40 protein-coding genes, 1 tRNA gene and 2 pseudogenes (1 of these 43 running past the window's edge) are annotated in these 57671 nt (G+C 39.9%); 21 read left to right on the forward strand and 22 right to left on the reverse strand.

The features are described 5' to 3' along the window. A pseudogene (locus ACGF49_RS03255) lies at window positions 1-126 on the forward strand (ISAs1 family transposase); the annotation flags it as partial. 4 nt (window positions 127-130) lie between these two features. Here ACGF49_RS03255 and ACGF49_RS03260 read toward each other — a convergent pair. Continuing rightward, a complete protein-coding gene (locus ACGF49_RS03260) occupies window positions 131-322 on the reverse strand; it encodes a hypothetical protein (protein WP_228903169.1) in 192 nt (63 codons plus the stop codon). After that, window positions 319-2241, reverse strand: coding sequence for a lipase family protein (locus tag ACGF49_RS03265; protein WP_228903168.1), 1923 nt, complete (start codon window positions 2239-2241; stop codon window positions 319-321). The genes ACGF49_RS03260 and ACGF49_RS03265 overlap by 4 nt, the downstream gene beginning before the upstream one ends. Window positions 2242-2901: 660 nt before the next feature. On the opposite strand from ACGF49_RS03265, the gene ACGF49_RS03270 reads away from it, so the two are divergent. Beyond that, window positions 2902-10026 (forward strand): neuraminidase-like domain-containing protein, encoded by a 7125-nt coding sequence (locus tag ACGF49_RS03270; protein ID WP_387489607.1) that lies wholly within the window; start codon window positions 2902-2904, stop codon window positions 10024-10026. Between the two features lie 192 nt (window positions 10027-10218). Next, window positions 10219-13035, forward strand: coding sequence for an RHS repeat-associated core domain-containing protein (locus ACGF49_RS03275; protein WP_387489610.1), 2817 nt, complete (start codon window positions 10219-10221; stop codon window positions 13033-13035). A gap of 162 nt (window positions 13036-13197) precedes the next feature. Here the strand turns inward: ACGF49_RS03275 and ACGF49_RS03280 are convergent, their stop codons facing one another. After that, a complete protein-coding gene (locus tag ACGF49_RS03280; RefSeq protein WP_387489613.1) occupies window positions 13198-14142 on the reverse strand; it encodes a LysR family transcriptional regulator in 945 nt (314 codons plus the stop codon). Between the two features lie 656 nt (window positions 14143-14798). Between ACGF49_RS03280 and ACGF49_RS03285 the strand changes: the two genes are divergently transcribed. Beyond that, entirely contained in the window at window positions 14799-22358 is a 7560-nt protein-coding gene (locus ACGF49_RS03285) for a neuraminidase-like domain-containing protein (RefSeq protein ID WP_387489616.1), read from the forward strand. Between the two features lie 52 nt (window positions 22359-22410). After that, complete coding sequence (locus ACGF49_RS03290; RefSeq protein WP_387489618.1) at window positions 22411-26841, forward strand: SpvB/TcaC N-terminal domain-containing protein; 4431 nt, start codon at window positions 22411-22413, stop codon at window positions 26839-26841. A gap of 60 nt (window positions 26842-26901) precedes the next feature. Here the strand turns inward: ACGF49_RS03290 and ACGF49_RS03295 are convergent, their stop codons facing one another. From ACGF49_RS03295 to ACGF49_RS03335, 9 genes are all read right to left on the reverse strand, one after another. Continuing rightward, on the reverse strand, window positions 26902-27531 hold the full coding sequence (locus ACGF49_RS03295) for an ATP-binding cassette domain-containing protein (protein ID WP_113042138.1): 630 nt from the start codon (window positions 27529-27531) through the stop codon (window positions 26902-26904). A gap of 456 nt (window positions 27532-27987) precedes the next feature. Continuing rightward, window positions 27988-28650, reverse strand: a complete 663-nt coding sequence (locus ACGF49_RS03300) for a hypothetical protein (RefSeq protein WP_387489622.1) — start codon at window positions 28648-28650, stop codon at window positions 27988-27990. A gap of 9 nt (window positions 28651-28659) precedes the next feature. After that, complete coding sequence (locus tag ACGF49_RS03305) at window positions 28660-29457, reverse strand: TauD/TfdA family dioxygenase (RefSeq protein WP_387489625.1); 798 nt, start codon at window positions 29455-29457, stop codon at window positions 28660-28662. Then, a complete protein-coding gene (locus ACGF49_RS03310) occupies window positions 29454-30266 on the reverse strand; it encodes a hypothetical protein (RefSeq protein ID WP_387489628.1) in 813 nt (270 codons plus the stop codon). The genes ACGF49_RS03305 and ACGF49_RS03310 overlap by 4 nt, the downstream gene beginning before the upstream one ends. A 7-nt stretch (window positions 30267-30273) precedes the next feature. After that, window positions 30274-31317: a histidinol-phosphate transaminase gene (locus ACGF49_RS03315; RefSeq protein WP_191214831.1), complete on the reverse strand. Its 1044-nt coding sequence runs from the start codon at window positions 31315-31317 to the stop codon at window positions 30274-30276. Between the two features lie 117 nt (window positions 31318-31434). Then, window positions 31435-32205 carry a phytanoyl-CoA dioxygenase family protein gene (locus ACGF49_RS03320; RefSeq protein ID WP_387489632.1) on the reverse strand — a complete coding sequence of 257 codons (771 nt, stop codon included), beginning with the start codon at window positions 32203-32205 and terminating at the stop codon, window positions 31435-31437. Then, on the reverse strand, window positions 32202-33440 hold the full coding sequence (locus tag ACGF49_RS03325) for a hypothetical protein (protein ID WP_387489635.1): 1239 nt from the start codon (window positions 33438-33440) through the stop codon (window positions 32202-32204). The genes ACGF49_RS03320 and ACGF49_RS03325 overlap by 4 nt, the downstream gene beginning before the upstream one ends. Then, window positions 33437-34264, reverse strand: coding sequence for a DUF692 domain-containing protein (locus ACGF49_RS03330; protein ID WP_271859048.1), 828 nt, complete (start codon window positions 34262-34264; stop codon window positions 33437-33439). The genes ACGF49_RS03325 and ACGF49_RS03330 overlap by 4 nt, the downstream gene beginning before the upstream one ends. Further along, window positions 34257-35114 (reverse strand): hypothetical protein, encoded by an 858-nt coding sequence (locus ACGF49_RS03335; RefSeq protein ID WP_146748092.1) that lies wholly within the window; start codon window positions 35112-35114, stop codon window positions 34257-34259. Before ACGF49_RS03335 ends, ACGF49_RS03330 begins: the two co-directional genes overlap by 8 nt. Window positions 35115-35368: 254 nt before the next feature. On the opposite strand from ACGF49_RS03335, the gene ACGF49_RS03340 reads away from it, so the two are divergent. Beyond that, window positions 35369-35497, forward strand: a complete 129-nt coding sequence (locus ACGF49_RS03340; RefSeq protein WP_262405142.1) for a hypothetical protein — start codon at window positions 35369-35371, stop codon at window positions 35495-35497. Window positions 35498-35646: 149 nt separating this feature from the next. On the opposite strand, the pseudogene ACGF49_RS03345 reads toward ACGF49_RS03340, so the two are convergent. The 3 genes and pseudogenes from ACGF49_RS03345 to ACGF49_RS03355 all read right to left on the reverse strand — a co-directional run. Next, window positions 35647-35895 (reverse strand): annotated as a pseudogene (locus ACGF49_RS03345) (hypothetical protein); the annotation flags it as partial. 75 nt (window positions 35896-35970) lie between these two features. Continuing rightward, the gene (locus tag ACGF49_RS03350; RefSeq protein ID WP_113042238.1) at window positions 35971-36711 is read right to left on the reverse strand and encodes a hypothetical protein; all 741 of its coding nucleotides are present in this window, start codon (window positions 36709-36711) and stop codon (window positions 35971-35973) included. Next, window positions 36708-38639 (reverse strand): lipase family protein, encoded by a 1932-nt coding sequence (locus ACGF49_RS03355; RefSeq protein WP_387489640.1) that lies wholly within the window; start codon window positions 38637-38639, stop codon window positions 36708-36710. Before ACGF49_RS03355 ends, ACGF49_RS03350 begins: the two co-directional genes overlap by 4 nt. A gap of 909 nt (window positions 38640-39548) precedes the next feature. Between ACGF49_RS03355 and ACGF49_RS03360 the strand changes: the two genes are divergently transcribed. The 4 genes from ACGF49_RS03360 (at window position 39549) to ACGF49_RS03375 (ending at window position 41379) form a co-directional block, all read left to right on the forward strand. Beyond that, on the forward strand, window positions 39549-39683 hold the full coding sequence (locus tag ACGF49_RS03360; RefSeq protein WP_262405143.1) for a hypothetical protein: 135 nt from the start codon (window positions 39549-39551) through the stop codon (window positions 39681-39683). A 35-nt stretch (window positions 39684-39718) separates the two neighbouring features. After that, complete coding sequence (locus tag ACGF49_RS03365) at window positions 39719-40156, forward strand: hypothetical protein (RefSeq protein WP_387489644.1); 438 nt, start codon at window positions 39719-39721, stop codon at window positions 40154-40156. Between the two features lie 436 nt (window positions 40157-40592). Next, window positions 40593-40889, forward strand: a complete 297-nt coding sequence (locus ACGF49_RS03370; RefSeq protein WP_113042240.1) for a DUF1778 domain-containing protein — start codon at window positions 40593-40595, stop codon at window positions 40887-40889. Next, the gene (locus tag ACGF49_RS03375; protein ID WP_113026223.1) at window positions 40867-41379 is read left to right on the forward strand and encodes a GNAT family N-acetyltransferase; all 513 of its coding nucleotides are present in this window, start codon (window positions 40867-40869) and stop codon (window positions 41377-41379) included. The genes ACGF49_RS03370 and ACGF49_RS03375 overlap by 23 nt, the downstream gene beginning before the upstream one ends. 67 nt (window positions 41380-41446) lie before the next feature. Here ACGF49_RS03375 and fbaA read toward each other — a convergent pair whose 3' ends face one another. The 3 genes from fbaA to epd form a co-directional block, all read right to left on the reverse strand. Beyond that, complete coding sequence (fbaA, locus tag ACGF49_RS03380) at window positions 41447-42523, reverse strand: class II fructose-bisphosphate aldolase (RefSeq protein ID WP_113042311.1); 1077 nt, start codon at window positions 42521-42523, stop codon at window positions 41447-41449. A 62-nt stretch (window positions 42524-42585) separates the two neighbouring features. Continuing rightward, window positions 42586-43749: a phosphoglycerate kinase gene (gene pgk / locus ACGF49_RS03385; RefSeq protein ID WP_113042241.1), complete on the reverse strand. Its 1164-nt coding sequence runs from the start codon at window positions 43747-43749 to the stop codon at window positions 42586-42588. An 82-nt stretch (window positions 43750-43831) separates the two neighbouring features. After that, a complete protein-coding gene (gene epd / locus ACGF49_RS03390; RefSeq protein WP_113042242.1) occupies window positions 43832-44851 on the reverse strand; it encodes an erythrose-4-phosphate dehydrogenase in 1020 nt (339 codons plus the stop codon). 389 nt (window positions 44852-45240) lie between these two features. On the opposite strand from epd, the gene ACGF49_RS03395 reads away from it, so the two are divergent. Together ACGF49_RS03395 and ACGF49_RS03400 are read left to right on the forward strand one after the other, a co-directional pair. Beyond that, window positions 45241-45714 (forward strand): MarR family winged helix-turn-helix transcriptional regulator, encoded by a 474-nt coding sequence (locus ACGF49_RS03395; protein ID WP_158536553.1) that lies wholly within the window; start codon window positions 45241-45243, stop codon window positions 45712-45714. 333 nt (window positions 45715-46047) lie between these two features. Then, window positions 46048-46419 (forward strand): antibiotic biosynthesis monooxygenase, encoded by a 372-nt coding sequence (locus tag ACGF49_RS03400; RefSeq protein WP_113042244.1) that lies wholly within the window; start codon window positions 46048-46050, stop codon window positions 46417-46419. Window positions 46420-46525: 106 nt separating this feature from the next. On the opposite strand, the gene tkt is transcribed toward ACGF49_RS03400, so the two are convergent. Continuing rightward, entirely contained in the window at window positions 46526-48520 is a 1995-nt protein-coding gene (gene tkt, locus ACGF49_RS03405; protein ID WP_228902109.1) for a transketolase, read from the reverse strand. A 677-nt stretch (window positions 48521-49197) separates the two neighbouring features. On the opposite strand from tkt, the gene ACGF49_RS03410 reads away from it, so the two are divergent. The 5 genes from ACGF49_RS03410 to ACGF49_RS03430 all read left to right on the forward strand — a co-directional run bounded on the left by ACGF49_RS03410 (window position 49198) and on the right by ACGF49_RS03430 (window position 52269). Then, complete coding sequence (locus ACGF49_RS03410) at window positions 49198-49887, forward strand: PAS domain-containing protein (RefSeq protein WP_387489653.1); 690 nt, start codon at window positions 49198-49200, stop codon at window positions 49885-49887. 60 nt (window positions 49888-49947) lie between these two features. After that, window positions 49948-50631, forward strand: a complete 684-nt coding sequence (locus tag ACGF49_RS03415; RefSeq protein WP_387489656.1) for a helix-turn-helix transcriptional regulator — start codon at window positions 49948-49950, stop codon at window positions 50629-50631. A 17-nt stretch (window positions 50632-50648) separates the two neighbouring features. Then, window positions 50649-51317, forward strand: a complete 669-nt coding sequence (locus ACGF49_RS03420) for a PAS domain-containing protein (RefSeq protein WP_228902105.1) — start codon at window positions 50649-50651, stop codon at window positions 51315-51317. 482 nt (window positions 51318-51799) lie between these two features. Next, a complete protein-coding gene (locus ACGF49_RS03425; RefSeq protein ID WP_113042249.1) occupies window positions 51800-52066 on the forward strand; it encodes a helix-turn-helix transcriptional regulator in 267 nt (88 codons plus the stop codon). A gap of 59 nt (window positions 52067-52125) precedes the next feature. Continuing rightward, complete coding sequence (locus tag ACGF49_RS03430) at window positions 52126-52269, forward strand: hypothetical protein (protein ID WP_228902103.1); 144 nt, start codon at window positions 52126-52128, stop codon at window positions 52267-52269. Window positions 52270-52306: 37 nt separating this feature from the next. Here the strand turns inward: ACGF49_RS03430 and ACGF49_RS03435 are convergent. Continuing rightward, window positions 52307-52383 (reverse strand) — tRNA-Asp (locus ACGF49_RS03435). Window positions 52384-52512: 129 nt separating this feature from the next. Beyond that, the gene (gene dnaQ / locus ACGF49_RS03440) at window positions 52513-53259 is read right to left on the reverse strand and encodes a DNA polymerase III subunit epsilon (RefSeq protein ID WP_113042250.1); all 747 of its coding nucleotides are present in this window, start codon (window positions 53257-53259) and stop codon (window positions 52513-52515) included. Between the two features lie 57 nt (window positions 53260-53316). Here dnaQ and rnhA point away from each other — a divergent pair, with 57 nt between their 5' ends. Beyond that, window positions 53317-53787, forward strand: coding sequence for a ribonuclease HI (gene rnhA / locus ACGF49_RS03445; protein WP_113042251.1), 471 nt, complete (start codon window positions 53317-53319; stop codon window positions 53785-53787). Here the strand turns inward: rnhA and ACGF49_RS03450 are convergent. Beyond that, the gene (locus tag ACGF49_RS03450) at window positions 53784-54500 is read right to left on the reverse strand and encodes a class I SAM-dependent methyltransferase (protein WP_113042252.1); all 717 of its coding nucleotides are present in this window, start codon (window positions 54498-54500) and stop codon (window positions 53784-53786) included. The genes rnhA and ACGF49_RS03450 overlap by 4 nt on opposite strands. A 32-nt stretch (window positions 54501-54532) precedes the next feature. On the opposite strand from ACGF49_RS03450, the gene gloB reads away from it, so the two are divergent. The 3 genes from gloB to ACGF49_RS03465 all read left to right on the forward strand — a co-directional run. Next, window positions 54533-55285, forward strand: a complete 753-nt coding sequence (gene gloB, locus ACGF49_RS03455) for a hydroxyacylglutathione hydrolase (RefSeq protein ID WP_113042253.1) — start codon at window positions 54533-54535, stop codon at window positions 55283-55285. Between the two features lie 71 nt (window positions 55286-55356). After that, window positions 55357-56718, forward strand: a complete 1362-nt coding sequence (gene mltD, locus ACGF49_RS03460; protein WP_387489663.1) for a murein transglycosylase D — start codon at window positions 55357-55359, stop codon at window positions 56716-56718. A 798-nt stretch (window positions 56719-57516) separates the two neighbouring features. Next, window positions 57517-57671, forward strand: partial view of a 2OG-Fe(II) oxygenase family protein gene (locus ACGF49_RS03465; protein ID WP_228903254.1) — the 5' portion only. 781 nt of this gene lie beyond the right edge of the window; 155 of the gene's 936 nt are visible here — the first part of the coding sequence; it begins with the start codon at window positions 57517-57519; its stop codon lies off the right edge, out of view.

Genomic DNA, 57671 nt, shown 5'->3' on the forward strand with positions numbered 1-57671 from the left:
TTAAACATGCTGAAAAAAGAAACGAGTCAATTAAGCATTAAAGCGAAGCGTAGACGAATATGGATGAAAACCCAATTTTTGGAGCGAGTATTACAGGCGGGTTTTGCTAATGTGAGTGATATTTAATCATTCATGCGGTTGCCCTGATATACCTTGCCGCTACATACGGCTCGGTGTATTTCGGCATGACGCCTTCCACTGTTATCCACGGCCCCTTTCCCTGAGATGAAAAAGGAAATAGCCAGTTAAAAAAGGTATCGCCCATCGACCAGTAAATAAAAGACAGCAGTAATAACAACAACGTGACTTTGAATATCCTCATACTGAAAGTTCCTTATCATCGCAGTAGTACTGTAAAGCCAGTTTCCCTTTTTCTTCCTGCTGACTGACGGCCAATGATTTTATTAACTGTTTATCCATTTCCAGAAAACAGAGATTACGGTAGTAAACAGCATCTGGGATCAGTCTCTTATAAACATCCATTTTCTCCTTAAATTGACGCTGACTGTCCTGATAAGCCGTCATTTTATCCGGTTCGCATAACTCTTTAAGACGTGCATCAATATAACCGGCATATTTATATGAACTGTGATTAAGAATACTTACTCTATCTTTTAACTCAGGATTTTTATTTTCATCAAACAGTTTATCCTGTTCTTGCGGGCTTAGCTGATTAAACAAGACATTTTGCTGTTCACCGGCCTGAGAGAAAAAGTGTTCTGTTTCTTTATCCAGCTCAGGAATTAAATACAGTTTTGTCGTATTACTTAATATTTCCTCTGCACTCAATCTGGTTATCAGTGACACATTACTGGCGGCAATCAGCCATTCCGGGCAGGCACTGGCTTTTAAAAAATGAATCACTTTGCCATGATGCAGATAAATTTCTTTACTGGCTGTCGCCTGCTTAATTGCCTGAATAATCGGTGAGGGTGACAATAATTTCATGATTTCCCAGTCATACCCCGCCAACGTCCAGTAATTGAAGAAAACATTATCCATATCCTGTTCAAAGGGTACCAAAGGAATGGGGTCATTTTCATTAACATGACGAAAATGGATAATAGAAGATAATTCCTGTACTGCACTGCGGGTTAATGTTCTTGGCATCCCGTAACTATAGAGACAGGGATGGTATTCTTTCAATTGTGCACTGTGCAGTAATGCCAATGCACCTCCCAGACTGTGACCACAGATAAATAACCTTTTTCTTGCAGCCAAATCCAGAATATCGCCGAATACTTCTTTAGTTTTCTCTCCAGGGACTTTTAACTTTCCAACCAGACTGAATGCATCCCAAAATCCTTTATGAACTTTGCCACGGTGAATAAACCCGCTGCACAGGGCTTTTTCATCATCGCAACTTAAGCTTAAGGGTTGGAAGGTAATATCAGTCAGGTCATTCGTCAGACTGGCTGTGCCCCGCCAGCTAACAAGAACATCACTGTTGCTGGCGATATAAAACAGTCGGGTATCACCCTGTTTATTGTCTGCCGTTTTTGAATCAATAAACTCCACCCGAGTATAACGTCCACTGAACGGCACATCATAAACTACAGGCGTTGCTGACATTTTTTCCACCCGATAAGGCAGCTTCGAGACATCCACCATTTGCCGGTTAAAAAAGTGAAGTACAGAGCCTTCAACATCAACATCCTTACCAGCATAGGCCAATACGCTCATCAAACACTGGTTATAGGCATTCACAATGGAATATTCCTTCTGGTGATGTAGTTGCAAAACCCAAGCCCGGAAAGGACACACCTCCAGAACATAACGACGATTTAACGGATGAACCCGATAGCCTTTTGGTTCCGGGTCCGGGAAATGATAAGGCGGTGGAATATCTTTAGAATCTTTCCAATCTTTAATCACCGGCAACCTATCACTAATCTGCCCGATAGTCACATAGCGATATTGATGGCCTTCGGCTTCTGCTTGTGGTTTTACCACCGAAGCCTCTTCCCCGCGTATTTCCCGCAACGGACGCTGTTCCATCTCATCGGCTAGCGGCTGAGCATCAATATATAGCGTCACCGGATGAGGCAACAGATCCTCTTCTCTGAGCACACCGAAACCGTCGGTTGTCCCCTGGCGTACATAACCTGGGGTTCCGCGACTGATCAGGCGATAAGGCATGTTGACCAGCGGTTTTCCCTGTTCATCCACCAACTGAAATTCCACCCAGTTTTTCAGAAACCGTTTACAATCAAAGCATAAGCGTGGATCTGATATAGCCATTAGTTTTACTTCCTTCTTTTAACGTTATTTCCCCGCCCGGCTATCAATCACCTTCATCAGCATCAATATCCTGTCGGGAATAGCCGTGATTGATTGCGTCACTAAAGAAACAAGATAGTAAAAATCCTATTACCACAGATAAGAAACACCGTTTATGCCGTGAGTAATAGCGAGTTGAACAACAGGAAGACGAAATGTATTCCCATCGATTAATCCCTTTGAATAAGGGAACAGGAGTTGAGATTTCCCTCATATTATCCAATATGATGGAACTTAAGTTATGATTATTAAATCATCATCAAATAGCAAGAAAAATTTTCATTTTCTTAAATTTACAAAAAGTAGATTTTGTAAGGAAGTGTTACAAATTCAATAAAAGATTAAGTTATTGTAAATATAATGAAGAATGCAACCCCATTCCCAAAAGAATCAGTCCACGATATATAAAAAAACTGGCCTTTACTGATTTTCCACATCCAGCTTTAATCAAAAACCAATTGCAAATTTTGCGGCTGCTTTTTTTGCAACAGCTATTTGAAGAAAACAGTGACATAGTGATTATCCTCATCTTCCCATAGAACGGAATCATTCTTTTATTGTATCAATGGTACAGAGATCACACGGATGTTTCATTTACCTTATGATTTAAAAGGAATAAACATGAACGCATACGTGAATAAAGAGATACCTGATGTATTACAAAGCCAATGTGGTATTAATTGTCTGACCGATATTTGCCACTATTCTTTTAATGAATTCCGCCAGCAAGTCTCTGATCATCTCTCTTGGTCAGAGACCAACCGTTTATATTGTGATGCACAACAGGAACAAAAAGAGAATCAATTATATGAAGCACGTATTCTCAAACGCGCTAACCCACAGTTACAAAATGCAGTGCACCTCGGTATTACCCTCCCTCATGCTGAATTGAGAAGCTACAATAATGAATTCGGTAGCCGAGCCAGCCAATATGTGGCGCCGGGTTCGGTTTCCTCTATGTTCTCCCCCGCCGCTTATTTAACTGAACTCTATCGTGAAGCACGTAATTTACATGCCAGCGACTCCGTTTATCATCTGGATGAACGCCGACCAGATCTCCAATCAATGGAGCTCAATCAGCAAAATATGGACACCGAGCTTTCCACGCTTTCTCTGTCTAATGAAATTTTGTTGAAAGGAATTAAAGCTAATAAGTCTAATCTGGACAGCGATACTAAAGTGATGGAAATGTTATCCACTTTCCGTCCTTCCGGCACGATACCTTATCATGATGCTTACGAAAATGTGCGTAAAGCTATCCAATTACAAGATCCTAAACTTGAGCAATTTCAGAAATCACCCGCTGTTGCCGGATTAATGCATCAAGCTTCACTGCTAGGAATTAATAACTCTATCTCACCAGAGCTGCTTAATATTCTGACGGAAGAGATTACCGAGGCTAATGCAGATGAAATTTATAAAAAGAACTTTGGCGATATTGACCCTACCTGGCTGGCAATGCCAGAATATCTGAAAAGTTATTATAATTTTAGTGATGAAGAGCTCAGCCAATTTATTCACAAATATCCAAATAATGAACTGAATGCTCAGAAAATACATTTACTAAAAATCAATAAAATTATTTTATTATCACGAGCCGTAAACCTGCCATTTTTAAAAATAGATGAAATTGTTCCAGAACAGAGTATTAACCCAACGGTATTAGGAAAAATCTTTCTAGTTAAATACTATATGAAGAAATACAACATTGATACTGAAACTGCCTTAATACTATGTAACGCACCTATTTCACAGAATTCCTATCGTAATCAACCTAGCCAATTTGATCGCCTATTTAATACCCCACCACTCAACGGGCAATATTTTGCTGTTGGAAATACCGACATTGACTTAAATCTGAATAGCACCAATAATTGGCACAAAACAGTACTTAAACGTGCTTTTAATGTCGATGATATTTCTCTTTATCGATTGCTCCATATTGCTAATCATGAAAATAAAGATGGAAAAATTGCTAATAATATAAATAATCTTTCCAATCTTTATATGACTAAACTACTGGCCGATATTCATCAATTAACGATTGATGAACTGTATTTGTTACTGATGACTATCGGTGAAGATAAGAGAGATCTCTATACAATTGATGATGAAAACTTACAGGAACTGATTAACAAACTCGATACCCTAAGCGATTGGTTGCATACACAAAAGTGGAGTGTCTATCAGTTATTTTTAATGACCACCACCAACTATGACAAAACGCTAACGCCTGAAATTCGAAACTTACTAAATACGGTCTACAATGGTTTGCAGAATTTTGACAAAGAGAAAACAGATCTTCTGGCTGCCATAGCACCTTATATTGCCGCAACGCTACAATTACCGTCTGAAAATGTCGCACATTCTATTCTTCTCTGGGCTGATAAGATAAAACCAAACGAAAATAAAATAACGGCAAAAAAATTCTGGAACTGGTTACAAAATAAAGACATTTCAGAATTATCAAAACCGCCAGAAATGCAGGAACAAATTATTCAGTACTGTCACTGTCTGGCACAATTGACAATGATTTATCGTTCTTCCGGCATTAACGAAAACGCTTTCCGTCTATTTATCGAAAAGCCAACTATTTTTGGTATTTCTGATGAATCTGATAAAGCGATACCAGCCCATAATGCACCAACATTAATCATCCTAACCCGCTTTGCCAATTGGGTTAATTCCCTAGGTGAAAAAGCCTCCTCTATTCTAACGGCTTTTGAAAATAAAACCTTAACCGCGGAACAATTAGCTAACGCCATGAATATTGACGCTAATTTACTGGAACAAGCCAATATTCAAGCACAAAATTACAACCAAGTTACTAAAGAAAATGCATTCTCCAATTGGCAATCTATCGACATTATTCTGCAATGGGCCAATGTAGCCAGTAATTTGAATATCTCCCCACAAGGTATTTCATCCCTGATAGCATTGGATTATATACAACCGACTCAAAAAACACCGACCTATACCCAATGGGAAAGCGCAGCTATGGTATTAACTGCCGGGTTAGATCCTAAACAAACTCATACCCTACACGTATTCCTAGATGAATCTCGCAGTTCTGCATTAAGCAATTATTATATTGGCAAGATCGCTAATCGGGCAGCATCAATTAAAAGCCGTGACGATCTATACCAATATTTACTGATTGATAATCAAGTTTCCGCTGCAATAAAAACCACACGTATTGCCGAAGCCATTGCCAGTATCCAATTGTATGTCAACCGGGCGCTGGAAAATGTAGAAACCCACGCCGTTTCTGATGTTATAACCCGTCAATTTTTTATCGATTGGGATAAATATAATAAACGTTACAGCACCTGGGCTGGCGTTTCACAATTAGCCTATTATCCTGAAAATTATATCGATCCGACGATGCGTATCGGGCAAACGAAAATGATGGATACGCTACTACAATCCGTCAGCCAGAGCCAATTAAATGCCGATACAGTAGAAGACGCATTTAAATCTTACCTAACCTCATTTGAACAAGTCGCTAATTTGGAAGTCATTAGTGCTTATCATGATAACGTTAATAATGACCAAGGGCTGACCTATTTTATCGGACACAGTAAAACAGAAGTTAATCAATATTACTGGCGCAGCGTCGATCACAGTAAATTCAACGACGGTAAATTCTCCGCCAATGCCTGGAGTGAATGGAATAAAATTGATTGCGCAATTAATCCCTACCAAAGCACCATCCGCCCAGTTATCTATAAATCCCGCTTATATCTGATTTGGCTGGAACAAAAGGAAACAGCTAAACAAAAGGAGGATAATAAAGTCACTACAGACTATCACTATGAATTAAAATTGGCTCATATTCGTTATGATGGTACCTGGAATGTGCCAATCATTTTTGATGTAAATGAAAAAATACTCGCTTTAGAACTGACAAAATCTCAAGCTCCTGGACTCTATTGTGCAGGTTATCAAGGGGAAGATACCTTGCTGGTGATGTTTTATAGAAAAAAAGATAAATTGGATGATTATAAAACTGCGCCAATGCAAGGATTATATATTTTCTCCGATATGTCTTCCATAGATATGACCAATGAACAACGCAACTCTTATCGAGATAATAGTTATACACATTTCGATACTAATAGTGTCATAAGAATAAATAACCGATATGCAGAAGATTATGAAATCCCTTCATTGATGAATCATAGCAATAGCCATGATTGGGGGGAATATAATCTCAGCCAAGTATACGGCGGAAGTATAGTTATCAATTACCAAGTTGCATCAAGTGATTTAAAAATCTATCTTTCACCAAAATTAAGAATAATTCATGATGGAAAAGAAGGCCGAGAACGTATTCAGTGTGACCTGATAAAGAAATATGGAAAACTGGGAGATAAATTTATTATTTATACAAATATAAATAAAAACCCAAATCACTCTAAAAATGATAAACTTATCTATCCCGTTTATCAATATCGCAATAATGATAAAGGACGTCTGCTATTTTATAGGAGCAATACAACTGGTACTGTAAGGGCTTGGTTCCCAACAACTAAAGAAGAAATAACCGCAACTACAAGTAGTAACCAAGATTGTATTATCGATACGATTAATAATGCAGATCTATTTAAAGCATATTTCTATATGGAAGATAAAGAGGGCCAGATTGCCACCGATATTAGTGGATCAATAGATATCAATACTGCAATTTCCCCGGTAAAAGTTCAGGTAACAATAAGAGCGGGCACCAAAGAGAAAAATTTTACAGCAGATAAGGATGCCTCCACTCAGCCATCACCTAGCTTTGAAGAAATGTGTTACCAATTTAATACTCTCGAAATAGAGAGTTCTGATTTGAAATTTATTAATAACTCAGCCAGTATTGATGTCACTTTTACCGCACTGGCAGAGGATGGACACAAACTGGGCTATGAAACTTTCAATATCCCTGTTATCCAAAAGGTTAAAAACGATAAAGCTCTAACTCTTTTTCATGACAAGAATGGCGCTCAATATATGCAATGGGGAGCCTATCGCGTTCGTCTTAATACCCTATTTGCTCGCCAATTAGTTGAACGCGCCACTACGGGTATTGATACAATTCTAAGTATGGAAACTCAGAATATTCAGGAACCGATGATGGGAATAGGGGCTTATATAGAAATCGTTATGGATAAATATAATCCTGATATCCACGGCACTAATAAATCCTTTACTATTATGTTTTCTCATGTTTTTGAATCAAATGATCATTTTACAATTTATCAAGGAACATTAAGCGGCATTAAACAAACGACAATAAGATTATTTTTACCCCGGCTTGATGATGCTTTTGGGAATAAAGATAATCTTTATGTCTATGCTATTTATCAAAAAGAAGAAACAAATTCTATTCGCTTTGTTAAAAAGGATAATAATGAACCCGCTATATTCGATACAACTCATAACAAAGGTACTTTCTCAGGACTTAAATCAGCCAGAGTCGTGCCCACTTTCACAGAACCAATGGATTTCAGCGGCGCTAACAGTCTCTATTTCTGGGAACTGTTCTACTATACCCCGATGCTGGTTGCTCAGCGTTTGCTACATGAACAAAACTTTGATGAAGCCAACCGTTGGCTGAAATATGTCTGGAGCCCATCCGGTTATATTATTCGTGGTCAAATTAAAAACTATCGCTGGAATGTGCGCCCGTTATTGGAAAACACCAGTTGGAACAGTGATCCTTTGGATTCCGTCGATCCTGACGCGGTGGCACAGCACGATCCAATGCACTATAAAGTAGCCACCTTTATGCGCACTCTCGATCTGTTGATGGCTCGTGGCGATCACGCCTATCGCCAACTGGAGCGGGATACGCTGAATGAGGCCAAAATGTGGTATATGCAAGCGCTGCACCTATTAGGTGAGAAACCCTATCTGCCGCTGAGTTCCGCATGGAATGATCCACGTCTGGACAATGCCGCAAGTACTACCACACAAAAAGCATATTCCTACGCAATAACCACCCTACGGCAAGGCACGCAAATACCATCATTATCATTGCGCTCCGCTAATACCCTGACCGATCTTTTCCTGCCACAAATCAACGACGTTATGCTGAGCTACTGGAACAAACTGGAACTGCGCCTGTATAACTTGCGTCATAATCTCTCCATCGATGGTCAACCGCTCTATCTGCCGATGTATGCCACACCGGCCGAGCCGAAAGCGTTACTCAGCGCTGCCGTTGCTACGTCTCAAGGCGGCGGCTCGCTTCCACAGCCATTTATGTCACTGTGGCGCTTCCCGCATATGCTAGAAAATGCCCGTAGCATGGTCACTCAACTCACACAGTTCGGTTCCACGTTGCAAAATATTATTGAACGCCAAGATGCTGAGGCCCTAAATGCTCTGCTGCAAAATCAAGCCAAGGAGCTGATATTAACGACGCTAAGCATTCAGGACAAAACCATCGAAGAAATAGATGCTGAAAAAACCGTGCTGGAAAAATCCAAAGCCGGGGCACAATCGCGCTTTAACAACTACAGCAAGTTATACGATGAAGATGTCAACGCCGGTGAACGTCAAGCTCTGGATATGCGAATAGCTTCCCAAAGTATTACCGCCGGATTGAAAGGCTTGCATATGGCTGCCGCCGCACTGGAGATGGTACCCAACATCTACGGCTTTGCGGTCGGGGGAACGCGCTTTGGGGCAATTGCCAATGCCATTGCTATTGGCGGCGGGATCGCCGCAGACGGTCTATTAATTGAAGCGGAGAAAGTCTCTCAATCTGAAATATGGCGCCGTCGCCGTCAAGAGTGGGAAATCCAGCGTAATAATGCCGAAGCAGAGATGAAACAAATCGATGCTCAACTTAAATCGCTAACGGTACGCCGCGAAGCAGCGGTATTACAAAAAACCAGCCTGAAAACCCAACAGGAACAAACTCAAGTTCAACTGGCTTTCCTGCAACGAAAATTCAGCAATCAAGCGCTGTACAACTGGTTACGTGGTCGGTTAGCTGCCATTTACTTCCAATTTCACGATTTAGTCGTCGCCCGTTGTCTGATGGCAGAACAAGCTTACCGTTGGGAAACCAATGATACCTCTGCACGCTTTATTAAACCGGGAGCCTGGCAAGGAACCTATGCCGGTCTGCTTGCCGGAGAAACCTTAATGTTGAATCTGGCCCAAATGGAAGATGCGCACCTGAAACAAGAACAACGTGCGCTGGAAGTGGAACGCACGGTTTCTCTGGCGCAGGTGTACCAATCCTTAGAGGGAAAAAGCTTTACATTGAAAGATAAAATTGAAGCGTTGCTACAAGAAGATAAAGAGACTTCCGTCGGTAATGACAGTAATCAATTGAAATTAACCAACAATACGCTATCCGCGACGCTAACCCTGCAAGACCTGAAACTCAAAGATGATTACCCGGAAGAGATGCAGTTAGGCAAAACACGCCGCATTAAACAAATTAGTGTCTCCTTACCGTCACTATTGGGACCCTATCAAGATGTTCAAGCGGTTCTGTCTTATGGTGGTGACGCCACCGGCTTAGCTAAAGGTTGTAAAGCCTTGGCGGTCTCCCACGGCCTGAATGACAATGGTCAATTCCAACTCGATTTCAACGATGGCAAATTCCTGCCGTTTGAAGGAATCGATATTAATGACAAGGGAACATTAACGCTAAGTTTCCCCAATGCCACCAGTAAACAAAAAACCATATTACAGATGCTGACCGACATTATTCTGCACATTCGTTACACTATTCTCGAATAGCCATCACCTGCCACAGGCCCTAATCAGGGCCTGTTATTAAAAATCATCTTACATGCCACTGTTATTTCAATTACCTGAATAGAAAAATTATCCCTATTATATAGCAGGATTGAATTTAACATTAGTTCACTGTAATGCAGACAAAATAACAATTGCACAAATTATTCAACATAACAAAGGAAGTAAATGACGATGAAAAACATTGACCCTAAACTTTATCACCATACGCCGACCGTCAGTGTTCACGATAACCGTGGACTCGCTATCCGTAATATTAGTTTTCACCGCGCTACCGCAGAAGCAAATACCGATCCGCGTATTACTCGCCATCAATATAATGCCGGCGGATATTTGAACCAAAGCATTGATCCTCGCCTGTATGATGCTAAGCAGACTAACAACGCCGTACAACCGAATTTTATCTGGCAGCATAATTTGACCGGCAATATCCTGCGAACAGAGAGCGTCGATGCTGGCCGAACAATTACCCTCAACGATATTGAAGGTCGCCCGGTATTGACCATCAGCGCAACCGGTGTCCGCCAAAATCACCTTTATGAAGATAACACCCTACCCGGTCGCCTACTCGCAATCACCGAACAAGCACAGACAGAAGAGAAAACAACCGAGCGTCTTATCTGGGCCGGCAATACGCCGCAGGAAAAAGAGTACAACCTTGTTGGTCAGCGTGTCCGCCATTACGATACCGCAGGGCTCACTCAACTCAACAGCCTTGCCCTGACCGGCACCGTTTTATCACAATCTCAACAACTGCTCGTCGATAACCAAGATGCCGACTGGACAGGTGAAGACCAGAACCTCTGGCAGCAAAAACTGAGTAGTGATGTTTATACCACCCAAAATAAAACCGATGCCACCGGGGCTTTACTTACCCAGACCGATGCTAAAGGCAACATTCAGCGGCAAGCCTATGATGTGGCCGGTCAGCTAAAAGGGAGCTGGCTAACATTAAAAGGTCAGGCCGAACAAGTAATTATCAAATCGCTGACCTACTCCGCCGCCGGACAAAAATTACGCGAAGAGCACGGTAACGGCATTATTACCGAATACAACTATGAACCGGAAACTCAGCGGCTTATCGGCATTACCACTCACCGTCCATCAGACGCCAAGGTGTTGCAAGACCTACGCTATCAATATGACCCGGTAGGCAATGTGATCAATATCCGTAACGATGCGGAAGCCACCCGCTTTTGGCGCAATCAAAAAGTCATCCCGGAGAATAGCTATACCTATGATTCCCTGTATCAGCTTATCAGTGCCACCGGATGTGAAATGGCCAATATAGGTCAGCCAAATAACCCACTACCCTCCCCTGCGCTACCTGCTGATAACAACACCTACACTAACTACACCCGCACCTATAGTTATGACCGTGGCGGCAATTTGATGGAAATTCAGCATAGTTCACCTGCCACGCAAAATAACTACACGACGAATATAACGGTTTCTAATTACAGCAACCGTGCCGTATTAAGCACACTGACCGAAGATCCAACCCAAGTTGATGCCTTATTTGATGCGGGAGGCCATCAAACCAACTTATTATCCGGTCAAGTTCTAATATGGACACCGCGAGGCGAATTGAAACAAGTCAACAGTAGCGCAGGAAATGAGTGGTATCGCTACGATAGCAACGGCACACGACAGCTAAAAGTGAATGAACAACAAACTCAGAATATCGCGCAACAGCAAAGAGTCACTTATCTGCCGGGGCTAGAACTACGCACAACCCAACATGGCAGTACTACCACGGAATATTTGCAAGTTATCACACTCGGTAAAGCTGGTCGTGCGCAAGTCCGGGTATTACATTGGGAGAGCGGAAAACCCGAAGATATCAACAACAATCAACTTCGTTACAGCTACGATAATCTTATCGGTTCCAGCCAACTTGAATTAGATAGCGAAGGACAAATTATCAGTGAGGAAGAATATTATCCATTTGGCGGTACAGCACTGTGGGCAGCAAGGAATCAAACCGAAGCCAGCTATAAAACCATTCGTTATTCAGGTAAAGAGCGGGATGCTACCGGGCTGTATTATTACGGCTACCGTTATTACCAACCGTGGGCGGGCAGATGGTTAAGTGCAGACCCGGCCGGAACCATTGATGGACTGAATTTATATCGCATGGTGAGAAATAACCCGGTGACGCAATTTGATGTTCAGGGATTATCTCCAGCCAACAGAACAGAAGAAGCGATAATAAAACAGGGTTCCTTTACAGGAATGGAAGAAGCCGTTTATAAAAAAATGGCGAAACCTCAAACTTTCAAACGCCAAAGAGCTATCGCTACCCAAACAGAGCAAGAAGCCCATCAATTATTGGCCAACAATCCCGGTGTAGATACTAGCCCAATTAAAGATTACACCACGGATAGCTCGCAAATTAATACTGCAATAAGAGAAAACCGTATTACATCGATAGTGAAAGATTTAGATTCCTCATTATCTGCCCTGCAAGATAGACAAATGCGGGTAACTTATCGAGTGATGACCTATATAGATAATTCCAAGCCCTCCCCTTGGCACTCTCCACAGGAAGGAAATAGCATCAACGTTGGTGATATCGTTTCAGATAATGCTTATTTATCAACATCGGCCCATCGTGGTTTTCTGAATTTTGTGCATAAAAAAGAAACCAGTGAAACTCGATATGTCAAAATGGCATTTTTAACCAATGCAGGTGTCAATGTGGCAGCAAAATCTAAGTATAATAACGAAAGTGCGGAGAAAGTATTTAAAATGGATTTAGATGATTCTAGGAAAAGCTTTGTTGAAAAATTGAAAATAAGAGCCAATGGACCAGAAGCGGGGCAAGCAGAAATACTATTCCCCAGAGAAACACCGTTCGAAGTTGTTTCAATGAGACATCAAGGTAGAGATACCTATGTATTATTACAAGATATTAAACCATCAGCGATTACTCATAGGAATGTACGTGATACTTATACCGGCAGATTTAGATCATCCAGTACAAATTAAATTGATAAAATAGTAATTAATAAACGATCCCCTGAACTTTAATTCAGGGGATTTCACAACCAATCATTAAAATTTCAAGAAAGTTTCATTCAATCACGATAATATTTCATTAATCCAGACAAATGGTTTAATTAATGCAATGATAAATATCTCAGATCAATCCTAGACAATTAAATCGGAAATCAATAAATTCAATGGTTCTTTATATTTGTGTCTAAGAGTATAAGCACAATATTTCACTGATGGTGTTGGATACGATTTAAAATTCAAAAAGGTAATACCTTTATGAAGATCAGCAGAACAGATCGCTTCATTAGGTGTCATTAAACTTATCGCGATACCTGATCTCACTAAATCCAACCGATTAGAGAAATCAGGAACAGTTAGCAAAGTTAAATTTTGGTACTCAGGTAGACCATTCAGTGGAATAAAGCCGTCACATTGTTTCAAGAAAGCGCTATTATGCTGAGCCAAAGGCAATGTGGATATAATATCATCAGCATGACTTTCCGATCCCAAAATATCATTAGCGATAGCAAGACGCAGCACCTGATAAGTTCCATCTATTCTTATAATATTATCGTTATCAGGATAATGTTCAGTCGTCACATAGACGGTTATATCTTCTTTCATTAAAGAAGAAAATATTGCCTCTTTTCTTGCTGAATCATCAACCAGAAAATTGTTTTTTATGTAAATATCACGATAATGATAACGTTGCACCGCTCTTTTTATCACTGCCGAAATTTTATTAATATATTCTCCACTGGTCCCAATAATAAGTTTGCCGGCGTTCGTTAATCTCTCGCTTCTCCGATAATGCCAGTTATCCTCAACACGCTGCATCCTCTCATAGCACGGCAATAGCTCCTGATATAAGGCCATCCCTTCCTCAGTCAATTTAGTCCTTCCCGGCAATCTTTCAAACAATTGACAGCCCACACGTTGTTCCAATTGACATATGATCCTACTTAGGGGGGAAGGAGTAATAAAAAGCGTATCCGCTGCTAAAGTGAATGACTCTTTTTTCGCCGATTCCATAAAATATTTCAAGTGTTTTGAACAAAATAGCATCATATATCCTTCTATTCTAATTAATTGTTCCATCTGAAATAGAATGGAATATTAACAATAAAACATTACAATAACTTTTCTTCTTTGCATTATTTAACATTGAAATATGCATTAACTGAGATTGAGTTTTATCATCTTTATTCTTAGCAGTTATCAAACATTTTTTATTATTGTTGCAAAATAAACGTAATTCACCCTTACATCACAATAATATTTCTAAATAAACATCATATGTTATTATTAAGAAAAAACAGGCAACATTAACAATTTAATTAAATATTTCAATTGGTTGTAATAACACTCATAATGTTCAACATAAAATAATCACATATTTAACATCAATTAAATTACATAATCTATATTCACCATCACTGAACTTTACCCTTCTCGCACAGTTCATTATGTGAGCGACAAAGTGCCATTTCCATTCAACGCTCATTAGCAAGTCAGTTGCAAATTTTGCATCTGCTTTTTTTGCAACAGCTATTTAAAGAAAACAGTGAGATAGTGATTCTCCGAGAGATCAAGATTAGGTCTATTTTTCATTCGCAAACTATTATCTCAGCGATTTCTCAAAACCTATCTTTGATTATCCCTTCTTCCGATGGAACGGAATCACTTTCTTATTGATCCATGATGTAAAAGAAACAAGGCTGTTTCATTTACTTTATGATTTAAAAGGAATAAATATGAACGAGTCTGTAAAAGAGATGCCTGATGTATTAAAAAGCCAGTGTGGTTTTCACTGTCTGACAGATATTAGCCACAGCTCTTTTAACGAATTTCATCAGCAAGTCTCTGCTCACCTCTCTTGGTCCGAAGCAAACAACTTATATCATGATGCACAACAGGCCCAAAAGGATAATCGGCTATATGAAGCGCGTATCCTCAAACGCGCTAATCCTCAATTACAAAATGCCGTACATCTTGCCATCATCGCCTCTAATGCCGAACTGATAGGCTATAACAGTCAATTTAGCGGCAGAGCCAGTCAATATGTCGCGCCGGGTACCGTTTCCTCCATGTTCTCCCCCGCCGCTTATTTGACTGAGCTTTATCGTGAGGCACGCAATTTACACGCAAGTGACTCCGTTTATTATCTGGATACCCGCCGCCCAGATCTCAAATCAATGGCGCTCAGTCAACAAAATATGGAGACAGAACTTTCCACACTCTCTTTGTCCAACGAGCTATTATTGGAAAGTATTAAAACTGAGTCTAAGTTGGATAATTATACTAAAGTGATGGAAATGCTCTCCACTTTCCGTCCTTCCGGCGAAACGCCTTATCACGACGCTTATGAAAACGTGCGTAAAGTTATCCAGTTACAAGATCCTGGGCTTGAGCAACTCAATGCATCATCGGCAATTGCCGGGCTAATGCATCAAGCCTCCCTATTGGGTATTAACGCTTCAATCTCACCTGAGCTGTTTAATATTCTGACGGAGGAGATTAACGAAGGTAATGCTGAAGAACTTTATAAGAAAAATTTTGGTAATATCGAACCGGCCTCACTGGCTATGCCGGAATACCTTAAACGTTATTACAATTTAAGTGATGAAGAACTTAGTCAGTTTATTGGTAAAGCCAGCAATTTTGGTCAACAGGAATATAATAATAACCAGCTCATTACTCCGGTAGTCAATAGCAGTGATGGCACAGTCAAGGTATATCGGATTACCCGCGAATATACAACAAATGCTTATCAAGTAGACGTAGAACTCTTTCCCCACGGTGGTGAGAATTACCAGTTAAATTATACATTCAAAGATTTCTGGAATGCCTCTTATTTATCCATCAAGTTAAATGACAAAAGAGAACTTGTTAGAACTGAAGGAGCTCCTCAGGTCAACATAGAATATTCAGAACATATCACATTAAGTACCACTGATATCAGTCAACCTTTTGAAATTGGCCTAACAAGAGTACTTCCTAATACTAATTACGCCTATGCTGCCGCAAAATTTACCGTTGAGGAATATAACCAATACTCTTTCCTGCTAAAACTGAATAAAGCAATTCGCTTATCCCGTGCAACAGAATTGTCACCCACTATTCTGGAAGGCATTGTGCGCAGTGTTAATCCACAACTGGATATCAACACAGAAGTATTAGGTAAAGTTTTTCTGACTAAATATTATATGCAGCGTTATGCTGTTAATGCTGACACTGCCCTAATACTATGCAATGCGCTTATTTCACAACGCTCATATAATAATCAACCTAGCCAATTTGATCGCCTGTTTAATACACCATTACTGAGCGGCCAATATTTTTCTACCGGAGATGAAGAGATTGATTTAAATCTAGGTAGCACCGGCGATTGGCGCAAAACCATACTCAAGCGTGCATTTAATATCGATGATGTCTCACTCTACCGCTTGCTTAAAATTACCGACCATAATAACAAAGACGGAAAGATTAAAAATAGCCTAAAGAATCTTTCCAATTTATATATCGGGAAATTACTGGCAGAAATCCATCAATTAACCATTGATGAATTAGATTTATTGCTGGTTGCTGTGGGTGAAGGGGAAACTAATTTATCCGCTATCAGTGATAAGCAATTGGCTACCTTGATCAGAAAACTCAATACCATTACCGGCTGGTTACAGACACAGAAGTGGAGTGTATTCCAGTTATTTGTCATGACCGCCACCAGCTATAACAAAACGCTCACGCCTGAAATTAAGAATCTGCTAGATGCCGTCTACCATGGTTTACAAGGTTTTGACAAAGACAAAGCAGATTTACTACATGCCATGGCGCCCTATATTGCGGCCACCTTGCAATTATCATCGGAAAATGTCGCCCATTCAGTACTGCTTTGGGCAGATAAGTTACAGCCCGGCGACGGCGCAATGACAGCAGAAAAATTCTGGGACTGGTTGAATACTCAATATACGCCGGATTCATCGGAAGCAGTAGAAACGCAGGAACATATCGTTCAGTATTGTCAGGCTCTGGCACAATTAGAAATGGTTTACCATTCCACCGGCATCAACGAAAATGCCTTCCGCCTGTTTGTGACAAAACCAGAGATGTTTAGCACGTCAACTGAGGCAATACCTGCACATGATGCCCTTTCATTGATCATGCTGACGCGTTTTGCAGATTGGGTGAACGCTCTAGGTGAAAAAGCCTCTTCTGTATTAGCGGCATTTGAAGCTAACACGTTAACGGCAGAACAACTGGCTGACGCCATGAATCTTGATGCTAATTTGCTGTTGCAAGCCAGTACTCAAGCACAAAACCATCAACATCTTCCGCCAGTGACGCAAGAAAATGCGTTCTCCTGTTGGACATCTATCGATACTATCCTGCAATGGATTAATGTTGCACAACAATTGAATGTCGCCCCGCAGGGCGTTTCCGCTTTGGTCGGGCTGGATTATATTCAATCAATGAAAGAGACACCGACCTATGCCCAGTGGGAAAATGCGGCAGGCGTGTTAACCGCCGGATTGAATTCACAACAGGCCAATACATTACACGCTTTTCTGGATGAATCTCGCAGTGCCGCATTAAGCACCTACTATATCCGTCAAGTTGCTAAGGCAGCGGCGGCTATTAAAAGCCGTGATGACTTGTATCAATATTTACTGATTGATAATCAAGTTTCCGCTGCAATCAAAACCACCCGGATCGCTGAAGCCATTGCCAGCATTCAACTGTACGTCAACCGGGCATTGGAAAATGTGGAAGAAAATGCTAATTCAGGGGTTATCAGCCGCCAATTCTTTATCGACTGGGACAAATACAACAAACGCTACAGCACCTGGGCGGGTGTTTCTCAATTAGTTTACTATCCAGAAAACTATATTGATCCGACCATGCGCATCGGGCAAACCAAAATGATGGACGCATTACTGCAATCCGTCAGCCAAAGCCAATTAAACGCCGATACTGTCGAAGACGCCTTTATGTCTTACCTGACATCGTTTGAGCAGGTGGCTAATCTTAAAGTTATTAGCGCGTATCACGATAATATTAACAACGATCAAGGGCTGACCTATTTTATCGGCCTCAGTGAAACTGATACCGGTGAATATTATTGGCGCAGTGTCGATCACAGCAAATTCAATGATGGCAAATTCGCGGCTAACGCCTGGAGCGAGTGGCACAAAATTGATTGTCCAATTAACCCTTACCAAAGCACGATTCGGCCAGTAATGTACAAATCCCGCTTGTATCTGCTCTGGTTGGAACAAAAGGAGATCACCAAACAGACCGGAAATAGTAAAGATGGCTATCAAACCGAGACAGATTATCGTTATGAGCTGAAATTAGCACATATCCGTTATGACGGTACCTGGAATACGCCAATCACCTTTGATGTCAATGAAAAAATATCCAAGCTAGAACTAGCAAAAAATAAAGCGCCTGGGCTCTATTGTGCCGGTTATCAGGGTGAAGATACGTTGCTGGTGATGTTTTATAATCAACAAGATACACTGGATAGTTATAAAACCGCTGCAATGCAAGGGCTATATATCTTTGCCGATATGGCATCCAAAGATATGACCCCAGAACAGAGCAATGTTTATCGGGATAACAGCTATCAACAATTCGATACTAATAGCGTCAGAAGAGTGAATAACCGCTACGCAGAGAATTATGAAATTCCTTCATCGGTAAATAGCAATAACAGTTATGGCAGAGGAGAATATAACCTCAGTATGGTGCATGGCGGAGATATTCCAATTATCCGTTACCAAGCCTCATCAAGTGATTTAAAAATCCATATCTCACCTAAGTTAAGAATTACCTATGAAGGAGCTGATGAGCGAACTCGTCATCAGTGCGACCTGATAAAAAAATATGGCAAATTAGGTGATAAATTTATTATCTATACCAATCTGAGTGTCAATACACAATGGACATCAAATAAGAAGTTAATATACCCGGTTTATCAATATAGTGGAAACACCACTAATAATAGTCAGGGTAGATTACTGTTTTATCGGGATAACCAAATTGGTAAAGTAAGTGTCTTTCTTCCTAATTGGGGGAAAAGCCTATATTCAGAAGTTACCAATAGTGATAACGGCTATATTATAGACACTTCTAATCAAGAACCTTTATTTAAGCAATATCTCTATATGGAGGACACGAATAATGGGTTCCGTATTATTGCTACTGATGTCTATAACGCGGAAGAGATCAAAACTGCAATTCCTGCTGCAAAAGTTCAGGTAACAGTAAAAGCGGGTAGCAAAGAGAAAAATTTTACCGCGGATAAAGATGTCTCCGTTCAACCATCACCTAGTTTTGATGAAATGTATTATCAATTTAATACCCTCGAAATAGATGGCACTGGTCTGAATTTTAATAATAATTCAGCCAGTATTGATGTCACCTTTACTGCATTGGCGGAGGATGGGCGCAAGCTAGGTTATGAAAGTTTCACTATTCCTGTCACCCGCAAGGTGAGTACCGATAATGCCCTGACCCTGCACCATAATGAAAATGGTGCGCAATATATGCAATGGCAAGCCTATCGTATTCGCCTGAATACTCTATTCGCCCGCCAGTTGGTTGCACGCGCTACTACCGGAATCGATACGATTCTGAGTATGGAAACGCAGAATATTCAGGAACCTATGATGGGAATTGGGGCCTACGTGGAATTAGTTATGGATAAATATAATCCAGAAACCCACGGCACTGATAAATCCTTTACGATTATGTATTATGATATTTTTAAATCGGGTGATAAATTCCCTATTTATCAAGGGACATTAAGCGATATAGCGCCAACAAAAATACAATTATTCTTATCCCGTTTTGATGATGCTCATGGAAACAAAGATAATCTCTATATCTATGCGGTTTATCAAAAACAGGAAACAAATGCTATTCGCTTTGTTAAAAAGGATAATAATGATGAACTCGCTATATTCGATACTACCTATAAAAGTGGGACCTTCCCAGGGCTTGCATCAGCTAGAGTCGTGCCCACTTTCACAGAACCAATGGATTTCAGCGGCGCTAACAGCCTTTATTTCTGGGAACTGTTCTACTATACCCCGATGCTGGTTGCTCAACGTTTGTTGCATGAACAAAACTTTGACGAAGCTAACCGCTGGCTGAAATATGTCTGGAGTCCATCCGGGTACATTGTCCACGGCCAGATTCAAAACTACCAGTGGAACGTCCGCCCGTTATTGGAAGATACCAGTTGGAACAGTGATCCTTTAGATTCCGTCGATCCTGACGCGGTAGCACAACACGATCCAATACACTACAAAGTCTCAACCTTTATGCGCACCCTTGATCTGTTGATAGCACGCGGCGATCACGCTTACCGCCAACTGGAGCGAGATACACTTAACGAAGCGAAGATGTGGTATATGCAAGCGCTGCATCTATTGGGCGACAAGCCTTATCTGTCACTCAGTACGACATGGGGCAATCCACGGCTGGACAGCGCCGCAGATATTACTACCCAAAATGCTTACGCCAGCGCGATAAACGCGCTGCGGCAGGGTATACCGACACCTTTATCATCACGCAGCGCTAACAGTCTGACCGATCTCTTCCTGCCGCAAATCAATGAAGTGATGATGAATTACTGGCAGACATTAGCTCAGAGAGTATACAACCTGCGTCATAACCTCTCTATCGACGGTCAGCCGCTCTATCTGCCAATCTATGCCACGCCGGCGGACCCGAAAGCGTTACTCAGCGCGGCGGTTGCCACATCTCAAGGCGGAGGCAATCTACCAGAGCCATTTATGTCCCTGTGGCGTTTCCCGCACATGCTGGAAAATGCACGCGGCATGGTTAGCCAGCTCACCCAGTTCGGCTCCACATTACAAAATATTATCGAACGTCAGGACGCGGAAGCACTCAATGCGTTATTACAAAATCAGGCCGCAGAGCTGATATTGACTAACCTGAGCATTCAGGACAAAACCATTGAAGAATTGGATGCCGAGAAAACCGTGCTGGAAAAATCCAAAGCGGGGGCACAATCGCGCTTTGATAGCTACAGCAAACTGTACGATGAAAACATCAACGCTGGCGAAAACCAAGCCATGACGCTACGAGCGACCGCAGCCGGGCTCACCACGGCAGTTCAGGCATCCCGTCTGGCTGGCGCGGCGGCTGATTTGGTGCCTAACATCTTCGGCTTCGCCGGTGGTGGTAGCCGTTGGGGAGCCATCGCTGAGGCAACAGGTTATGTGATGGAATTCTCCGCTAATGTTATGAACACCGAAGCGGATAAAATTAGCCAATCTGAAACCTACCGTCGCCGCCGTCAGGAGTGGGAGATCCAGCGTAATAATGCCGAAGCGGAGCTGAAACAACTCGACGCCCAACTTAAATCGTTGGCAGTACGCCGTGAAGCCTCCGTATTGCAAAAAAACAGCCTGAAAACCCAACAAGAACAGACTCAATCCCAATTGGCCTTCCTGCAACGTAAGTTCAGCAATCAAGCGTTGTACAACTGGCTACGGGGCCGACTGGCGGCGATTTACTTCCAGTTCTACGATTTGGCTGTCACACGTTGTTTAATGGCAGAACAGGCTTACCGTTGGGAACTCAATGATAACTCCGCACGCTTTATTAAACCGGGCGCCTGGCAAGGAACCTATGCCGGCCTGCTTGCTGGTGAAACCTTGATGTTGAGTCTGGCACAAATGGAAGATGCCCATTTGAAACGCGATAAACGCGCACTGGAGGTCGAACGCACGGTGTCGCTGGCCGAAGTTTATGCTGGATTGCCACAAGATAAAGGTCCATTCTCCCTGACTCAGGAAATCGAGAAGCTGGTGAATGAAGGCTCAGGCAGTGCCGGCAGTGGCAATAATAATTTGGCATTTGGCGCTGGCACGGACACTAAAACCTCTTTACAGGCATCCATTTCATTAGCTGATTTGAAAATCCGTGAAGATTACCCGGAATCCATTGGCAAAATTCGACGTATCAAACAGATCAGTGTCACCCTGCCCGCGCTACTGGGACCCTATCAGGATGTGCAGGCAATATTGTCTTACGGCGATAAAGCCGGATTAGCTAACGGCTGTGAAGCGTTGGCTGTTTCTCACGGTATGAATGACAGCGGCCAGTTCCAGCTCGATTTCAACGATGGCAAATTCCTGCCATTCGAAGGTATCGCCATTGATCAAGGCACGCTGACCCTGTGCTTCCCAAATGCATCAACGCCGGACAAAGGTAAACAAACCACTATGCTAAAAACCCTGAACGATATCATTTTGCATATTCGCTACACCATTAAATAACCGTCCCAACGTACTAAAACAGGCTCCGAATCGGAGCCTGTAAGGAGTTTTCATGCAGAATTCACAGACATTCAGTGTTGCCGAGCTGTCATTACCCAAGGGCGGCGGGGCCATTACCGGTATGGGTGAAGCATTAACACCCACCGGGCCGGATGGTATGGCCGCCTTATCCCTGCCATTACCCATTTCTGCCGGGCGGGGTTACTCCCCATCGCTCACCTTGAATTACAACAGCGGAACCGGTAACAGCCCGTTTGGTCTCGGTTGGGATTGCAACGTCATGACAATTCGTCGTCGCACCAGTACTGGCGTGCCGAATTACGATGAAACCGATACTTTTCTGGGGCCAGAAGGTGAAGTGTTGGTAATAGCATTAAATGAGAGCGGTCAAGCTGATATCCGCAGTGAATCCTCATTGCAGGGCATCAATTTAGGGGCGACTTTCACCGTTACCGGTTATCGCTCCCGTTTGGAAAGCCACTTTAGCCGATTGGAATACTGGCAACCCCAAACAACCGGCACAACCGATTTCTGGCTGATATACAGCCCCGACGGACAGGTCCATTTACTGGGCAAAAATCCTCAGGCACGTATCAGCAATCCACTCAATGTTAACCAAACGGCACAATGGCTGTTGGAAGCCTCGGTATCATCCCACGGTGAGCAGATTTATTATCAGTATCGCGCCGAAGATGAAACAGGTTGTGAAACTGACGAGCTCACAGCCCACCCGAACGCAACCGTTCAGCGCTACCTGCAAACAGTACATTACGGTAACCTGACCGCCAGCGACGTTTTTCCCACACTAAACGGAGATGACCCACTCAAATCTAGCTGGTTATTCTGTTTAGTATTTGATTACGGTGAGCGCAAAAACAGCTTATCTGAAATGCCGCCGTTTAAAGCCATAAGTCACTGGCTTTGCCGCCAAGACCGTTTTTCCCGTTATGAATACGGTTTTGAATTGCGTACCCGGCGTCTATGCCGCCAAATACTGATGTTTCACCGTCTACAAACCCTGTCTGGTCAAACAAAAGGAGACGATGAACCCGCTTTGGTTTCACGTCTGATACTGGATTATGATGAAAACGCGGTAATCAGCACGCTCGTTTCTGTCCGTCGGATAGGCCATGAGGACAACAATACCGTCATCTCACTGCCACCACTGGAACTGGCTTACCAGCCTTTTGAGCCAGAACAAAAAGCACTCTGGCAACCAATGGATGTACTGGCAAATTTCAACACCATTCAGCGCTGGCAACTGCTTGACCTTAAAGGAGAAGGCGTACCCGGTATTCTGTATCAGGATAGAAATGGCTGGTGGTACCGATCTGCCCAACGTCAGGCAGGGGAAGAGGTAAATGCGGTTACCTGGGGGAAAATGCAACTCCTCCCCATCATGCCAGCTTTGCAGGATAACGCTTCACTGATGGATATTAACGGTGACGGGCAACTGGACTGGATTATCACCGGGCCGGGATTAAGGGGCTATCACAGCCAACACCCGGATGGTAGCTGGACACGTTTTACACCATTACATGCTTTGCCGATAGAATATTCTCATCCTCGCGCTCAACTTGCCGATTTAATGGGGGCCGGGCTATCCGATTTAGTGCTGATTGGTCCCAAAAGCGTGCGCTTGTATGCTAATAACCGTGATGGTTTTACCGAAGGACGGGATGTGGTGCAATCCGGTGATATCACCCTGCCGTTACCGGGTGCCGATGCCCGTAAGTTAGTGGCATTTAGTGACGTACTCGGTTCGGGCCAAGCACATCTGGTTGAAGTTAGTGCAACTCAAGTCACCTGCTGGCCAAATTTGGGACATGGCCGCTTTGGTCAGCCAATCACATTGCCGGGATTCAGCCAATCTGCCGCCAATTTTAATCCTAACCGGATTCATCTGGCCGATCTGGACGGCAGCGGTCCTGCCGATTTGATTTATGTTCATGCTGACCGTCTGGAGATTTTCAGAAATGAAAGTGGTAACGGTTTTGCAAAACCATTCACACTCCATTTTCCTGACGGCCTGCATTTTGATGATACTTGCCAGTTACAAGTGGCCGATGTACAAGGATTAGGGGCTGTCAGCCTGATCCTGAGCGTACCGCATATGGCACCACATCATTGGCGCTGCGATCTGACTAACGCGAAACCGTGGTTACTCAGTGAAATGAACAACAATATGGGCGCTCATCACACCCTGCATTACCGTAGCTCTGTCCAGTTCTGGCTGGATGAAAAAGCCGCAGCCTTAGCGACCGGACAAACACCGGTCTGTTACCTGCCCTTCCCGGTCCATACCCTTTGGCAAACAGAAACCGAGGATGAAATCAGCGGCAACAAATTAGTGACCACGTTACGTTACGCTCACGGCGCTTGGGATGGACATGAGCGGGAATTTCGTGGCTTTGGTTATGTTGAGCAGACAGACAGCCATCAACTGGCTCAAGGTAATGCGCCGGAACGTACACCATCGGCACTCACCAAAAACTGGTATGCCACCGGAATCCCTGAGGTAGACAATACGCTATCCGCCGGGTATTGGCGCGGTGATAAGCAAGCTTTCACCGGTTTTACGCCACGCTTTACTCTCTGGAAAGAGGGCAAAGATGTTCCTGTGACACCGGAAGATGAGCATAATCGGTACTGGTTAAACCGGGCACTAAAAGGCCAGCCACTGCGTAGTGAACTCTACGGGCTAGATGGCAGCGCACAGCAAAAGATCCCCTATACAGTGACTGAATCCCGTCCACAAGTGCGCCAATTACAAGATGACACTACCGCTTCCCCGGTGCTCTGGGCTTCAGTCGTCGAGAGCCGTAGTTATCACTATGAACGTATTATCAGTGATCCCCTGTGCAATCAGGATATCACGCTGTCCAGTGACCTGTTCGGACAACCCCTGAAACAGGTTTCAGTGCAATATCCCCGCCGCAATAAACCAACAACCAATCCGTATCCCGATACACTACCGGATACGCTGTTTGCCAGCAGTTATGACGACCAACAACAGCGATTGCAGTTAACCTACCAGCAATCCAGTTGGCACCATCTAATCGGTAATGAACTCAGAGTGTTGGGATTACCGGATGGTACACGCAGTGATGCCTTTACTTACGATGCCAAACATGTGCCTATTGACGGTTTAAATCTGGAAGCCCTATGTGCTGAAAATAGCCTGATTGCCGATGATAAACCACGCGAATACCTCAACCAGCAACGAACGTTCTATACCGATGGAAAAAACCAAGCGCCATTGGAAATACCGACATGGCAAGCTTTAATCGCCTTTACCGAAACGGCGGTATTGACAGAATCCCTGTTATCCGCATTCGATGGCGGTATCACGCCAGATGAATTACCCGGCATTCTGACACAAGCAGGATATCAACAAGAACCTTACCTTTTCCCACGCACCGGCGAAAACAAAGTCTGGGTAGCACGTAAAGGCTATACCGATTACGGGACTGAGACACAATTTTGGCGTCCTGTCGCACAACGTAACACCCTGTTAACTGGGAAAACGACCCTGAAATGGGATACCTACTACTGTGTCATCACTCAAACCCAAGACGCTGCTGGTTTGACTGTCTCAGCCAATTATGACTGGCGTTTTCTCACACCTGTGCAACTGACTGATATCAATGATAATGTGCATCTCATGACCTTGGATGCACTGGGGCGCCCTGTCACACAACGCTTCTGGGGGATCGAAAGTGGTGTGGCAACAGGTTACTCTTCACCAGAAGAAAAACCATTCTCTCCACCAGCCGATGTTAATACCGCCATTGATCTGACCGGGCCACTCCCTGTCGTGCTGTGTCTGGTCTATGCGCCAGACAGTTGGATGCCACCATTCAGTCAGGAAACCTTCAACACATTAACGCAGGAAGAGCAGAAAACGCTGCGTAATTTACGGATTATCACGGAAGATTGGCGTATTTGCGCGCTAGCTCGCCGCCGTTGGCTACAAAGTCAACAGGCTAGCACACCATTGGTTAACTTGTTAACCAATAGCATCGGTTTTCCTCCCCATAACCTTACACTGACCACGGATCGTTATGACCATGATTCTGAACAGCAAATTCGTCAACAAGTCGCATTCAGTGATGGTTTTGGCCGTCTATTGCAAGCGTCTGTACGGCATGAGGCAGGCGAAGCTTGGCAACGTAACCAAGACGGCTCTTTGGTGACAAAAATGGAGGATACCAAAACGCGCTGGGCGGTCACGGGACGCACCGAATATGATAATAAGGGTCAGACGATACGAACTTATCAGCCCTATTTCCTCAACGATTGGCGATATGTGAGTGATGACAGTGCCAGAAAAGGGGCCTATGCCGATACGCATATCTATGATCCGATTGGGCGGGAAATCCGGGTTATCACCGCAAAAGGCTGGCTGCGACAGAGCCAATATTTTCCGTGGTTTATCGTGAGTGAGGATGAAAATGATTTGGCCGTTGACGCGATCGTGTAATTGAACCCGTATTCGCTCGTTTAATGTTAACGAGCGGATATAATACTGCATTGTTGAGTTCTAAATAGAGGGACAGGATATTTTGTTACCTTTTATTTCATAGGTAATAAAGTTCAATTCCTGCAAAAATCTATCATCATGAGAACTAAAAATAACAACTTTCTCTTCTGCAAGAGAAATCAGCAACTCAATTAAAAATGTTATAGAATCTGAATCAAGGCCATTTGTTGGCTCATCAAAAATATAAACATCCGCATCGGTAATAAAAGCGGACGTCAATAAAAACTTCTTCTTTATCCCAAGCGACATTTGTCCATATTCAACGCCAGAATAATTATATATACCAAAACCATTTAAATAGTAATCCAATTGATATTTTAGATTACTTTTCCTATAACGTTTACTTAGATTTATCACATCCATTCCAGTAATAAAGTTATAAAAATTAACATTATCCGATATATAAAAGCCATGCCGTTGCAAACTAAACTTATGCTTTTCTCCATTTTTTATAAAATTAACCGTTCCTTTTCTAACCTTGTTTACGCCAGCAATACTTGCAAGAAAAGTCGTTTTACCAGCCCCATTAACTCCCGCAATACGGTTTAATCCAACACGAAAACTACAATTAACTTCTGAAAAAATAGTCTTACTATTAATAACAACTTCTAACCCAACAACCTCAAGCATAAATAACCCCTAAAAATAGCGTAAAAAAGAAAATAACACCAACAATAATAATTTTCGTGTATTGTGTTCTCAAAAGAGAAATAAAAGAAACAATAATAGAAAGAAAGGCATAAGATAAAAATATAATCACAGAAAAAGATTTAACAACAAGAAAACAAAAAATCAAAAAACAAACAAAATAAAAAAACAAAGAAACACAATAATTAAAAAAGAATATTTTCCGCACAGAGAGAAAGTTTGACAAATATGAAAGATAATTTATTTCAATATATGAAAGATTATAGAATAACAACATGCATATATATAAAACAACACTGGAATATATTAATAATATATAATCAGCTTTGTTTGGTATTTGAGAAAAAGCACTTTCACATAATATATATAAAAGCAGAACAGATAATACCATAATAAGCACAGATATTTTATTTTTATTAAAATAAGAACGAAGGTTCATTATATAAGGCAAAGAAAAAAAACTAATGAAAATAATTTTTTATTTCTATTAATTATGTAACATGGTGTGAAATTCAAATATAATATCAATGCTACTAATGGAATAATTAATGTAAAAATCAAATCATATAATATTCCATTCCTGAATGATGCCGCCAGAATAAAGAACACAGTAACAATAAAAAAATGCAAAAAACTTAACTCAAATAAGCAAAATCCAATTACAGCAAAAGAAACCATCAAAAAAAACATAGATGAAAGGTAATGTAAACAATTAACATTTTCAGAGAAAAAACCCATAAAAAAGAAAATAACCATCGGAAAAGCACTATAAATAAAGAAAACAACACGACAAATAAACAAGTTTTTTTTACCTACCAAAGAAACGATGACTGAATTCTCCTTTGCAGAAGGAAAAAACCTTAGGTTAATCAAATAAAATGCTAGATAAACTATTAAAGATATGGAAGAAAAATAAAATGATTTTATGTGATTCTCTGGAATAACAATATTAGAAGATAAAGTAATTAAAACCTCAATGACACCACTGAACTTTGCCGGGAGTAACAAAAGAAAAAGGAGTATAATGACATTTTTATTCCCAGACGCGAATTTTTTTATCCTACCTTTATATTCCAAGGCATCAGCGATTATTAAATTCATACTGCCTCTCTAAAACCAAAATCTAAACAATTTTCTTGGTGAATCTTTAGGAAATTTCGTCCTAGAATGCAAATACAAATAATTGCTGAATACAATACATTGATTTTTACTTAAACGCAATCGGTATTGATTTTCCTTTTGGTGTATAAAATCACTAATATCCATAAGCATCGAGTAAACATCTTGGGTACATTTAAATTTATTAAGTAATGGTGAAAATGATATTCCAACATTACTCGATATTTTTGAAAATATCCTTTTTTGAAAAGATTTATTACTAGAAAAATGGGCAAGACATTCATCATGGAATAATATATCAGATTTCCCCCCATACTTTTCAAAAATAAAATTATAAACAGCATCTGAGTCAACTAATATACTATCACCACCTTCACAAGAAGGGTTTTGACAATATAGTGCAACTATATTTGGCTGTTTTTCTTCATGCCCTTCATCTGTATGTACCGGTTGAGATATATTTGATTCAAAAAACCACTTGGGGTTATCAACTGATTTTATCGTTTCATATTCTTTAAGACCTCTATTCTTATAAGTAAGAAGTGGCCCAAATATGCTTGCGAGCCATAATGATATATCAGAAATACTTTGATCATTATGAAATTCAATTAAATATATATCCCCATCTGAAAATACTTTACCATAAATTTCCTTACTTAATCCAAGTTCGACATTATCCTTATGGATATACTTGATTTTTTCATTATCGTGTAATTCACTAAAATTATAATCGTCAGAACCAATAATCTTCTTAATATTACTAAATAAAGGATAGTCATTGTATATCATTTTATTTCCTCATAATTCTCAAATACATTTAATAAATGTAAAGACTCTTTAAAAATCTCGCTTGAACGCCCTGAAAACATATTTATATTTTCTTTAATAACACTTGACATTTTTTTACATAATCTCACAATTCTATCTGTAGAACCATGATATTTTGCAGATGAATTTAATCCAAACAATTGAGCTCTAAATGAAAGAATCTCCACACCGACTATATAGCTATGGAAAAGTAAATATATAGGAAACATGTTATTACCAAAAACAGATTTAACCCCTTCAACCTCTACATGAATTCTTTTAGAATCTTCATTCATATGTATATTAGCAATATCATCAATGAATAAAATCATGTGGGTCAATTGATGAAAAACCAATTCAACAAAATCCTGATAATCAAATTCATCTTTAAAATCCATAGAAGCAAGACCAATTGTTTTTTGTGTCGTGCCATTTGTATACGAAGATAACTTATTTATAATAACAATCTTAATAACCTTGTTTATTAATTCATATATTTTATCATATTTTGACAATGTATATAACCATTCATAAAATACATTATTTATAATCATTAAATTAATCTTTTCCGAATTATTCGTATATTTATCTTTTAATGTAAGCAGGTGGTCGTAACAATATGGTAAAGCACCTTCATATGAAGTTATAAGAGGTATGTTAGAATCAGGTATTCTATCAAAAACAGAGTATTTTATGAAAAATTCATTGTGATAATTAAAAGATATACCACGTAAACCTATAACCTTATTAATAAACTCAAGTACATTTTCGTACCCAATTATATAATACATATAAACCTCAATTAAAGTTATCTAATATAATATTCAAAACAATGCCATTTATGTATTTATCTCCAATGGAAAATCTTATACTATCATCTGTAATCTTTGAGTAACCCAATGGAAAAACACTGACCTTTATTCCATTTTTAATCATTTTACTATTAAACGACTTAATACTATCAGCTTCTCCTGAAAAGAAAATAAAATTAGCTTGACTTTTACTTACAACAATATCATTTAACTTTGACATTTTATTTATCATAACATCTCTGTATTTTTTTACATTTGATATATTTTTCGTGTCAATTTTCCTTTCATTTATAATATCAAGAACTAATTTCATTTTTATATCACTTAATGAATAAATCAAAGAAAACTTATTAATATATGAGATAAGATCTGGATTAGAAAACAGATATCCAAAGCGCAGCCCGGCAAAGCCAATTTTAGAAAAACTACGGAGAACAATGAGATTATCATATTCAGGAATAAGATTTAATATATTTGAACCTTGCGATGAATAAGCCACATATGCCTCGTCAATAACAACAGGACACTTACAGTTTTCAACAATACATTTTATTTCATCCACCCCAAATAATACACCGGTCGGATTATTTGGATTATCAATAATAATTAATGAATTTTCATATTTTTGGGACGCATGGATAAATGCTTGTACATTAAGACTAAGATCATTATTTAAAGGAATTTTATGTACATCAACTCGACATATATTCGCCAATCTTGTAAACATAAAGAATGAAGGATTGGGAATTAATAGATTAGTTTTTTTTGTAGAAAAAGATAATAAAATTGTTTGAATCAATTCCAAAAGACCATTACCAAGAAGAATATTTTTATCATAATTGACACCATTAATTTCACATAGTTTCTCTCTAATTATATTGGCTTCGAAACTAGGATAACAATTTATATCTATTTCTTTTAGATTATCAGAGTAAACTTTTGAATCCAATTTTATCTGATAAGGAAACTCCATCAAACTTAAGTTATTATCGATTGGAGTAATACTAAAATCAGGAATTTCATTATACAACCCATCTCTATAAAAATAACGTCTTTTTATACACATTGTATTTACCATATTAGTAATTTAATAAACACTTCGCTCTATATTCAGGAAGAAAACAATATTTCTACTATAAAAAATATATTATAAAATCTTTCTCGCTAAGTTATTTATCCATTGTGAATAATCATGGTTTTCATCACGTTCTACTAATGGGGGAAAAGCCTTTCTTTTAAAGTCAAAATATTCACTTCTAAGATCACCTTCAGAACAACAATTGTATGTAAAAAAAATACACCTTCTCCTATTACCAGATAGATTTTCTCTTGACATATGCAACAAAAATGAACTAAAGATCAAAAGATCTCCAGCATTAGCCTGAATAGGAATCCAGTTATATTTCTCATATGTATTTTCCAATGCCTTACCTTTGCTATGAGGAATTAACTCTTTTTCAAACGGCTTATTTGAAATACATAAACAACCATTATCTATAGTTGTATCATCAATTGGAATCATTACATTAAACATTTCTTTATCAATGAATCTAGTAAATGCAGGATAATCTTGATGAGGAGAGAATCCACCACCACCGCTTAATTTAAAATTAATTTTGTCTTTAAATAAAAAATAATCTTCACCCATAACTAAAGATAATAATTTAGAAGATTTTTTTTCAATTTTTTTTATAACAAAAGCTTCTTTTTCATCAATAAAATTCTCTATTCTATTAAGTATTTTATTATTATCAATCACACTGGACTCATAATATTTCATTATCTCCCCGGGAACATCTTCACGGTCATCAAGAAGTTGTACTGCTGAACTAAGTAGTTTTTTCTCCTTATGGCATAAAAAATCCCGTATTAAGACATACCCTTGAGTATCTAATTCTTTTTTATATTCACTGTTCATACCTTATATAACTCCTCTCTTTCTATCACTTCACATATTTTTTTATCCAAATATTCTCTATTACTGTAAATAGAATTAGGATCGGTTTCTAGTATTGATGTTCTAATCCAAAAATCAGGTCTATCAATAGAAATGATCGCTATATTTCTTTTTTTAGCGATAACGGCAACCCAAATATCTGACATATTTTTTAATTGAAAAGATTCCATCGAAAATGAACACAATGATGAATGATAAGCCAATGTACCAGTACCTGGAATATTTACAGCAATATCATTATCAAGTGGACGACTAAAGTGAATTCCTTTTTTATATTTATAATATGATAATAATGAATCTCTATCAATAATATTTCCATGCACACATATAAATTGCTGCCGTTTATACTTTTCTATTTTTAATACAAGTTTTTCAACATAGTTTGGTGGATAAATTAGATCATCATCAAGCGTAAATAAATAGCCAGACTTATTTTTTAATGGGAAGAACTTTGATGCATCACCAAAATCCCCAAAATGATAGCTCATATAAACTTTAATTTTATCTCTATTCAGAAATTGAGGTACCTTTTCGTATCCATTTAAATATATATTTAATTCATCTATTTGTGAATAGATAGAGTTAATAGCAATTTGTAAATTATATTCTCTTTCTGGTATACTCGCTAAAGATGCTATTCGCAAATTTCTATTATCAATTATTAGTTTAGTTGAAGGAACTCCCTGAGGAAGTTTATATTTATTCCAAGTCCATACACCATGATTTTGATAGATTCTTTTTATCTTCAAATAATCACTTATGTAATTAGAAAATAATATTTCATCTTGAACTATGTTGTACCCATTAGATATATAAATAGTATTCTTCTTTCCATAGATTTCAATTACTGCATAGTGGATAGCAATATGATCATAATGCCCATATTCACCATGTACAGCATGTGTAGTAATAGAGTCACATTCAGAAATGTTTAATTTTTCTAGAGAATCACATATGGCCTTAAAATATTTTTTATCCAAAAAATTAGTTTCAAAACTTTCCCAATCTCCAGGTTCTTTTAAACCCAAATTAATAATTTTAGAAAAATAAGGATGTTCAGATAATGCATCTCTCCTTTGTTTATGAAATAACGGTTTATTTTCTCTGCCAGAGAAAACTATAACTATATAGTCAAAATCTTTTGGATTGAACCATATAATTTCGTCATCAGGATGTGCAACAATTAGAAAGTTCATATTACTTTCCCGTACACTCTTTTATATATATCACGAGCTATGGATATTTCATCAATAATAGTAGTATAGTCTTCAACATTAGAATCTCTTTCAATTATAACACCACTGACATCCGTTTTTGAAAGTGCAAACTCATATAATTCCCATACTTCACTCCATATATCATTAGCATGAGTGTCTATAATCATATCAAACTTATATGCCCCACCAGCCAAATGAATTTCCACAACATGATCTAATGGTAGTTTTAGCAAAAATTCTTTCGGGTCATAATTATGATTTATTGAATTAATATATAAATTATTAACATCCAACAACATACCACAATCACTACCTTTAATTATTCTATTTATAAATTCAATTTCTGACAAATCAGACAAAGGCATTTCATAATAATAAGTAATATTTTCAATAATAAACCTATCACTAACTTGTGATTTTATTTTATTTATTTTTTCTATTATTTTGCATGCATTTTCAATTGAGAATTGTATTGGCATTAAATGCCCAACCTCAATATCTCCGTGCCGTGTCGCTGATAAATGATCACTATACCATTTGGGTTTTTTATCATTAACAACCTGCTTTAATTTATTTATATACTCACTATCCAAGCTCTCCTCGCTTCCCAATGACATATCAAGACCATGAAATATAATTGGTACCTCGTTACAGCATTTTTCTAAATAAGCGTCTTCCTTATCCCAAAAAAATTTTTCGGAGTGTACTTCAAGAACATCAATATGTTGAATATTTTTATAAATTTCTTTCGAAAAAGATGACTTATAGTTAACACCAATACCAAGCTTTTCATATTTACTCATTGAGAATATCCTTAGCACTAAGAAAGATTAAACCATTTGAATTTAGCATCTTAAGAGAAGATATGAAGGTATCCTTGTCGATATCATAACATTCATTCACTTCATTAAATATATTACTAGCTAATATTACATTCTTACACGACAAGATAATATGACAGATAACATCACCTATCATACATGAGATAATTTCTCTGGATTTGTTTTTCTTATAAAACATAATATTACTTTCTCTTTCCATTAAATTTTCTTTCAAAATACTAGGAGGTTCTCCCTTATGAAGAAGATCTAGTAATACACTAATGTTTTTAGTAAATTTTTTCACTCTCACTGTTGGATGAGAAATAACAAACACTTTTTCCAGCGGGGCTATGTCAATCTTTGGTGTATAATCTATCCAATTATCATTCGTATTTTGAAGATTAATTATAAGGCTGTTCTTTTCTTTCTCATATAATGCAATTAGTTTTAGTACATCATCTCCAGTTGAGTCGATTATGAAACTACAAAAAACTTCAGATTCGATAACAGGATTCCTTTTAACTTCATTATTAAAAGGAAGGCTATTTAAATATTTTTCGAATTCTAACTCAAACTTCTCTTCACCTAAATATTTATATACATTGGTAAGTGCTGCTTTCAAACCACCCATTCTCTTTATTTTTTGCAAAATAGACGAACTAACAAATCTTCCGCCATTTTTTTTAAAAAAATCAATTAATACTTCTCTGCTCTCCGTAGCTATATAATATTTATCCATAAATTTATTTGGATTTTCATACATTTTTATCGAGTATTTTGGATTTGATATTAACTTTGATAAATATATATTTATTTCTCTTTGATTCATCATTATATACCTTCCCCCCTAAATCCAATCAGAGGGGATTTAGTTTAATTGTTATGGACAATCAACACTATTACAAAGGACTTCAACTGATGGCTCAGATTCTTCAATAAATTCAATTTCCATTTTAACTCCTCAATTGCTAATTACAGAATTGTTTTAAAAATATTAATTTACAATTAATATTTATATATACCCTATGGATTTCAAGATGCATCGCGACGGCAAGGGAGCGAATCCCCGGGAGCATAGATAACGATGTGACCGGGGTGAGCGAGTGCAGCCAACAAAGAGGCAACTTGAAAGATGACGGGTATAATGACATTTTTGTTTCCAGAGGCGAATTTTTTTACTCTGCCTTTATATTCCAATGCATCAGCGATTATTAAACTCATACTTCTTCTCTAAAACCAAAATCTAAACAATGTCCTTGGTGAATCGGTATAGGTGCCATGATTGACATAACTCAGTCCGGTTGGGTTGACATTTTATTTTTGACGATTGCCAGATCACTCAAACCGGATTAAGTTCCTTCAAGTAAGCCATTATAAGTTGGTACCTTAAAAGACGACATATTGGAATCCAGACAATATCTGAAACAATCTTTTGAGATATACTGCGCAGACACATACGGTTTTGTGTATTTCGGCACGACACCCTCCACCGTAATCAACTGTTTCTTCTCGTCAGGTGAAAAAGGAAAAAGCCAGCCAAAAAAAGTATCACCAAATGCCCAGTAAATAAAATAGAGAAATAATAAGGACAGCGTTATCTTCAATATTTTCATACGGACAGTTCCTTTTAATAACAGTATTCTCATGTTGGCATTTAGATAAACTGGTGATACGACCTTAGTAGAACGTTACTTTATGTAATGGGTATCTATCATTCGGGTATTGATTTCGATGTGCCCGTCAGGATATTCAACCCATTCACTTTTCCTAGTTACTATGACCTTTGGCATTTTGGTTTCATCCAGTTTAGGTTTAAAAATAATTTTCCATTTGGCTCCTGGTGTTAACTTCAACCTAAAAGGATACAATTTAACTTTACCTTGTAAGGATACGCTTTTCGGAAATCCTTCAACCATTTCTAAAATAGGGTAAATAACTGGGTTAAAATCAATCGTATTCGATGCAGAAATTTCGCTAATATTTGTCCGGGCAGCATCATTGATAAATGCCGTTAAGCCGGTTCCCGCATACGGCACAGCATCTTTCACCAGATGTCGGACATCGGTATACCCCACTGCTACAGAAGCTTGATTGATTTTCCATTTACACCATCCTCCTCCACTAAAAGGCAATTTCGCCTGAAAGTAACCAGTTTGTGGATCAGCTTTTACATCCAAATCCAATCCATAATAGGTCGGCACTTGATAAGGCGACATACCTGCATCAAACTGATATCTAAGACATTCTTTTGAGATATATTGCGCAGATACATACGGTTTTGTGTATTTCGGCACAACACCTTCCACCGTAATCAACTGTTTCTTCTCGTCAGGTGAAAAAGGAAAAAGCCAGTCAAAAAAGGTGTCACCAAACGCCCAGTAAATAGAATAGAGAAATAATAAGGACAGCGTGATTTTCAATATTTTCATACGGACAGTTCCTGTTTATCACAGTAATGCTGTAAGGCCAGTTCCCCTTGTTCTTCCTGCTGGCTGACAGTCAGTGATTTTATTAACTGCTTATCCATATCCAGAAAATAGAGATTTCGGTAATAAACATTGTCAGGGATAAGCATCTTATAACTATCCATTTTCGCCTTAAATTGACGCTGACTGTCCTGATAGACCGTAATCTTATCCGGTTCACATAACTCTCTGAGGCGCTTGTCAATATAACCCGCATATTTATACGAGCTATGGTTAGAAAAGCCGAATCCGCCTTTCAAATCAGCACTTCTGTTTTCAACAAACAGTTTGTCTTTTTCTTGTTGACTGAGCTGATTAAACAACGCATTTTGCCGCTCACCGGCCAGAGAAAAATCCTTTTCTGTTTCCTGGTTTAACTCAGGAATTAAATAGAGTTTTGTGGTGTTATTCAATATTTCTTCAGCAATACCCGTTATAAGGGAAACATTTCTGGCGGAAATAAGCCATTCCGGGCAACTATTGGCTTGAAAAAAATGAACCACTTTACCATGATGCAGATAAATTTCTTTACTGGCTGTCGCCTGTTTAATTGCCTGAATAATCGGTGACGGTGACAGCAACTTCATCACTGCCCAGTCATACCCCTCCGGCGCCCAATAATTGAAAAAAACATTATCCATATCCTGCTCAAATGGCACAGAAGGGATTACATCATCTTCATTAACATGACGATAGTGGATAATAGAAGACAATTCCTCTACCGCACTGCGAGTTAATGTTCGCGGCATCCCGTAACTGTAGAGACAAGGATTATGTTCTTTCAGTTGTGCGCTGTGCAATAATGCCAGCGCGCCTCCCAGACTATGACCACAAATAAATAATCGCTTATTTGTAACCAAACTGGTGATATCTCGGAATACTATTTCAGTTTCCGTTTTAATTTTATCACTGGGAACGATTAACTTCCCTCCCAGATTAAATGCCTCCCAAAACCCTTTATGCACTTTACCATGATGAATAAACTCGCTGCACAACGCTTTGTCATCATCGCAACTTAAAGCCAATGGCTGGAAAGTGGCATCAGTCAGGTAATTATCCAGGCTAGCCGTTCCCCGCCAACTAACAATCACATCTTTCTCACTGGCAACATAAAACAGTTTGGTATCTCCCTGCTTGTTGTTCCCTGCACGTGAATCAATAAACTCCACCCGGGCATAACGTTTACTAAACGGTACATCGTAAACGACAGGTGTTGCCGACAATGCTTCCACTTTATAGGGCAATTTTGAAATATCCACCATTTGCCGGTTAAAAAAATGTTTCACAGAGCCTTCAATATCAACATCCCCATCGGCATAAGCCAGCACACTCATCAAACACTGGTTATAGGCATTCACAATGGAATATCCCTTCTGGTGATGTAGTTGCAAAACCCAGGCCCGGAAAGGACACACCTCCAGAACATAACGACGATTTAACGGATGAACCCGATAGCCTTTTGGTTCCGGGTCCGGGAAATGATAAGGCGGTGGAATATCTTTAGAATCTTTCCAATCTTTAATCACCGGCAACCTATCACTAATCTGCCCGATAGTCACATAGCGATATTGATGGCCTTCCGCTTCTGCTTGTGGTTTTACCACCGAAGCCTCTTCTCCCCGTTTTTCCCGCAACGGACGCTGTTCCATCTCATCGGCCAGCGGCTGAGCATCAATATATAGCGTCACCGGATGAGGCAACAGATCCTCTTCTCTGAGCACACCGAAACCGTCGGTTGTCCCCTGGCGAACATAACCTGGGGTTCCGTAACTGATCAGGCGATAAGGCATGTTGACCAGCGGCTTTCCCTGTTCATCCACCAACTGAAATTCCACCCAGTTTTTCAGAAACCGTTTACAATCAAAGCATAAGCGTGGATCTGATATAGCCATTAGTTTTACTTCCTTCTTTTAACGTTATTTCCCCGCCCGGCTATCAATCACCTTCATCAGCATCAATATCCTGTCGGGAATAGCCGTGATTGATTGCGTCACCAAAGAAACAAGATAGTAAAAATCCTATTACCACAGATAAGAAACACCGCTTATGCCGTGAGTAATAGAGAGTTGAACGACAGGAAGACAAAATGTATTCCCATCGATTAATCCCTTTGAATAAGGGAACAGGAGTTGAGATTTCCCTCATATTATCCAATATGAGGGAACTTAAGTTATGATTATTAAATCATCATCAAATAGCAAGAAAAAATTTCTACTTTTTTCATTTACTTCATTTACTTCATTTACTTCATTTACAAAAAGTAAATTTTGTAAGAAAGTGTTACAAATTCAATAATGATTAAGTTATTGTAAATATAATGGCAGATGCAATGACATCATCTATTTGAAGGGTTGGCCTTATCTGTGTTACATCACAGCCCGTTAGGTTTCTTATACCTAATGGGTGACGGAACCATGATAGAAGCGGTATGCTCTCATTATCATCTCCTGACTTCGCTATATCGAATGTAGAACTTATAACATTCTCTGTTTTTAAGGTATTGTGTCTATCGCGGTTTAATAAATTTATTTTATCTTTAATGATGAGATACAAATGATTCGCTATTTAAGCATCATCGATATATCAAATCTGCCAATCATTTGTTTTCCCAATGGTTGGCCGATCACGCCCGCCATCTGAAACTTTAATTACCATCAATACAATCTCAAAAATTACCAAAGCGTTTGCATTAATAACATCACGACCAATTACTTTCCTCGCCTGTTTAGTGATAAAGTCGTTTGGCTGTTACCGTAACTTAAATTATTTCGAAGGTTAACACCGTATGAAGGAGGTAAAATATGAGCAATGACAATTCTGCAATTAACCAAAAAACACCCTCGATCAGGGTCTTGGATAACAGGAAGTTAAATATACGTACTTTAGAATATCTACGTATTCAAGCTGATGAAAACAGTGATGAATTGATGGGCTGAATCTATACCGAATGGTGAGAAATAATCCAGTAAGTTTGCAGGATGAAAATGGATTAGCACCAGAAAGAGGAAAATATACTAAAGAGGTGAATTTCCTTGATGAATTAAAATTCAAATTGGCAGCCAAAAGTTCACATGTTGTCAAATGGAACGAGAAAAAAAACAGTTATACAAAAAATAAATCATTGAAAGTGGTCCGTGTCGGTGATTCCGATCCGTCGGGTTATTTGCTAAGCCATGAAGAGTTACTAAAAGGTATAGAAAAAAGCCAAATTATATATAGCCGGCTCGAAGAAAACAGATCCCTTTCAGAGAAATCAAAAACAAATCTTCGTTTGGGATCTGAAATATCCGGTTATATGGCAAGAACCATAAAAGATACAATATCAGAATATGCAGAAGAGCATAGATATATACCCGTCATCTTTCAAGTTGCATCGCGGCGGCAAGGGAGCGAATCCCCGGGAGCATAGATAACTATGTGACCGGGGTGAGGGAGTGCAGCCAACAAAGAAGCAACTTGAAAGATAACGGGTATAGAACTTTAAATAGAAACTAACTGTACTAGCTCAGACTAGAGCTAGTACAACTCAGGTGACTGCTTCCCGCCGTAAAGAGGGTTTACGGCGGTTTTTGCTAACAACTCTGCATACTCGGATTCACTTGCGCCCGAATTTTGATGATTTTTGTTCTATCTGACTATGGTTTGTTTAGTCTCACAATTATGGCGTCATTTTGGCACACATGTTGAATTTTGTTAAAAAAAATCTTAAACTAGCCAATGAAGCAAACTTAGCATTTCACTAAACCAATATGTTCCGCTAGCTCCAAATAAATAATGCAAACGAGTAGTGGATATCTATAGTGAACTCAAGAACTAATAACCGCAATGCGGTAGGAGTAAGGCTTATGGCCACATTAGCAAATGAAAGAATCACCACAAGGGTGAGTTCAGAGACCAAAGAGCTACTTGAAAGGGCGTTATCACTATCAGGGTATGCAAGTTTGAATAGCTTTATTGCCAATGCTGCTGTAGCAGAGGCAAAAAGACTCATTGAACAAAATATGCGTATTCAATTGTGTCAAGAAGATGCATTGGCATTTGTTCATGCATTGGAAAAACCAATCAAGGTAAACGAACGTTTCCTTCGTGCTGCTCGTAGACATAAAGAAACAATAAAAAATGAAGATAGAACGTCTAGATAAAAACAAACACGATAGAAATAATTTTAACTGTGGTGAACCCGCACTAAACAACTACTTGAAGGCAGTATCGGGACAACATGATAAAAAGGACTTATCAAGAACATTCGTCCTTACAAGTAGTCAAAATGGATCTCAAATAAAGGGATACTATTCCCTAGCACTATGCACGGTAGAGCTAGACGAACTACCAGAGAAAATATCGAAAAAGTACCCTTCTACACTACATTGCGCACTTATTGGTCGCCTAGCTATAAGTAAGTCATTTCAACGCCAAGGGTTTGGTGAAATATTGCTTATAGATGCAATTCGAAAAGCTATAGAGTCGTCAAAATCTATTCCTACCCCGATGATTATCGTCGATGCGAAGAACGACATAGCCAAAAAACTGTATATGAACGTAGGGTTTGAGGAGTTTCCTCAGACAAAGAGCAAACTGTTCATGTCTATGGCTGTTGCAATGGAAATGATAAAAAGAGTAGATGCGATGTAACATCTCATTTACTGAATGCGGCTAACGTTCCCTCTGAATGAAAACTCAGAGGGAACGCTTTCACCCATTACAACACGTCAATCGCATTCAATTCTTTGAAAGCCTGTTCCAAGCGGGTAGTCATAGAAACCTGACCGGCACGCAGCCATACCCGTGGATCGTAGAATTTTTTATTAGGTTTATCCGCGCCTTCTGGATTGCCTAACTGGCCTTGCAGATAGCCTTCGTTCTTTTTGTAATAGTTGAGAATACCTTCCCAAGTCGCCCATTGGGTGTCAGTATCGATATTCATTTTCACAACGCCGTAACTGACCGCTTCTTTGATCTCTTCCTCGGTAGAACCGGAACCGCCGTGGAAAACAAAATCCAGGCTGTTATGTGGCAGATTGAATTTCTCAGAAACATAGTCTTGAGAGTTACGCAAAATTTTTGGCGTCAGTTTAACGTTACCCGGCTTATAAACACCGTGAACGTTACCGAAAGAAGCCGCAATAGTGAAACGTGGGCTGATAGCGTTCAGTTTCTCATAAGCATAAGCAACATCTTCCGGTTGAGTGTACAGAGCAGAGCTATCCATATGGCTGTTATCAACGCCATCTTCTTCCCCACCCGTACAACCCAACTCGATTTCCAGCGTCATATCGATTTTTGCCATACGAGCCAGATATTGGCCGCAAATCTCAATATTCTCTTCCAGAGATTCTTCTGACAGATCGATCATGTGAGAAGAGAATAAGGGCTTACCCGTCGCTGCGTAATGCTTTTCACCTGCATCTAACAGGCCATCAATCCACGGCAGCAATTTACGCGCACAGTGGTCAGTATGCAGGATCACAGGAACACCATAATATTCAGCCATCTGATGAACATGGTGAGCACCAGAAATTGAACCCAGAATAGCCGTTTGTTGACCTTCAGCTTTCAAACCTTTACCGGCCATAAAAGCAGCACCGCCGTTAGAGAACTGAATGATAACGGGAGAACGAACTTTGGCAGCAGCTTCCAACACGGCATTGATTGAATCAGTACCTACACAGTTGACCGCCGGTAAAGCAAAGTTGTTTTCTTTGGCTATAGCGAACACTTTTTGAACATCATCACCAGTGATGACACCCGGTTTTACGAAATCAAAAATTTTAGACATGTTACGTGGGTCCTGTTTAGAGCGGGCAGCCAGCCAATCGGCCACTACCCGTCATGACTTAATTACTGTTTTGCACGTTCTTCCAACATCACAACCGCAGGCAGTTTTTTCCCTTCCACGAACTCAAGGAAAGCACCACCACCCGTAGAGATATAAGAAATTTTGTCAGCAATACCGAACAAGTCGATCGCTGCCAGCGTATCGCCGCCACCGGCGATAGAGAAAGCATCACTATCCGCAATGGCACGCGCGACAATTTCAGTTCCTTGACGGAAATTAGGGAATTCAAATACACCAACCGGGCCATTCCATAGAATCGTTTTGGCGTTTTTCAGAATATCCGCCAGCCGTTGAGCAGATTCATCACCCAGATCGAGGATCTGCTCATCATCTTTAATATCGCGGGTAGATTTCAAGGTTGCTTCGGCTGTTTCAGAGAATTCTGTTGCCACACGAACATCGGTTGGCACCGGAATATCACAGCTTATCAGCAATTTCTTCGCTTCCGGGAGCAAGTCGTCTTCATAGAGAGAACGACCGACATTGTGGCCTTCCGCGGCAACAAAGGTATTTGCGATACCACCACCGACAATCAGTTGGTCAGCAATTTTAGACAGCGTATCCAGAACGGTCAGCTTGGTTGAAACCTTAGAACCCCCAACGATAGCCACCATTGGACGGGCTGGATTATCTAACGCTTTACCTAATGCCTCCAACTCTGCGGACAGCAAAGGACCGGCACAGGCCACAGGAGCAAATTTAGCCACTCCGTGAGTCGAAGCCTGTGCACGATGAGCAGTACCAAATGCATCCATGACATAAATATCACACAGGGAAGCGTATTTTTTAGCCAAGGTTTCGTCGTCTTTCTTCTCACCTTTATTAAAGCGAACATTCTCCAGCACAACCAGTTCACCATCCGCGACATCCACGCCTTCCAGATACTCTTTTTCCAGTCGAACGGGGGAAGATAATTTCTCTTCTAGATAGTCTACTACTGGTTTCAGCGAGAATTCTTCATGGTATTCGCCTTCAGTAGGGCGGCCAAGGTGAGAAGTGATCATGACTTTGGCACCCTGTTTTAATGCTGCCTCAATGGTCGGTAAGGAAGCACGGATACGCGCATCAGAGGTGACTTTGCCATCTTTTACCGGAACGTTCAGGTCAGCGCGGATCAAAACACGCTTACCCGCCAGATCTAAATCGGTCATCTTAATTACAGACATGGTGAATCCTCTCATTGATTCTCTAAATTATTTAATCTTGCGCCGTGTGCGGATCTATTATGGACCGTCGATCAACAACAGATCATTTGAAACCCATAGCAGCCATTGCTAACGTTGTATCCAACATTCGGTTAGCAAATCCCCACTCATTATCACACCAGACTAATGTCTTAATCAGATGTTGCCCACTGACTCGCGTTTGTGTGCCATCAACAATCGCGCTGTGGGGATCGTGGTTAAAATCCGTTGAGACTAACGGCAATTCGGTATAATCAACTATACCACGAAATGAAGTAGCTGCTGATTTTTGCATTAATTCGTTGATTTTCTTAACAGTTACTGAAGATTTTACCGTAACACTCAAATCGATAGCTGTAACGTTAATCGTTGGTACACGCACGGAGATAGCTTCAAAACGGTCACAGAACTTTGGAAAAATCCGGGTTATCCCTGCGGCCAGCTTAGTATCCACCGGAATGATAGACTGACTAGCAGCCCGAGTACGCCGTAAATCTTTGTGATAAGCATCAATCACCGGTTGATCATTCATTGAGGCATGAATGGTTGTCACTGTACCCGATTCAATCTCAAATTCATCATCCAATAATTTAATGATGGGAATAATGCAATTAGTGGTACAGGAAGCATTGGACACAATGCAATCCTCTGCTGTCAGTAAGTGCTGATTCACACCATAAACTACAGTCGCATCTAAATCATTACCCCCCGGATGAGCAAACAGCACTTTTTTGGCGCCACTGGCAAGATGTGCCTCGCCATCAGCTCTGCTGCCATAAATCCCACTGCAATCAAGAACAATATCAATCCCCAGTTCTTGCCAAGGCAACATCGATATATCAGGTTGATGAAACAAGCGAATATTATCATCACCAACCTGCAACACATCATTATTCAGACGCACATCCCAAGCAAAACGGCCGTGACTAGAATCATATTTCAGCAAGTGAGCAATTCCTTCGGCATCTGCCAGCTCATTAACAGCAATAACCGCAATTTCAGCTTGGCGCCCAGACTCATAAAGAGCACGTAAAATACTACGCCCTATTCTGCCGAAACCGTTTATTGCTACCTTAATTGTCATGTTACTCCCTGAATATAGTTATTACCACGCAACCGCTTAGAATAACCGACTCAATCACTCATGTACTGATTGTTTATCACAAAATTATTAAAACCAAGCACAAAAAACCGCTTCATATAACAAAATGAAACGATTCAGCTATAAATAATGAGGTTACGGGAAAAGGAAATTGATAGCAATAATAATCGAATAGTAATAGCAAAAAGTGATCAGACTACGAAGTGAAAATATCGAACTTTAAGCAAACAGAAAGAAACAATCCCACAGTTATTTACTCACAATTGCGACATTGATCATCAATATCACTTGTTGAAATATTGACATCTAATCTCAATAAGTGGAAACTGGTTGTCGTTTTTTGATGTATTTAAGGAATAAGGAAGTAAATCGTGTCAACCGAGAAAACTACAGCGTTTGAGGTATTCACTGAGATCACATTGGCGGTATTTCGGCTCAACGCCTTACTGCTCTCTAAAGGAGATCAGCTCGTTGCCCCATTGGGAATCACGAGTGCAAGATGGCAAGTACTTGGTGCGATTGCGCACGCACCACATCCACTTACCGCGCCTCAGATTGCCGCCGCAATGGGTATCACACGCCAAGGAGTGCAAAAGCAATTGAATCTCGGGCTGAGTTCAGGGATGGTGAAAACCATCACTAACCCTCGGCATGAACGCTCACCACACTATCAATTGACCGAGCTTGGTTGGCGTACTTTTGATGCGGCGATATCGCTGGAAGCTGAATGGGTCGGATCACTGGTGCAATCCTCTGATCCTAACGAGCTAAAAGTGACATTAAACACATTGATAAACCTAGAGACGAAGCTGGAAGAGTCACCAGTGCCAAATAGCGCTACATAAAATAGCACTACATAACATGACATAGCGCTACGGATTCGTTCGTTAATAACGACAAAGAACTACCAAACAGTTAAACGAAATACAACGTGGAAACAGCATCTCTACGTTGACATATTGTTGCCGTCAAAAGCCGCGTAAATCACGCGACTCGCCTCGGCAGGATAGCAATACAACATATACCCTATGGATTTCAAGATGCATCGCGACGGCAAAGGAGTGAATCCCCGGGAGCATAGATAACTATGTGACCGGGGTGAGCGAGTGCAGCCAACAAAGAGGCAACTTGAAAGATGACGGGTATAAACATAAACACATAATTTTCAGGAGATAAAAATGGTCAAGCTAGAAGAAATGGACACCCACGTAACCCTGCGGGAACAGTTATTTTCGAACACCGATGGCTCCATCGTGCTGGTGAACATATTTCATGTTGATCCCTCAATGGCTGACACCCTAATAGAAACCTGGAAGGAAGATGCAGAATATTTCCGGTCTAAGGTAGGACTGATTTCCGCACAATTACATCGCGGAATCGCTGGCAGTGGCACATTCATGAACTACGCCATTTGGGAGAATCTGGAGCGTTTCCGCGCCGCGTTCACGGACCCTGAATTCAAGGAGAAACTCGCCAAATATCCTGATGGGATTGTCGGTTCGCCTCACGTATTCCAAAAAGTAGCCGTCCCTGGAATTTGCGTGGCATAAGCCGAGGAAAACCGTCACAAATCCATCTTCAATAACGGCATCGTACAGAAAAAGAGCGCACCCGCTCAACATTTACCTCAGGTGCGCTCATTCATGAATTTACTCATTATTTCAGCAGAGCTTTAGCCTTAGCGACTACATTCTCTACAGTGAAACCAAACGTTTTAAACAGCTGATCAGCAGGTGCTGATTCACCAAATGTATTCATACCAACGATAGCGCCATTCATACCGACATATTTAAACCAGTAATCAGCGATACCCGCTTCGATTGCAACACGTGCAGAAACCGCAGCAGGCAAAACCGCTTCTCGGTATGCAGCATCTTGCTTATCAAAAGCATCAGTAGACGGCATGGAGACTACGCGCACCTGACGACCTTCCTCAATCAATTGATTGTAAGCCTCCACCGCCAATTCAATTTCTGAACCCGTTGCGATCAAAATCAGTTCTGGCTGTCCCTGACAATCTTTCAAGATGTAAGCCCCTTTCTCGATATTAGCCAACTGTTCAGCAGTACGTTCTTGCTGTGCCAGATTCTGACGAGAGAAAATAAGTGCTGATGGGCCTGCTTTACGATCGATAGCATATTTCCACGCCACCGCAGATTCAACCTGGTCACATGGGCGCCATGTGCTCAAATTTGGTGTCACACGCAAACTGGCAAGCTGTTCTACTGGCTGGTGAGTCGGACCATCTTCACCCAAACCAATTGAATCATGGGTATAAACAAAGATGCTGCGAATTTTCATCAATGCCGCCATACGCACTGCGTTACGGGCATATTCAACGAACATCAAGAAGGTTGCACCATAAGGCACAAAACCACCATGCAGAGCGATACCGTTCATAATGGCTGACATGCCAAATTCACGAACGCCATAATGGATGTAGTTACCTGCCAGATCTTCGTTCAACGGCTTAGAACCTGACCACATCGTGAGGTTACTTGGCGCCAAATCAGCAGATCCCCCCATAAATTCAGGCAACACCTTACCAAAAGCTTCCAAGGCATTCTGAGATGCTTTACGGCTGGCAATATTGGCCGGATTTTTTTGCAACTGTTCGATAAATGCTTTTGATTCAGCTTCCCAGTTTGCCGGTAATTCGCCACCGGTACGACGTTTGAATTCAGCAGCTAATTCAGGATACGCTTTTTCATAGGCAGAGAATTTTTCATTCCAAGCGGCTTGTTTCGCATTGCCAGCTTCTTTTGCATCCCACTCAGAATAGATTTCCGCTGGAACTTCAAATGCCGGATAATTCCAACCTAGCGCTTCACGAGTCGCAGCAATTTCCGCATCACCCAATGGCGCGCCATGAGAATCATGGGTCCCCGCTTTGGTTGGCGCACCAAAACCGATAATCGTTCTGCACATTAGCAGAGAAGGTTTATCAGTAACTTTACGTGCTTCTTCGATAGCAGCTTTAACTGAATCTGCATTATGACCATCAACACCGCGAATCACATGCCAACCATAAGCCTCAAAACGGCTTGCCGTATCATCTGTAAACCAGCCTTCAACATGACCATCAATGGAAATGCCGTTGTCATCATAGAAAGCAACCAACTTGCCTAGCTTTAACGTTCCTGCCAGAGAGCAAACCTCATGAGAAATGCCCTCCATCATGCAGCCATCACCCATAAAGACATAAGTATTATGGTCAACGATCTCATGACCAGGACGGTTAAATTGCGCGGCCAGAGTGCGTTCAGCAATCGCAAAACCTACTGCGTTGGCAATCCCCTGCCCTAAAGGACCTGTCGTAGTTTCTACGCCTGAAGTATAGCCATACTCAGGATGGCCTGGGGTTTTAGAGTGTAACTGACGGAAATTTTTCAGATCATCAACTGAAACATCATAACCGGTGAGATGCAACAGGCTATAAATCAGCATAGAACCATGACCGTTAGACAATACAAAACGATCACGATCGACCCAATGTGGATCAGTTGGGTTATGATTCAAATAATCACGCCATAAAACTTCAGCGATATCAGCCATTCCCATAGGCGCACCAGGGTGCCCTGATTTTGCTTTCTGCACAGCATCCATGCTCAGGAAGCGAATAGCATTAGCAAGGGTTTTACGAGTGGTCATTTTCTACTCCAAGTGGGATAAAAACGTTTAGGGGAATAATTTTCTCAGCACAGCGCACAAACCGCAATCTTTAAAGCCAAATATCAGGAAACTATCTTAATTTCATCTGAACGACAATTCTTTGATTTACCTTACTGTTCTACAATGAATTTCAGCATCATCAAAGTAATAAACAAACTCACTGTGCATATAAAGGGGTAAATTAATTAAACACAGCTATTAGTTGCAAATCAAGAGATAAAATAACCAATTAATAGAGACGACACATTCTTGATTTATGGCAATTTTCAGCGACTAAATTGATTGTTTATATTGTTCACAATTATAGGGCAATGTTCTCTTAATAATTTAATTTATCAAGAATGAATACGTAAAAAAAACACCAATCAAAAATCAATATTATTTTAATATCAACAAACAAATAAACAAATAAACAAATAAACAAATAAACAAATAAACAATTCAAAATAAAATAATACTTATGGTTATATTTTCTTATATAATAACATTTTTACCAAAAATAATAAGCAATTTAATTAACAGATATAGATAAAATAAAAAAATATTATTTTTTTGCGAATTAATTATTGCAATCCATTATACAATCAGGTTATTTTAAATAGAACACATAAAATAGACATACAGATGATTACTTAATTAACAACTAGGGCACTTTCATGTCAAATATCAAAAACAGACCAAATAATATCACTCCGCAATTAATTTACATGTGGGAAAAAAGTAATGAGCCGTGGGGCGCTAAAGATCGCCAATCAAAATTTATATACGCAAATCCTGCTTTTTACCAACTGCTCAATTTGCCTGAAGATTTCGATATTACAGGGCTTGCAACGGACGAATTACCTTCACCTATTGCAGAATATACAGAAGAACATTGTCGTCAGGATCAAAAAGTGATGCAAACCATGAAAACAGTCACTTCACTTGAGACTCACCTTTTTGGGGAAAATAAAGTCAAGCAAACCTATCTCTGTCATAAATACCCACTTTGTGATGAAAATGGGAACTGCATCGGCATCACGTTTCACATGTCCAAAGTCCAAAACTTTTCTACTGCTTACTATCATGAAAAATCATCTCCAGCGGCTTTGGAATTTACACCGCCTAACGACATACTAACCCAAACTGAATGGGAAGTTCTTTTTCTGGCCCTTCGCTCACCGGATGAAGAGAGTATCAGCGAAGAATTAATGATAAGCACAGAAGATACCATTAATCATATTCAGTCAATTTATCAAAAATTTAATCTACCGCTGCATATAAAATTAGAAGATTTCTGCAAAGAAAATAAGTTTGACCTATATATTCCAGAAAGATTCGTCACTATTGGCAGCCAAGAGTTGTAAGTTTCTATTAATTCAAATCTAAAACCCAGATATTTTTCTAATAATGATAGGAATTATGTTGTGATCTATAACAAATTAACCGTATCGCCTCAAATTATTAATCTAATGGAAACCAGTCATGAACCCTGGGGTATAAAAGATCAAAACTCCCGTTTTGTTTATGAAAACAAGGCAATGGCTATGTTGCGCGATCTTCCCCGTGGTTTTAATGTAGAAGGACGTCTAGACAATGATCTACCTTGGGAAGGAGCCGCTTTTGCAGAACAATTTCAGATCCATGACAGAGCAGTAATGCAAGCAGAACAAAGAATCTGTTCATTAGAAACCCATTTATATGGTAAAGAAAAACTACTTTCTTCCTATTTCTTTGAAAAATTTCCCTTTTATAATGGGGATAATCAATGTGTCGGCGTTATTTTTCATGCCTGGAAAGCCGAAGCCTTTTCTCTGACACGCTTTTTTCATGGTAAACTGCCAGCTTCTATCATGTTCCAGCCACCTTCTGAGCTATTTACTCAACGGGAATGGGATGTCATTTTTCTATTTCTACAGAGATATACCAGTAAACAAATCGGTCGAATACTGAATATCTCTTACCGCACGGTAGAAACGCATATGTTACGGATATACAAGAAAATTAGTATTAACTCTGGTCAACAGTTGGATGAATACTGCCGCCTTAATGATTTTGATCTCTATGTTCCTGAGAGATTTTTAAAACCGGGAAGTAAAATGTTTATATAATGTGGTAAATAAAACAGATGAAAACAGCAAATAACATATCAGCACAAATAATAAACACCATAAAAAATAGCCATGACCCTTGGGGAATTAAAGATAAAAGCACTTGCTTTATTTATGAAAATAAAGCAATGGCTATGCTACAAGATATCCCACTTAATTTAAACGTCGAAGGGCGTTTTGATTGTGAATTACCTTGGGCAGGAGCAATCTTTGAAGAGCAATTTCAACGACATGACAGAACTGTCATGCGTTTGGAAAAAAGTATATGCTCATTAGAGACACATAGGTTTGGCAAAGAAAAACATCTTTCTTCCTATTTTTTCGAGAAATTCCCATTTTATAATGAAGATAATGAATGTATTGGCATTATTTTTCATGGACGGAAAGCAGAAGCGCTTGCTTTAAAAGAATTTTTCAATGGGAAACTACCGCCTTCCATTATGTTTTGTTCTCCCTCGGAACAATTTTCCCAACAAGAATGGGAAATTATTTTTCTATTTCTGGCAAAACACAGCAAAAGGGAAATCAGTGAGAGACTCAATATTCCTTATCAATCGGTAAAAGACCAGATAGAAAAAACATATCAAAAACTAAAAATTAACTCTGATTCTCAATTTGAGGAGTACTGCCGTATGAATAATTTTAACCTTTATATACCAGAGAGATTTTTATTCCCTTATTCATAAAAATCATCTTTATATTCAAGTTATGATAAGACGATAACATTATAAAATCCAACTATAAATATATAAGAAATTTGATTATTACCACGACTCAACCAGATGATATATGGAATAGAATTTCGGGTCGTGGCTTATAAAAAAATAAGCAATTTCACTGCATTTATTATGTGAATACAAAATCATTAATAAATTGTATGAAAAACAGAGTGAAAATATTCGTCGGAAATTATTAGTTATTTAAGTTATTAAACTAATAATATTTTTCAAATAAAATAATAATACTCTTTACATCCAGAAAAAACACCTTCAATATATAGGTCATATTTTGCTATAAAACAATCGATACCATTATTCAGTATTATCTCCGATAGCCAATTCAATTAATCTTCATTGATAATCTGCACCTAATTACTACCAAACAGCAAGACATTGATAATTTATCTATTATCAATGTTTTTCTCACAATTAAAATCTGGAGATTATTTATGGATATTCAAGACTGGCATCCGGCAGATATTATTGCAGCACTGAGAAAACAAGGAACAAATCTTTCAGCCGTTTCCCGAAAAGCCGGATTAGCATCATCAACATTGAGTAATGCATTACATCGCCCGTGGCCGAAGGGAGAAGCATTAATTGCCACTGAATTGGGTTTACATCCATCGGATATTTGGCCATCACGCTATAAACCTGGCAAAGAAAATAAATTCCTAATAAGGATTGCAGAAACAAGCGCTATAGAAAGCTGGTAGCGTCTCTATGTCTTATTTCAATGCAATTTCATCATTGTCTATTATCGAGAGATTACTGAATGATATATACCCAATGGATTTCAAGATGCATCGCGACGGCAAGGGAGCGAATCCCCGGGAGCATAGATAACGATGTGACCGGGGTGAGTGAGTGCAGCCAACAAAGAGGCAACTTGAAGGATGACGGGTATAAGTACAAATGAAAAAGCCCCGGGCAACTACCCAGGGCTTCGGAATCTTTGGCGGTGCGGACGGGACTCGAACCCGCGACCCCCGGCGTGACAGGCCGGTATTCTAACCGACTGAACTACCGCACCGCGCAGTGTTCTGGTTGAGAACGAGGTGAATATTACGAATCCAAGATCATTCCGTCAATATTTTTTATAACAAAGTGACGCGCCTGATCAACTTTTCACCCAAAAAGGTAATTTATCTGCAATTTTATATTAGCTTTGTCCAGAATTCATACGCCATAAACAGCTCCCGCCTTTCTTCTCCACTAAATCCAACCTGGATTCATGTGCCGCAAGCTCTTCATCCGTTGCATAAATAACTTTTAATGCCGTTTGAGACCGGGTAATACGCTGTATTTCAGAAACATTCGCACCACCAGCAACCTCCCCTTCCATTGAAAAGGCAAGAGAAGTCTGCCCGCCTGTCATTATCAAATAGACATCAGACAATATCTCAGCATCGAGTAACGCCCCATGTAAGGTTCGTTTAGAATTGTCTATATCATAACGATCACATAACGCATTAAGGTTATTTCTTTTCCCCGGAAATAACCCTCTTGCAAGTTGTAAGCTATCAGTAATCTTGCAAAAATCCGCAGTTGGCGGAATATCACGATTCAGCTTGCCAAACTCATAATCGATAAAGCCGATATCGAAGGGAGCATTATGGATAATCAATTCAGCACCGCGAATAAATTCAATAAACTCATCTACAATGTCAGCAAACAGCGGCTTATCCTGCAAAAATTCATCACTGATCCCATGCACTTCAAATGCTTCAGGATCGACCAATCTATCCGGCCGAATGTAGACATGAAAATGGCGACCCGTTAAACGACGGTTAACAAGCTCCACGGCCCCAATTTCAATAATTTCGTGTCCTTCATAGTGAACACCTAATTTATTCATACCAGTCGTTTCGGTATCAAGGACAACTTGTCGTGTAATTACAGTGCTCATAATGCCTTTTTGTGTCAGACTTAGGGTTTTGAATTGAATAAGAAGAGTCTACCAGATATGAGCAAACAGGTAGAAATTTTCACCGATGGATCTTGTCTCGGCAATCCGGGGCCAGGGGGCTACGGTGTATTATTACGTTATCAACAACACGAAAAAACCCTTAGCGAAGGTTTTTATCATACAACAAACAACAGAATGGAGCTCATGGCAGCAATTATTGGCCTGGAAACGCTGACTCGCCCTTGCAAAATTGTCTTAACCACCGACAGCCAATATGTGCGTCAAGGCATTACACAATGGATCCATAACTGGAAAAAACGCGGCTGGCGTAAAGCAGATAAATCTCCTGTCAGCAATGTCGATTTATGGCAGCGTCTCGATCAAGCCATTAGCCACCATGACATTGATTGGCAATGGGTCAAAGGCCACGCCGGACATGATGAAAATGAGCGTTGTGATGAACTGGCCCGTGCCGCAGCAAACTCACCAACAGAAACTGACACGGGATATCTCGAAAATAGAGATTAATTACGCTTTCGGTAACATTTTGTTACGCCAACGGCATTGCCCAATTTAGGTTTTAATCGCGTCACTTTTCTCTGACTTAGTGTTAATGGCAGTGTGCGCTTGCGGGCAATAATCAGACTGACACAGCCTAATACAGACAAGTGCCGATTAGAAAAACCTGTTTCATTTCGCCAGGGCAATACTTGAAAGCTGTCACGATACACCACTTCATAATTAAGCAAGCTCAACCAATCAAGTTGGCGCATCATGGAAAACATCCGGCTGCAATAGGGTTGATGACGCCATAATCCCGGAACTAATTTCCCCAAACCAAGCAGACTCAATGAATTAAAACCACTGATAATAAGCCAACCATCATCAATCATCACCCGGTCAACTTCCCGTAAAAGACGATGGGGATCAGCGCTGTAAGCCAGCATATGACTCAGTAAGCAAGCATCAACAGACTTTTCTTCAAACGGCAGATGGTAAGGATCGCTAATCACCTGCATATTCTTGCCTTCCTTACCTACATTAATCTGATTAAAAATCGGACAGACATGACTGTCAATTTCAGCACTCAAATTACCGACTTTCAACAGATGGAAACCAAATATTTTCGGCCACCAGGGTTGTAATTGGTGCTCCAAAGCGGCACGGTAATACTCCCCCCAAGGTAAATCAGCCCAAGAAGCCGGGGGATTTATATTCTGTATTGTATGTGCAGATTTCATAGCTATAACCCGCTGTTAATAAGAGGTATACAATGGAGCTTATCAGCATTCCGGCCCTTTCAGATAATTACATTTGGTTACTTTGTGATGAGAATAGACATGTTGTAATCGTTGATCCGGCAGAATCACAACCGGTTCTTGATACCTTGGAATCTCGCGGCTGGATACCCGATGCAATTTTACTTACCCATCATCATCACGATCATGTTGGTGGCGTCCCTGGAATTATTGATCAATTCCCTGAGCTACTAGTATACGGCCCAGCAGAAACCCAGAGCAAAGGTGCCACCATGATAGTATGTGGCGGTGATAGCATCAATTTCGGTCATTTTTCTTTCCAGATCATCGATGTTCCAGGCCATACTCTGGGGCACATTGCTTTTTATCAAGCGCCTTATCTCTTTTGTGGGGATACCTTGTTCTCTGGTGGCTGTGGACGTCTCTTTGAAGGCACCGCTGAGCAGATGTATACATCTATCGGAAAAATAGCTGAGCTGCCCGATGATACACTGATCTGTTGCGCCCATGAATATACCGTTTCTAATATGAAATTTGCTTATACTGTTTTACCCAATCAGACTATTAGCGAATATCAGCAAAAAGTAATCAGAATGAGGGAAAATAATCAACCAACAACACCAACCACATTACAAACTGAGAAAAAAATCAATATTTTCTTAAAATGTGATGATATTGATTTACAAAGAAATATTGGAATTACACCCAACACTCAACCGCTTTCCGCCGTTTTCCGTCAACTAAGAAGACAAAAAGATCAATTTTGATTTGGAGAGTTGCTATATCAAACCAAGATAAGTATTATTGGTCGTCTTTTAAGCGACCATAAAAATTAATTATGAAGACAAAAGCGATTCTGTTCGCATCTGTCTTGCTGGTTGGCTGTCAATCAGGGCCTGATTGGTCGACGACAGCCGGACAACGGGCACAGAATTCGTCTTCAACGAGTCTAAAGACAGGCAAGATAGCAACTGATGATACCAATCAGCGTGCTGCCTACTGGGGAGAGGATGATTCTGGCGCTCAGCGTGAGCTGTGGGGATACATCCGTGATGAGTTGAAGATGAAGATCCCTGATAACTACAGGGTACGTGAACAACGAAATTATTACCTGAAAAACAAGAGCTATCTCCACGATGTAACTTTACGGGCTGAACCGTATATGTACTGGATAGTCAGGCAGATCAAGCAGCGCGATATGCCGATGGAACTGGTACTGGTACCCATAGTGGAGAGTGCTTTTAACCCGCATGCTACCTCACACGCTAAGGCCGCTGGTCTGTGGCAGATTATCCCGGATACGGGTCGCAATTACGGTCTTACTCAGGATAAATGGTACGACGCACGTCGGGATGTTGCCGCATCAACAACTGCCGCCCTGAATCTGTTACAACGCCTGAATAAAATGTTCAATGGTGACTGGTTATTGACTATTGCTGCATATAACAGCGGCGAAGGCCGTGTTATGCGCGCAATAAAAGAAAACCAAGTAAAAGGCAAGCCAACGGATTTCTGGTCATTATCACTACCACGGGAGACCTCGCTCTATGTACCTAAAGTTCTGGCACTCAGTGATGTCATCCGTAACAGTGATAAATATGGCATTACGCTGCCAAAATCCAATAATCAGCGGGCGCTTGATCAGGTTGATGTCGGTCAACAAATCACGCTGTCTCAAGCCGCAGAACTGGCGGGCATGTCCCTGACATCAATTAAAGCCTACAACCCTGGGTATAAGCGAGGAGTGACATCGCCGAACGGTCCACATTACATCATGCTGCCAAAGGCAAAAGTTGATCAGTTTAAAAACTCGCTGGCAAATAAAACAGTTCTGAGCAATATTCGTCAAGAAGTTGCTAAAAACAACCGCCGACTGAGTAAACAAAGCCAATATAAAGTTCGTTCAGGTGATACATTATCTGCTATTGCAAAGCGGTTTAATGTTTCCACCCGTGAATTGCAACGCATGAATAATCTGAGAACCGCCAGATTGTTAAAAATTGGACAAATATTAAGGGTAAATAATGACAATGCTATTATTTACCGTGTACGCCAAGGCGACTCAATTGCCAGTATTGCTAAACGCCATGGTATCAACATTAAGGATTTAATGAACTGGAACGATGGTATAAAAACAACAGATATCAAGCCAGGAATTGAACTAACGCTTTATATCAATGAATATTATGATGAAGCATAAAACTTTTCCTGCAACTATTTGTTGTTAAATAAATATAATAGACGGCCCTCTCTTAGGGCCATTTCCCCTATTAAGTAAAATAAAACGAATCGATGAAAATCACATAACCAATTGATAAATATAATATTAAACCATTAAAATCGGATTAATTATCAATATCGCCATGATGTTAAACATGCTATTTAAGCAATAGCATTTAAATAATATATACCCTATGGATTTCAAGATGCATCGCGACGGCAAGGGAGCGAATCCCCGGGAGCATAGATAACTATGTGACCGGGGTGAGAGAGCGCAGCCAACAAAGAGGCAACTTGAAAGATAACGGGTATACAATATAATCACGATAAAATATTAATTACAGGACTTAATGAGAGTTATAAAAATATCATTGGTAAACTATCACATTTAATAACAAATAATAAAAGCAATAAAACATCATCAAGTAATTTATAAAACTTTCATATTAACAATCGATTAAAAAAACATGACTCTATTATCGCTATTTATATTTTCATTATTTTTCATATATAAGCCATCAAATTCTTGTAATATTCAAAAAGTCAGCTAGGATAGTTAGTGACCAATATTAATTACTTTGCCGAATAGTTACTTAGGATTTTAATCAATAAACTTGTTGATATAATTATCCAAATTCTAATAAAACGAAAAAAAAAGATTAATACACTATAAGAAAACAATATAAGAATAAGCACCAAATGTAATATCGGCAATATACATTCCCGAGATACAAAAAAATAAACAAAAGTTCTGTTACCACAACTAAGGACTATCATTATGACAACATCATCAACAATGCGAACGCCAATCAAGCTACCACCAATGCCATCAGAAAGCGAAGCCTCAAAAACATATAAATCAGCAGACATGGCACGCTCCTATCTAGAGGGAGATGATCTTATTTTTACTGACAACGACGGCTTTAATCGAGC

The organism is Photorhabdus sp. RM96S, assembly GCF_042879335.1.
Lineage (GTDB): Bacteria > Pseudomonadota > Gammaproteobacteria > Enterobacterales > Enterobacteriaceae > Photorhabdus > Photorhabdus kayaii.

Coding starts and splice junctions, on each gene's coding strand:
- ACGF49_RS03260 (WP_228903169.1), bottom strand. CDS start 322: ATGAGGATATTCAAAGTCACGTTGTTGTTATTACTGCTGTCTTTTATT.
- ACGF49_RS03265 (WP_228903168.1), bottom strand. CDS start 2,241: ATGGCTATATCAGATCCACGCTTATGCTTTGATTGTAAACGGTTTCTG.
- ACGF49_RS03270 (WP_387489607.1), top strand. CDS start 2,902: ATGAACGCATACGTGAATAAAGAGATACCTGATGTATTACAAAGCCAA.
- ACGF49_RS03275 (WP_387489610.1), top strand. CDS start 10,219: ATGAAAAACATTGACCCTAAACTTTATCACCATACGCCGACCGTCAGT.
- ACGF49_RS03280 (WP_387489613.1), bottom strand. CDS start 14,142: ATGGAACAATTAATTAGAATAGAAGGATATATGATGCTATTTTGTTCA.
- ACGF49_RS03285 (WP_387489616.1), top strand. CDS start 14,799: ATGAACGAGTCTGTAAAAGAGATGCCTGATGTATTAAAAAGCCAGTGT.
- ACGF49_RS03290 (WP_387489618.1), top strand. CDS start 22,411: ATGCAGAATTCACAGACATTCAGTGTTGCCGAGCTGTCATTACCCAAG.
- ACGF49_RS03295 (WP_113042138.1), bottom strand. CDS start 27,531: ATGCTTGAGGTTGTTGGGTTAGAAGTTGTTATTAATAGTAAGACTATT.
- ACGF49_RS03300 (WP_387489622.1), bottom strand. CDS start 28,650: ATGAATTTAATAATCGCTGATGCCTTGGAATATAAAGGTAGGATAAAA.
- ACGF49_RS03305 (WP_387489625.1), bottom strand. CDS start 29,457: ATGATATACAATGACTATCCTTTATTTAGTAATATTAAGAAGATTATT.
- ACGF49_RS03310 (WP_387489628.1), bottom strand. CDS start 30,266: ATGTATTATATAATTGGGTACGAAAATGTACTTGAGTTTATTAATAAG.
- ACGF49_RS03320 (WP_387489632.1), bottom strand. CDS start 32,205: ATGAACAGTGAATATAAAAAAGAATTAGATACTCAAGGGTATGTCTTA.
- ACGF49_RS03325 (WP_387489635.1), bottom strand. CDS start 33,440: ATGAACTTTCTAATTGTTGCACATCCTGATGACGAAATTATATGGTTC.
- ACGF49_RS03330 (WP_271859048.1), bottom strand. CDS start 34,264: ATGAGTAAATATGAAAAGCTTGGTATTGGTGTTAACTATAAGTCATCT.
- ACGF49_RS03335 (WP_146748092.1), bottom strand. CDS start 35,114: ATGATGAATCAAAGAGAAATAAATATATATTTATCAAAGTTAATATCA.
- ACGF49_RS03350 (WP_113042238.1), bottom strand. CDS start 36,711: ATGAAAATATTGAAAATCACGCTGTCCTTATTATTTCTCTATTCTATT.
- ACGF49_RS03355 (WP_387489640.1), bottom strand. CDS start 38,639: ATGGCTATATCAGATCCACGCTTATGCTTTGATTGTAAACGGTTTCTG.
- ACGF49_RS03360 (WP_262405143.1), top strand. CDS start 39,549: ATGAGCAATGACAATTCTGCAATTAACCAAAAAACACCCTCGATCAGG.
- ACGF49_RS03370 (WP_113042240.1), top strand. CDS start 40,593: ATGGCCACATTAGCAAATGAAAGAATCACCACAAGGGTGAGTTCAGAG.
- ACGF49_RS03375 (WP_113026223.1), top strand. CDS start 40,867: ATGAAGATAGAACGTCTAGATAAAAACAAACACGATAGAAATAATTTT.
- fbaA (WP_113042311.1), bottom strand. CDS start 42,523: ATGTCTAAAATTTTTGATTTCGTAAAACCGGGTGTCATCACTGGTGAT.
- pgk (WP_113042241.1), bottom strand. CDS start 43,749: ATGTCTGTAATTAAGATGACCGATTTAGATCTGGCGGGTAAGCGTGTT.
- epd (WP_113042242.1), bottom strand. CDS start 44,851: ATGACAATTAAGGTAGCAATAAACGGTTTCGGCAGAATAGGGCGTAGT.
- ACGF49_RS03400 (WP_113042244.1), top strand. CDS start 46,048: ATGGTCAAGCTAGAAGAAATGGACACCCACGTAACCCTGCGGGAACAG.
- tkt (WP_228902109.1), bottom strand. CDS start 48,520: ATGACCACTCGTAAAACCCTTGCTAATGCTATTCGCTTCCTGAGCATG.
- ACGF49_RS03410 (WP_387489653.1), top strand. CDS start 49,198: ATGTCAAATATCAAAAACAGACCAAATAATATCACTCCGCAATTAATT.
- ACGF49_RS03420 (WP_228902105.1), top strand. CDS start 50,649: ATGAAAACAGCAAATAACATATCAGCACAAATAATAAACACCATAAAA.
- ACGF49_RS03425 (WP_113042249.1), top strand. CDS start 51,800: ATGGATATTCAAGACTGGCATCCGGCAGATATTATTGCAGCACTGAGA.
- ACGF49_RS03430 (WP_228902103.1), top strand. CDS start 52,126: ATGATATATACCCAATGGATTTCAAGATGCATCGCGACGGCAAGGGAG.
- dnaQ (WP_113042250.1), bottom strand. CDS start 53,259: ATGAGCACTGTAATTACACGACAAGTTGTCCTTGATACCGAAACGACT.
- rnhA (WP_113042251.1), top strand. CDS start 53,317: ATGAGCAAACAGGTAGAAATTTTCACCGATGGATCTTGTCTCGGCAAT.
- ACGF49_RS03450 (WP_113042252.1), bottom strand. CDS start 54,500: ATGAAATCTGCACATACAATACAGAATATAAATCCCCCGGCTTCTTGG.
- gloB (WP_113042253.1), top strand. CDS start 54,533: ATGGAGCTTATCAGCATTCCGGCCCTTTCAGATAATTACATTTGGTTA.
- mltD (WP_387489663.1), top strand. CDS start 55,357: ATGAAGACAAAAGCGATTCTGTTCGCATCTGTCTTGCTGGTTGGCTGT.